Source organism: uncultured Thiothrix sp. (assembly GCF_937873765.1).
In the GTDB taxonomy this organism is placed as follows: Bacteria; Pseudomonadota; Gammaproteobacteria; order Thiotrichales; family Thiotrichaceae; genus Thiolinea.
The window spans coordinates 1-54,499 of sequence record NZ_CALMZC010000060.1 but is presented as its reverse complement, the minus strand read 5'-3'; the positions used below and the strand labels follow the sequence as shown (position 1 = coordinate 54,499).

The 54,499-nt window shown below is 44.9% G+C and carries 57 protein-coding genes and 2 pseudogenes; 27 read left to right on the top strand and 32 right to left on the bottom strand.

Annotated features, from left to right (window positions below; translation table 11 throughout):
• The 4 genes and pseudogenes from Q0307_RS17935 to Q0307_RS17920 form a co-directional block, all read right to left on the bottom strand.
• Positions 1 to 195, bottom strand: a pseudogene (locus Q0307_RS17935) (hypothetical protein); the annotation flags it as partial.
• Positions 196 to 211: 16 nt separating this feature from the next.
• A complete protein-coding gene (gene dtd, locus Q0307_RS17930; RefSeq protein ID WP_298662552.1) occupies positions 212 to 649 on the bottom strand; it encodes a D-aminoacyl-tRNA deacylase in 438 nt (145 codons plus the stop codon).
• On the bottom strand, positions 646 to 1,596 hold the full coding sequence (gene pip / locus Q0307_RS17925) for a prolyl aminopeptidase (RefSeq protein ID WP_298662550.1): 951 nt from the start codon (positions 1,594 to 1,596) through the stop codon (positions 646 to 648). Before pip ends, dtd begins: the two co-directional genes overlap by 4 nt.
• Entirely contained in the window at positions 1,593 to 2,471 is an 879-nt protein-coding gene (locus Q0307_RS17920) for a polyphosphate kinase 2 family protein (protein WP_298662547.1), read from the bottom strand. Before Q0307_RS17920 ends, pip begins: the two co-directional genes overlap by 4 nt.
• A 168-nt stretch (positions 2,472 to 2,639) precedes the next feature.
• Here Q0307_RS17920 and Q0307_RS17915 point away from each other — a divergent pair, with 168 nt between their 5' ends.
• The 3 genes from Q0307_RS17915 (at position 2,640) to Q0307_RS17905 (ending at position 6,577) form a co-directional block, all read left to right on the top strand.
• Positions 2,640 to 4,502: a hypothetical protein gene (locus Q0307_RS17915; protein ID WP_298662545.1), complete on the top strand. Its 1,863-nt coding sequence runs from the start codon at positions 2,640 to 2,642 to the stop codon at positions 4,500 to 4,502.
• A 93-nt stretch (positions 4,503 to 4,595) separates the two neighbouring features.
• The gene (locus tag Q0307_RS17910; protein ID WP_298662543.1) at positions 4,596 to 5,750 is read left to right on the top strand and encodes a DUF4147 domain-containing protein; all 1,155 of its coding nucleotides are present in this window, start codon (positions 4,596 to 4,598) and stop codon (positions 5,748 to 5,750) included.
• On the top strand, positions 5,738 to 6,577 hold the full coding sequence (locus Q0307_RS17905) for a ferritin-like domain-containing protein (RefSeq protein ID WP_298662541.1): 840 nt from the start codon (positions 5,738 to 5,740) through the stop codon (positions 6,575 to 6,577). The genes Q0307_RS17910 and Q0307_RS17905 overlap by 13 nt, the downstream gene beginning before the upstream one ends.
• Here Q0307_RS17905 and Q0307_RS17900 read toward each other — a convergent pair.
• From Q0307_RS17900 to hslO, 3 genes are read right to left on the bottom strand one after another with little or no spacing between them, the layout of a single operon-like run.
• Positions 6,574 to 7,347 (bottom strand): alpha/beta fold hydrolase, encoded by a 774-nt coding sequence (locus tag Q0307_RS17900; protein ID WP_298662540.1) that lies wholly within the window; start codon positions 7,345 to 7,347, stop codon positions 6,574 to 6,576. The genes Q0307_RS17905 and Q0307_RS17900 overlap by 4 nt on opposite strands.
• A complete protein-coding gene (locus tag Q0307_RS17895; protein WP_298662538.1) occupies positions 7,340 to 7,924 on the bottom strand; it encodes an NAD(P)H-dependent oxidoreductase in 585 nt (194 codons plus the stop codon). The genes Q0307_RS17900 and Q0307_RS17895 overlap by 8 nt, the downstream gene beginning before the upstream one ends.
• Positions 7,925 to 7,941: 17 nt before the next feature.
• Entirely contained in the window at positions 7,942 to 8,838 is an 897-nt protein-coding gene (gene hslO / locus Q0307_RS17890) for an Hsp33 family molecular chaperone HslO (RefSeq protein WP_298662537.1), read from the bottom strand.
• 247 nt (positions 8,839 to 9,085) lie between these two features.
• Between hslO and Q0307_RS17885 the strand changes: the two genes are divergently transcribed.
• The 8 genes from Q0307_RS17885 to Q0307_RS17850 all read left to right on the top strand — a co-directional run bounded on the left by Q0307_RS17885 (position 9,086) and on the right by Q0307_RS17850 (position 16,771).
• Positions 9,086 to 10,132 carry a rod shape-determining protein gene (locus tag Q0307_RS17885; RefSeq protein ID WP_078920834.1) on the top strand — a complete coding sequence of 349 codons (1,047 nt, stop codon included), beginning with the start codon at positions 9,086 to 9,088 and terminating at the stop codon, positions 10,130 to 10,132.
• An 83-nt stretch (positions 10,133 to 10,215) separates the two neighbouring features.
• The gene (mreC, locus tag Q0307_RS17880; RefSeq protein WP_298662554.1) at positions 10,216 to 11,202 is read left to right on the top strand and encodes a rod shape-determining protein MreC; all 987 of its coding nucleotides are present in this window, start codon (positions 10,216 to 10,218) and stop codon (positions 11,200 to 11,202) included.
• On the top strand, positions 11,199 to 11,687 hold the full coding sequence (gene mreD / locus Q0307_RS17875; RefSeq protein WP_298662536.1) for a rod shape-determining protein MreD: 489 nt from the start codon (positions 11,199 to 11,201) through the stop codon (positions 11,685 to 11,687). Before mreC ends, mreD begins: the two co-directional genes overlap by 4 nt.
• Before the next feature lie 129 nt (positions 11,688 to 11,816).
• Positions 11,817 to 12,794, top strand: coding sequence for a GTP cyclohydrolase FolE2 (folE2, locus tag Q0307_RS17870; protein WP_298662535.1), 978 nt, complete (start codon positions 11,817 to 11,819; stop codon positions 12,792 to 12,794).
• Positions 12,794 to 14,263 carry a YdiU family protein gene (locus tag Q0307_RS17865; protein WP_298662532.1) on the top strand — a complete coding sequence of 490 codons (1,470 nt, stop codon included), beginning with the start codon at positions 12,794 to 12,796 and terminating at the stop codon, positions 14,261 to 14,263. The genes folE2 and Q0307_RS17865 overlap by 1 nt, the downstream gene beginning before the upstream one ends.
• Before the next feature lie 45 nt (positions 14,264 to 14,308).
• The gene (locus tag Q0307_RS17860; protein WP_298662530.1) at positions 14,309 to 15,289 is read left to right on the top strand and encodes a DUF2156 domain-containing protein; all 981 of its coding nucleotides are present in this window, start codon (positions 14,309 to 14,311) and stop codon (positions 15,287 to 15,289) included.
• An 80-nt stretch (positions 15,290 to 15,369) separates the two neighbouring features.
• Entirely contained in the window at positions 15,370 to 16,209 is an 840-nt protein-coding gene (gene proC / locus Q0307_RS17855; RefSeq protein ID WP_298662528.1) for a pyrroline-5-carboxylate reductase, read from the top strand.
• A 13-nt stretch (positions 16,210 to 16,222) separates the two neighbouring features.
• On the top strand, positions 16,223 to 16,771 hold the full coding sequence (locus Q0307_RS17850; protein WP_298662525.1) for a YggT family protein: 549 nt from the start codon (positions 16,223 to 16,225) through the stop codon (positions 16,769 to 16,771).
• 47 nt (positions 16,772 to 16,818) lie between these two features.
• On the opposite strand, the gene chrA is transcribed toward Q0307_RS17850, so the two are convergent.
• The 4 genes from chrA to Q0307_RS17830 all read right to left on the bottom strand — a co-directional run bounded on the left by chrA (position 16,819) and on the right by Q0307_RS17830 (position 20,908).
• Positions 16,819 to 18,168 (bottom strand): chromate efflux transporter, encoded by a 1,350-nt coding sequence (chrA, locus tag Q0307_RS17845; RefSeq protein ID WP_298662523.1) that lies wholly within the window; start codon positions 18,166 to 18,168, stop codon positions 16,819 to 16,821.
• Between the two features lie 41 nt (positions 18,169 to 18,209).
• Entirely contained in the window at positions 18,210 to 18,797 is a 588-nt protein-coding gene (locus Q0307_RS17840) for a DUF308 domain-containing protein (protein ID WP_298662521.1), read from the bottom strand.
• A 71-nt stretch (positions 18,798 to 18,868) separates the two neighbouring features.
• On the bottom strand, positions 18,869 to 20,167 hold the full coding sequence (locus Q0307_RS17835; RefSeq protein WP_298662519.1) for a hemolysin family protein: 1,299 nt from the start codon (positions 20,165 to 20,167) through the stop codon (positions 18,869 to 18,871).
• 72 nt (positions 20,168 to 20,239) lie between these two features.
• A complete protein-coding gene (locus Q0307_RS17830) occupies positions 20,240 to 20,908 on the bottom strand; it encodes a nitroreductase (protein ID WP_298662517.1) in 669 nt (222 codons plus the stop codon).
• Between the two features lie 156 nt (positions 20,909 to 21,064).
• Here Q0307_RS17830 and Q0307_RS17825 point away from each other — a divergent pair, with 156 nt between their 5' ends.
• Together Q0307_RS17825 and Q0307_RS17820 are read left to right on the top strand one after the other, a co-directional pair.
• Positions 21,065 to 21,289: a type II toxin-antitoxin system VapB family antitoxin gene (locus tag Q0307_RS17825; protein ID WP_298662516.1), complete on the top strand. Its 225-nt coding sequence runs from the start codon at positions 21,065 to 21,067 to the stop codon at positions 21,287 to 21,289.
• A complete protein-coding gene (locus Q0307_RS17820) occupies positions 21,279 to 21,692 on the top strand; it encodes a PIN domain-containing protein (protein ID WP_298662514.1) in 414 nt (137 codons plus the stop codon). The genes Q0307_RS17825 and Q0307_RS17820 overlap by 11 nt, the downstream gene beginning before the upstream one ends.
• A 272-nt stretch (positions 21,693 to 21,964) precedes the next feature.
• On the opposite strand, the gene Q0307_RS17815 is transcribed toward Q0307_RS17820, so the two are convergent.
• From Q0307_RS17815 to Q0307_RS17760, 12 genes are all read right to left on the bottom strand, one after another.
• A complete protein-coding gene (locus tag Q0307_RS17815; protein ID WP_298662513.1) occupies positions 21,965 to 22,330 on the bottom strand; it encodes a hypothetical protein in 366 nt (121 codons plus the stop codon).
• Entirely contained in the window at positions 22,312 to 22,599 is a 288-nt protein-coding gene (locus Q0307_RS17810) for a DUF6516 family protein (RefSeq protein WP_298662512.1), read from the bottom strand. The genes Q0307_RS17815 and Q0307_RS17810 overlap by 19 nt, the downstream gene beginning before the upstream one ends.
• Positions 22,600 to 22,965: 366 nt before the next feature.
• Positions 22,966 to 23,394, bottom strand: coding sequence for a type II toxin-antitoxin system VapC family toxin (locus Q0307_RS17805; protein WP_298662511.1), 429 nt, complete (start codon positions 23,392 to 23,394; stop codon positions 22,966 to 22,968).
• Positions 23,391 to 23,645: a type II toxin-antitoxin system Phd/YefM family antitoxin gene (locus Q0307_RS17800; protein WP_298662509.1), complete on the bottom strand. Its 255-nt coding sequence runs from the start codon at positions 23,643 to 23,645 to the stop codon at positions 23,391 to 23,393. Before Q0307_RS17800 ends, Q0307_RS17805 begins: the two co-directional genes overlap by 4 nt.
• 595 nt (positions 23,646 to 24,240) lie before the next feature.
• Entirely contained in the window at positions 24,241 to 24,813 is a 573-nt protein-coding gene (locus Q0307_RS17795; RefSeq protein WP_298662507.1) for a peroxidase-related enzyme, read from the bottom strand.
• Between the two features lie 175 nt (positions 24,814 to 24,988).
• On the bottom strand, positions 24,989 to 26,227 hold the full coding sequence (locus tag Q0307_RS17790) for an AMP-binding protein (RefSeq protein ID WP_298662505.1): 1,239 nt from the start codon (positions 26,225 to 26,227) through the stop codon (positions 24,989 to 24,991).
• Positions 26,228 to 26,241: 14 nt separating this feature from the next.
• Complete coding sequence (locus Q0307_RS17785) at positions 26,242 to 27,054, bottom strand: ABC transporter ATP-binding protein (protein ID WP_298662503.1); 813 nt, start codon at positions 27,052 to 27,054, stop codon at positions 26,242 to 26,244.
• A gap of 80 nt (positions 27,055 to 27,134) precedes the next feature.
• Positions 27,135 to 28,430 carry an ABC transporter substrate-binding protein gene (locus Q0307_RS17780; protein WP_298662501.1) on the bottom strand — a complete coding sequence of 432 codons (1,296 nt, stop codon included), beginning with the start codon at positions 28,428 to 28,430 and terminating at the stop codon, positions 27,135 to 27,137.
• A 25-nt stretch (positions 28,431 to 28,455) separates the two neighbouring features.
• Positions 28,456 to 29,532, bottom strand: a complete 1,077-nt coding sequence (locus Q0307_RS17775) for a branched-chain amino acid ABC transporter permease (protein ID WP_298662499.1) — start codon at positions 29,530 to 29,532, stop codon at positions 28,456 to 28,458.
• Positions 29,533 to 29,535: 3 nt separating this feature from the next.
• Entirely contained in the window at positions 29,536 to 30,537 is a 1,002-nt protein-coding gene (locus tag Q0307_RS17770) for a branched-chain amino acid ABC transporter permease (RefSeq protein ID WP_298662497.1), read from the bottom strand.
• 12 nt (positions 30,538 to 30,549) lie between these two features.
• The gene (locus Q0307_RS17765) at positions 30,550 to 31,350 is read right to left on the bottom strand and encodes an ABC transporter ATP-binding protein (protein ID WP_298662495.1); all 801 of its coding nucleotides are present in this window, start codon (positions 31,348 to 31,350) and stop codon (positions 30,550 to 30,552) included.
• A complete protein-coding gene (locus Q0307_RS17760) occupies positions 31,350 to 33,293 on the bottom strand; it encodes an AMP-binding protein (protein WP_298662493.1) in 1,944 nt (647 codons plus the stop codon). Before Q0307_RS17760 ends, Q0307_RS17765 begins: the two co-directional genes overlap by 1 nt.
• 200 nt (positions 33,294 to 33,493) lie before the next feature.
• Here Q0307_RS17760 and Q0307_RS17755 point away from each other — a divergent pair, with 200 nt between their 5' ends.
• The gene (locus tag Q0307_RS17755) at positions 33,494 to 33,958 is read left to right on the top strand and encodes a hypothetical protein (RefSeq protein WP_298662491.1); all 465 of its coding nucleotides are present in this window, start codon (positions 33,494 to 33,496) and stop codon (positions 33,956 to 33,958) included.
• Between the two features lie 68 nt (positions 33,959 to 34,026).
• On the opposite strand, the gene Q0307_RS17750 is transcribed toward Q0307_RS17755, so the two are convergent.
• Positions 34,027 to 34,344, bottom strand: coding sequence for a hypothetical protein (locus Q0307_RS17750; protein WP_298662489.1), 318 nt, complete (start codon positions 34,342 to 34,344; stop codon positions 34,027 to 34,029).
• Between the two features lie 129 nt (positions 34,345 to 34,473).
• Positions 34,474 to 34,980 carry a TerB family tellurite resistance protein gene (locus Q0307_RS17745; RefSeq protein WP_298662487.1) on the bottom strand — a complete coding sequence of 169 codons (507 nt, stop codon included), beginning with the start codon at positions 34,978 to 34,980 and terminating at the stop codon, positions 34,474 to 34,476.
• A gap of 200 nt (positions 34,981 to 35,180) precedes the next feature.
• Here Q0307_RS17745 and Q0307_RS17740 point away from each other — a divergent pair, with 200 nt between their 5' ends.
• Positions 35,181 to 37,166 carry a PAS-domain containing protein gene (locus tag Q0307_RS17740; protein ID WP_298662485.1) on the top strand — a complete coding sequence of 662 codons (1,986 nt, stop codon included), beginning with the start codon at positions 35,181 to 35,183 and terminating at the stop codon, positions 37,164 to 37,166.
• Complete coding sequence (locus tag Q0307_RS17735; RefSeq protein ID WP_298662482.1) at positions 37,159 to 37,908, top strand: response regulator transcription factor; 750 nt, start codon at positions 37,159 to 37,161, stop codon at positions 37,906 to 37,908. The genes Q0307_RS17740 and Q0307_RS17735 overlap by 8 nt, the downstream gene beginning before the upstream one ends.
• On the opposite strand, the gene dusB is transcribed toward Q0307_RS17735, so the two are convergent.
• Genes dusB through Q0307_RS17715 form a run of 4 tightly spaced genes read right to left on the bottom strand, consistent with a single transcriptional unit; the run spans position 37,897 to position 41,273 of the window.
• Positions 37,897 to 38,895, bottom strand: coding sequence for a tRNA dihydrouridine synthase DusB (gene dusB, locus Q0307_RS17730; protein WP_298662480.1), 999 nt, complete (start codon positions 38,893 to 38,895; stop codon positions 37,897 to 37,899). The two genes, Q0307_RS17735 and dusB, sit on opposite strands and share 12 nt — an antisense overlap.
• A 45-nt stretch (positions 38,896 to 38,940) precedes the next feature.
• The gene (locus tag Q0307_RS17725) at positions 38,941 to 39,597 is read right to left on the bottom strand and encodes an MOSC domain-containing protein (protein WP_298662478.1); all 657 of its coding nucleotides are present in this window, start codon (positions 39,595 to 39,597) and stop codon (positions 38,941 to 38,943) included.
• A 25-nt stretch (positions 39,598 to 39,622) separates the two neighbouring features.
• Positions 39,623 to 40,477 carry an EamA family transporter gene (locus Q0307_RS17720; RefSeq protein WP_298662476.1) on the bottom strand — a complete coding sequence of 285 codons (855 nt, stop codon included), beginning with the start codon at positions 40,475 to 40,477 and terminating at the stop codon, positions 39,623 to 39,625.
• A 10-nt stretch (positions 40,478 to 40,487) separates the two neighbouring features.
• Positions 40,488 to 41,273 carry an enoyl-CoA hydratase-related protein gene (locus tag Q0307_RS17715; protein ID WP_298662474.1) on the bottom strand — a complete coding sequence of 262 codons (786 nt, stop codon included), beginning with the start codon at positions 41,271 to 41,273 and terminating at the stop codon, positions 40,488 to 40,490.
• A gap of 173 nt (positions 41,274 to 41,446) precedes the next feature.
• On the opposite strand from Q0307_RS17715, the gene gshA reads away from it, so the two are divergent.
• The 3 genes from gshA to Q0307_RS17700 all read left to right on the top strand — a co-directional run bounded on the left by gshA (position 41,447) and on the right by Q0307_RS17700 (position 45,559).
• The gene (gshA, locus tag Q0307_RS17710) at positions 41,447 to 43,030 is read left to right on the top strand and encodes a glutamate--cysteine ligase (protein ID WP_298662472.1); all 1,584 of its coding nucleotides are present in this window, start codon (positions 41,447 to 41,449) and stop codon (positions 43,028 to 43,030) included.
• Positions 43,031 to 43,227: 197 nt separating this feature from the next.
• Positions 43,228 to 43,584: an RNA-binding protein gene (locus tag Q0307_RS17705; RefSeq protein ID WP_298662470.1), complete on the top strand. Its 357-nt coding sequence runs from the start codon at positions 43,228 to 43,230 to the stop codon at positions 43,582 to 43,584.
• A gap of 166 nt (positions 43,585 to 43,750) precedes the next feature.
• A complete protein-coding gene (locus Q0307_RS17700; RefSeq protein WP_298662468.1) occupies positions 43,751 to 45,559 on the top strand; it encodes an assimilatory sulfite reductase (NADPH) flavoprotein subunit in 1,809 nt (602 codons plus the stop codon).
• A gap of 49 nt (positions 45,560 to 45,608) precedes the next feature.
• Here the strand turns inward: Q0307_RS17700 and Q0307_RS17695 are convergent, their stop codons facing one another.
• The 3 genes from Q0307_RS17695 to Q0307_RS17685 are packed head-to-tail and all read right to left on the bottom strand — an operon-like array spanning position 45,609 to position 49,265.
• Entirely contained in the window at positions 45,609 to 46,982 is a 1,374-nt protein-coding gene (locus tag Q0307_RS17695; protein ID WP_298662465.1) for a glutamine synthetase family protein, read from the bottom strand.
• Positions 46,983 to 46,991: 9 nt separating this feature from the next.
• Positions 46,992 to 48,362: an aspartate aminotransferase family protein gene (locus Q0307_RS17690; RefSeq protein ID WP_298662463.1), complete on the bottom strand. Its 1,371-nt coding sequence runs from the start codon at positions 48,360 to 48,362 to the stop codon at positions 46,992 to 46,994.
• A 51-nt stretch (positions 48,363 to 48,413) separates the two neighbouring features.
• A complete protein-coding gene (locus Q0307_RS17685; RefSeq protein ID WP_298662462.1) occupies positions 48,414 to 49,265 on the bottom strand; it encodes a LysR family transcriptional regulator in 852 nt (283 codons plus the stop codon).
• A gap of 135 nt (positions 49,266 to 49,400) precedes the next feature.
• On the opposite strand from Q0307_RS17685, the gene Q0307_RS17680 reads away from it, so the two are divergent.
• The 8 genes and pseudogenes from Q0307_RS17680 to Q0307_RS17645 form a co-directional block, all read left to right on the top strand.
• Entirely contained in the window at positions 49,401 to 49,667 is a 267-nt protein-coding gene (locus Q0307_RS17680; RefSeq protein ID WP_298662461.1) for a hypothetical protein, read from the top strand.
• 313 nt (positions 49,668 to 49,980) lie between these two features.
• On the top strand, positions 49,981 to 50,130 hold the full coding sequence (locus Q0307_RS17675) for a hypothetical protein (protein ID WP_298662459.1): 150 nt from the start codon (positions 49,981 to 49,983) through the stop codon (positions 50,128 to 50,130).
• Complete coding sequence (gene soxY / locus Q0307_RS17670; protein WP_298662457.1) at positions 50,127 to 50,594, top strand: thiosulfate oxidation carrier protein SoxY; 468 nt, start codon at positions 50,127 to 50,129, stop codon at positions 50,592 to 50,594. Before Q0307_RS17675 ends, soxY begins: the two co-directional genes overlap by 4 nt.
• Positions 50,595 to 50,609: 15 nt before the next feature.
• Complete coding sequence (gene soxZ, locus Q0307_RS17665; protein WP_298662455.1) at positions 50,610 to 50,918, top strand: thiosulfate oxidation carrier complex protein SoxZ; 309 nt, start codon at positions 50,610 to 50,612, stop codon at positions 50,916 to 50,918.
• A gap of 31 nt (positions 50,919 to 50,949) precedes the next feature.
• Positions 50,950 to 51,768: a sulfur oxidation c-type cytochrome SoxA gene (gene soxA, locus Q0307_RS17660; protein ID WP_298662454.1), complete on the top strand. Its 819-nt coding sequence runs from the start codon at positions 50,950 to 50,952 to the stop codon at positions 51,766 to 51,768.
• 10 nt (positions 51,769 to 51,778) lie between these two features.
• The gene (gene soxX / locus Q0307_RS17655; protein ID WP_298662452.1) at positions 51,779 to 52,405 is read left to right on the top strand and encodes a sulfur oxidation c-type cytochrome SoxX; all 627 of its coding nucleotides are present in this window, start codon (positions 51,779 to 51,781) and stop codon (positions 52,403 to 52,405) included.
• A gap of 77 nt (positions 52,406 to 52,482) precedes the next feature.
• Positions 52,483 to 54,204, top strand: coding sequence for a thiosulfohydrolase SoxB (gene soxB / locus Q0307_RS17650; protein ID WP_298662451.1), 1,722 nt, complete (start codon positions 52,483 to 52,485; stop codon positions 54,202 to 54,204).
• Between the two features lie 97 nt (positions 54,205 to 54,301).
• Positions 54,302 to 54,445: pseudogene (locus Q0307_RS17645) on the top strand (zinc ribbon domain-containing protein); the annotation flags it as partial.
• Between the last annotated feature and the right edge of the window lie 54 nt (positions 54,446 to 54,499).

Below are 54,499 nucleotides of genomic sequence, written 5' to 3'. Positions count from 1 at the left end.
TGGAGCTGGAGCTGGAGCTGGAGCTGGAGCTGGAGCTGGAGCTGGAGCTGGAGCTGGAGCTACTTCTGCGTTTGAACTAAAACGACTCGAATTTGCTGATGATTCTGGTTTGATCTCAGGTTTTTCTTGATCTGTGCAAGCACTTAGCTGGAATACTAAAAAACTAGCCAGTAAGCCTATAACGAACTTATTCATCTGTTGAAACTTCATTTCAGGTTTTTAACCAGAAGGTTACCGGGCCATTATTAATTAAATGCACTTGCATATCAGCCCCAAATACACCTGATTGTAGCTCAAGTCCTTGTGCTTGAATCTGTGCGCAAAAATAATTAAATAATTGTTTGCCTTGTTCTGGTGGAGCAGCAGGGGTAAAGCTTGGACGATTGCCTCTTTGTGTATCCGCGGGCAAGGTAAACTGTGGCACCACTAATAAGCCACCTTGAACATCCAGTAACGAACGATTCATCCGACCTTTGCTGTCTTCAAAAATTCGATAATTTACAACGCGCTCTAATAGACGCTGAGCTTGCGCTTCTGTATCAGCGCGCTCTACACCAAGTAGCAGTAAAATACCGGTTTGAATTTGCCCCACAGTATTGCCATCGACCACTACTTTGGCTTCGAGGACACGTTGAATTAAGCCAATCATATGAGCTGATCAGCCATAAACTCAGTGGCTTTGACTAAAGCAGCTTGAATCGCCGGTTCACTCGCAGCATGTCCACAGTCTGGAATGATCGCAAAATCAGCAGTTGGCCAAACTTCATGTAGAGCATAGGCTTGTTCGAGTGGGCAAATCATATCGTAGCGACCGTGCACGATCATGCCCGGAATTCCAGCGATTTTATGCGCATTATTTAAGATCTGATCAGGTTCAAAGAAGGCGCGATTTATAAAATAGTGAGCCTCAATCCTTGCCACACTCATCGCTGTAAAAGGACTAGAGAAATGATCGACAGTGCTTTCTTTGGGGGAAAGATTAGCGGTGCGGCCTTCCCAAATCGACCAAGCTTTAGCGGCTTGCATGCGCGCAATTTCATTCTGTCCAGTTAAGCGTTTGTAGTAAGCTTGTAAAAGATTACCACGCTCTGCTTCTGGAATCGGGCTAATAAAATCTTGCCAAAAATCAGGGAAAATATAGCTCGCACCATCCTGATAGAACCAATCAATATCACGGGGGCGGCACAGAAAAATTCCGCGTAGGATTAAACCAGAGACTCGTTCTGGATGTGTCTGTGCATAGGCTAAACCTAAAGTTGAACCCCAAGAGCCGCCAAATACCACCCATTTTTCGATCTTTAATTCTTGGCGAATGCGCTCAATATCAGCGACTAAATGCCAAGTGGTATTATTAGTCAGTTCAGCATGGGGGGTGGAGCGCCCACAACCGCGCTGATCAAACAGCACAATTCGATAGCGCTCAGGATCAAAAAATTGCCGATTCCAGCTTTCACAACCGGAACCAGGGCCGCCGTGTAGAAATATTACAGGCAAACCATCAGGATTACCGGACTCCTCCACATATAAAGTGTGCATAGAGTCAACTGGTAAAAAGAAATGGCGGTTGTCGCGAATTGGTGGGAACAAAGTCTTCATCTAGCTGACTCCTCAGCTTCTAATAGGCGGCGCGCTTCAGCAAATTTGGCTTGTTCTTCGGTGGATACTTCAGGGTATTCTAAGTGCAAGCCTTCCAAGGCTTTGACAATGGTGTCTGCAACCGCAACCCGCATATAAGCTTTATCATCGGCAGGAATCGCATACCAAGGTGCGTATTTGCTGGAAGTAGCGTTTAAGGCGTTTTCATAAGCGGCCATGTATTCATCCCAATGCTGACGCTCCATCACATCGCCCGCAGAAAATTTCCAATTTTTATTTTGTTCATCTAAGCGTGATAAGAAACGGTTTTTCTGTTCTTGTTTAGACACATTCAGCCAAAATTTTAAAATGACCGTGCCATTGCGGGCTAAATGCTTTTCGTGATCTTTAATCGATTCATAGCGCTCTTCCCAAAGCTGATCAAGCTTCGATACTTTGGGAAGGTTTTGACCCGCTAAATAATTGGGATGTACGCGCACGACTAAGACTTCTTCGTAATAGCTGCGGTTAAAGACACCAATACGACCCCGCTCGGGTAAACAGCGAGCTGTGCGCCAGAGGAAATCATGATCTAGTTCTTCGACAGAGGGCTGTTTAAAAGAAAAGACTTGGCAACCAGCAGGATTAACCCCCTTCAAAATGGCTTTGATAGTGCTATCTTTCCCCGCTGCATCCATTGCTTGAAAGACTAATAGGAGTGAGTATTGATCTGCCGCATATAAAGTTTGTTGAAATTTATCGATCTTTTTAACTAACTTCTTTAGTTGGTCATTTAGTTCTTCTTCAGTTTCAGCGTGATCCTCATAGGTTTTGGCTTCTTGGAGCTTAAATGAACCATCAAATGGCACGCGGTAGCGCTCAGGAAAATCGAACATAAACTAGCTCCTTATAGCCTTTTTCTAAGTTGTTTATAGTCTGCCAGAGATACTTAGGAGCTGCATTAGTTAAAAAATATCATTCATCTTATTTATCTTGAAATAAGTAAAAGCTATACAATAAGATGCTTAGACCTAACAGTAATAATTATAACAAGGGGATAGTTCATGCAGAAGGTACTTCAGCGCAGTGCACTGGCGTTATGTGTGCTTGCTTTAGCTGGTTGTGGTGGCGGTGATGGTAACCAACTTTCTAATGATGGTGGGGGAAATAATACCACCACTGGTGCAAAGTTTTTGGAAGTTTCAGCCAGTTCGCGCCAGCTTGGCTCCAGCGGTGATAAGCCCGTCACCATTTCAGCAATTGCAAAGGATGTGAATAATAATATCCTCAAAGATGCTACGGTGCAGTTTTCTGTTAATAATGAAGCCACTATTGAAGCAGACACTGCAACGGCAACGACCGGTGTAAAAACAGCACTGCTAACCCCCGGCTTAGAGAATCCTGAAAATCGCACAGTAACCGTGACGATTAAGTCAGGCACTTTGCTTAAAACCCTCGATATTGCAATTACAGGTACTACCTTAGTAGTCGATGGCCCTGCACGGATTGCATTAAATACGCCAACTACCTTTACGGCTAAGTTAAAAGATTCAGCGGGCAAAGCTTTAGCCAATGAAACCGTAACCATCAACTCTAGTTTAAATAATGCATTAACACCCCTATCAGGCTCAGGGTTTATGACGGATGCGAATGGTGAGATTCAATTCACTATTAATGCAGCAGTGAGTGGTACTGATACTATTTCTGTTTCAGCTTTAGGCGTCAGTAGCTCAAAAACCTTAGAAATCTCCGGGGACGATTTCACAATCACTAGCACGAATTCAGAAATTAAAGTTAAAACGCCAGAAACCATCAGCCTAAAGTGGACGCAAAATGGGGTTGCTCAAGCGAATAAAACTATCAATCTCGCAGCAACTAGAGGTGAAATTAAACCCTCTCAAATGGTAATGACAGATATTCACGGTCAAGCAACATTTTATGTGGGGTCAAGTACGGCTGGAGGAACGGTTGTCACTGCAACGGATGCAAGTACTGGCTTATCGACTAGTTTAACCAGAGAGTTTGTTGCGACTACCCCGGCTAATCTCAATATGCAGGTAGAAAAGGAGCTGCTTATTCCAGAAAGTAGCACCAATGTCATTGCAGTGGTTAAAGATGCTGCAGATAACCCGGTTAAAAACCAAGTCGTTGTATTTAATTTAGAGGATACCGTCGGAGGCAAATTAAGTAGCTCCACCGCTACGACTGACTCTTTAGGTAAAGCAACAATTGGTTATACAGCAGGTAATGCAACGAGTGCAAAAGACGGGGTGAAAATAACCAGCTCGTTACGTTTGACAGATCCTAATGCTAGTCCCGTGGCTGATGATTACATAACCCTGACAGTGGGTGGACAAGGTTTGCGCATTGTATTAGGTGAAGATGAAAAGATTGTTGAAGAAGGCTTATTTTATAAAAAATCCTTTGGCGTCATCGTCACGGATAGTGCTGGCAATCCGGTAAAAGATAAGAAAGTAGACTTTGCTTTAATACCATTGGCTTACGCAAAGGGTAGTTTCGCACCTTGTGGAGTAACTTTATCGGACGGAACACTGAGTACAAAACCAATATTTGTGCAAACTGCAAGCTGTGTGTCAGAAGATATAGATAGTGATGGTTTATTGGACGCAGGTGAGGATCTGAATAGTAGTGGTCGTTTAGAGCCGACTAATGCTGCAACTGTTACCAACAGTGCGGTGACCGATAGTGATGGTAAGGTTTTAGCTACGGTCATTTACCCGCAAAGTCATGCATTGTGGAATAAAGTTAGATTAACAGCACGTATTTTAGTATCTGGCTCAGAATATGTTGAGAGCACTGATTTCGTGTTACCTGTACTTGCAGCGGATGTAGGTTCTTGTGATATTTCACCACCTAATGCAGTTAGTCCGTATGGAGTGGATGCAAGTTGCTTAACGAAAAATTAGCCAGCTAGGTTTTTAATACCTAAGAAAGCCACCCCAGCGGTGGCTTTTCCTTTTCAATCCACTAACATAAAGCCTGAACCTTTGGAGACTTTAATGCAAGCTGCTCAGCAATTATTAGAGCTTTATAACCTCGGCCTCAATGCTGTGAAAGGCGATCATGCAGTTTATAACGCACTGATGGAACAGGGCACGCAAGAGGCTTGCCATGTTGTTGCGATTGGTAAAGCGGCGGAAGCCATGTATCAAGGTGTAGAACGCTATTTGGACAAAGATATTAAAAGTGCTTTGCTCATTAGTAAATATGGGCATTTTTCTCCAGAATTATTAGCTAATCGTCAACTGACTTGCTTAGAAGCTGCACATCCAGTGCCTGCAGAGTCTTCACTCTTAGCAGGGCAAACCTTGCTGCATTACTTAGAAAATCTGCCTGCTAAGGAGCCGTTGTTATTTCTGATTTCAGGTGGGGCTTCGAGTTTATGTGAGGTTTTGGAAGAGGGTTGGACTTTAGAGAAATTGCAAGAGTCTACTCAAGCTAAGCTCGCGGATGGCGCTTCCATTGCTGAAATTAACCAAATGCGTAAGCAGCTATCTAAAATTAAGGGCGGCAAACTTTGGCAATTTATCAGTGAGCGTCCGGTGGCTTGTTTATTGATTTCTGATGTACAAATGGATGATCCTGCACTCATCGGTTCTGGACTTTTATTTCCAGCACCTCCACAGCGTGAGTTTGCTTGGCAAATTGTCGCCAGCAATCAACACATGTTAAGCGCTATTCAAACGGCTCAGCCCATAAGTTTAGTGTCTGAGATAAAAATCATCCCTGAGTTTTTAGAGGGTGACGCGGAAGAGGAAGCGAGAAACTGTGTTGGTTTTTTAAGAGATCAACCAGATGGCATCTATATTTGGGGTGGGGAAACGACGGTTAAATTACCAGAGAATCCGGGGCAGGGTGGGCGTAATCAGCACTTTGCCTTAGCAGCCGCTATCGCCTTAGAAAATAACCCGGCAATTACGTTGCTCTGTACAGCCACTGATGGTACAGATGGTATGACTGAAGATGCGGGGGCTTTGGTGAATGGACAGACTTTAGCACGCGGTCGTTTAGAAAATCTTGATCCAGTCGATTGCTTAAGACGTGCTGATGCAGGTACATTTCTGGCCGCTAGCGGTGATCTGCTTCATACAGGACCGACTGGTACTAATGTGATGGATCTGGTAATTGCTTTAAAAACTTCATGCCTAACTTAGACAAGAATTTGTACACGGCGGCTTTAAGCTGTTTATTAAGTACTGACCCTGACGAGAAAATTAGCCTAGCCCCCCAGCTCCAGCAAGCTTGGTTAACGGGTGAGTTAATTCGTCCGACCCATCCTGATACTGCGCAAAAAATATCAGTGCCAGGGCGCCCTGCTAAGCCTGAGCTGGTTTTACCCAAGCAAATGAAACAGCGTAAATTGCATCATTTAGAAGGACGGATCGCACTGCTACATGCAGTGGCGCATATTGAGTTCAATGCGATTAATTTGGCGCTGGATGCGGTGTATCGGTTTCGAGAGATGCCTGATGCTTACTACAGTGATTGGCTGCAAGTTGCTGCTGAAGAGGCATATCATTTTACTTTAGTACGGACTCGTTTACGTGAATTGGGTGTAGATTATGGTGATTTACCTGCCCATAATGGCTTGTGGGAGCATGCCTTAAAAACCGATCATGATGTGCTGGTGCGGATGGCTTTAGTACCCAGAGTATTAGAGGCGAGAGGTTTGGATGTAACTCCACCGATGATGGAGCGCTTACAAGAAGTCGGGGATACTGCGACGGCAGCGGTCTTAGCGGTTATTTTGCGTGATGAAGTCGGCCATGTACGCATGGGGTCGCAGTGGTATCGCTATTGTTGTGAGTTGCGGGGGCTGGAGCCTGAAAGCACTTTCCGGCAACTACTCCGTGAGGTTTTACAAGCGCCTGTTCGTGGCCCTTTCTATACTGAAGGGCGCTTGCAAGCGGGCTTTAGTGCCAACGAATTAGAACAATTGCAACAGCTTGAAGAAAATTGGTTGGCAGAAATTAGTGTCTAGCTATTCAAGATGCTATTAACATGCTTAGTAAAAATCTCTGGGGTTTGTACATGTGGTAAATGTCCAGCTTCTTCAATCATCGCTAGCTGTGCGTTAGGGAAGTAAGTCTGTGCTACTTGCCAACGTTCAGTTTCCAGATAATCCGATTGCCCACCACCAATAAATAAAGTTGAGCCGTGGTAGCGCAAGTCTGTTTCATGGAAGGCTGTAATACTTAAATAATGCCGGGCAATTTCGCTCAGATTGCATTGCCAAGTAAATTTACCGTTTTCATCCCACTTAAGATTCTTCAGTAAAAAAGCACGCTCAAAAGGTTGTTTAATTGTTGGTGCTAACCACTGATCCGCTTCTTTCCGGTTTTTAAAGCTAGCTAAAGGCATGGTGAGCATGGCTTGAATAATCGCTTGATGACGTGGTGGATAATTAACTGGGGCAATGTCCACGATGATGAGCTTATTTAAGCGCTCAGGATGCTCAAGTGCTAGCCAAATCGAGGCTTTACCGCCCATGGAATGACCCATTAAATCAAATTGGTCTAGTTGCAAATGATCAGCAACTTCCAAGACATCTTGCACCATCAGGCGATAATTCATGCCTTCAACATGTGGAGAGCCACCATGATTGCGCATATCTAGGGCGATAATACTGCGCTCAGTTTGTTGTTTACTGGCAAAGGTATGCCAATTATCCAACGAGCCTAATAAACCATGTAAAACTAGCAATGGGCGTTGTAAATGATCCGTATCACCATAAATCCGGTAATTAAGCATTAAAGTTTTCCCCTAATGCAGTAATTTGCTGCAGGATTTTTTCGCGTTCCTCTAAAGGTAAGGTCGGCACATTATAGAAGATTTCGTATTGGATATTTTTAATACCACAGAAGGATAAAGTACCATCTGTCATCGGGCGATGAATGAGTGTTTCTGAATCATTCGCTTGGAAAAAGCTTTTATCACTGCCTGCAGTAATCAGTACCAATGCTTTTTTGTGTTTCAATAAGCCAATCGGGCCTTCAGCAGAATAAGCAAAAGCAACTCCATTGGTGAGCACGTGATCAAACCAACCTTTTAAAATAGCCGGGCGACCATACCACCACAACGGATAGATAAAGATTAAGCCTTCTGCCCACAGCAAAGCTTCTTGTTCCCGCGCAATTTTCTCAGGGATGACACCGGTTTGTAGGCTAGCTAATTCTGTGGCACGCAGTACAGGGTCAAATTCTTCTGTATATAAATCTTTGACACGTACCTCATGTCCTGCCGATGCTAAGCCGTGTTGGCAATACTCCAGCATGGCGTGATTGAAGCTTGCAGGATTTGGGTGAGCGTAAACAATTAATATGCGCATAGTGGTGGCTAGTTGAGTTAGTGGACAGTGGTATTGGTTAGATCCACGACGTTTTCTGTGAATAAGCGTGTTGCATCTACAGCATCAACTGCATAATTAGCATTACAAAATTCGCAAGTGACGCTGATATTGCCTTGCTCAGCGAGGATTGCTTGTACTTCCTCTTGCCCTAAAGAGCGCAGCAGAGTCTCAATTTTTTGCCGATTGCAATTACAGTTGAATTTAATGGATTTTGGATCAAACAAACGTGGTGTTTCTTCGTGGAATAAACGATAGAGCACTTCCTCCGCTGATAAATCACGTAATTCTTCGACTGTTAGTGTATCTAGAAGTAGTGATACTCGATTCCAATCTTCTGCTTGAGCATCCAAGGCTTCAGGACTGGAATATTTATCCATGGGTAAACGCTGTAAGAGTAAACCCGCACAGCTATTGTGGTCGGAAGTCAACCATAAACGAGTAGGCAATTGCTCAGAACGCGCAAAATATTGCTCTAAAGCTTGGGTGAGGTTATTTCCTTCTAACGCAATTATCCCCTGATAACGTTCATGGTTACTCGCTGCTTCTAAGGTGATAGCAATATGCCCAGTACCAAAAATTTTGGCTAAATCACTGCCTTCCGCAGGGACTTTTGTCCATTGCGCTAAACCGCGCACTTCCCCTCGTGGTGTGGCATGGACGACCAATAAATGCACCGGTCCATCCCCACGAATTTGCAGAATTAAAGAGCCGGTATGCTTAACAGTTGCGGACAATAACACTGCCGCACTTAAAGCTTCGCCCAAAACTTTGCGCACTACAGGTGGATAATCAGCCCGTTCTAAAAGCTGGTGCCAACTTTGCTCTAACTGTACCCATTCACCGCGAATATTCGCTTTTTCGAGGATAAAACGCCGTAAAATATCTCTTATCATGCAAGAATCAGCCTTGTAGCTACTACCTTTCGTGTCAGTGTATGATAAAATTCCCACGCAATGCCTATATGGGGAATTAGGTTGGTGAACTTATCATATAAGTTGACTTGCCCAAAACCCTTCTGGTTGCTACATTTGCGCAGGAAATTTGGGCTGACCCGATTTGAGGCATGGATAACTAGAACCATTAAGGACAACTTCACGGTTCCCCTCTCATAATTTTTAGCTTTTGCTGGACTTTACAACAATGTTCAAAGCCATTTCTGGTTTATTCTCCAATGATATTTCAGTAGATCTTGGGACAGCCAATACCCTTATTTACATGCGCGGAAAAGGCATTGTTCTCAATGAGCCTTCTGTGGTTGCTATCCGGCAAGATCGTGGCCCTGGTGGGCCTAAGTCCATTGAGGCTGTCGGTGCAGAAGCGAAAAAAATGTTAGGACGTACCCCAGAAAATATCACTGCGATTCGTCCAATGAAAGATGGGGTCATTGCCGATTTCACTTATACCGAAAAAATGCTGCAGCATTTTATTCGTAAAGTTGATTCTGGCCGAATCTTGCGTCCAAGTCCGCGCGTGGTTATCTGTGTTCCTTGTGGCGCTACTCAAGTCGAGCGGCGCGCAATTAAGGATTCTGCTTTAGGTGCTGGTGCACGCAAAGTTTATCTGATTGAAGAACCAATGGCTGCCGCAATCGGTGCGGGCATTCCCGTTGATGAGGCGATTGGTTCTATGGTGTTAGACATTGGTGGTGGTACTTCAGAGGTCGCCATCATGTCTTTACGTGGAATTGTTTACTCCGCTTCAGTCCGCATCGGTGGCGACCGTTTAGACGAAGCCATTATCAGTTATGTACGTCGGAATTATGGCATGTTAATTGGTGAGGCGACGGCTGAGCGGATTAAATGCGAAATTGGTTCTGCATATCCGGGTAAGGAGTTATTAGAGATTGAAGTCAAAGGTCGTAATCTCTCAGAAGGGGTACCCCGTGCTTTTACTTTAACCAGTAATGAAATTCTGGAAGCTTTACAGGAACCGTTATTTGGGATTGTAAGTTCAGTTAAAACCGCTTTAGAACAAACTCCCCCTGAGTTAGGTGCAGATGTTGCAGATCGTGGAATTGTACTCACTGGTGGTGGTGCTTTATTGCGGGATTTAGATCGCTTGTTAATGGAAGAAACTGGCATTCCAGTCGTGATTGCAGATGATCCATTAACTTGTGTAGCGCGTGGGGGTGGGAAAATTCTAGAAATCTTAGAAGCCGAAGGGGATGCATTCCTAGCGACTGATTAAGCGCTGCTAAAGTTTGCTCAATAATATAAATAATCACCCCTAGCAGTCACTTTCAGGGTAGATAACAGGGAGCATAGACTGCCATTAACGATACTGATTATCACGCAACACCGGGCTTATCCTTTCAGTTTGTGCTTCTACTGATTGCTGCTTTGTCTTTGATGGCGGTGGATTATCGTAATCCAACTGCCACCAAACCTATACGCACAGGTTTCTCGATTGTGGCTTATCCTCTACAGCGTATTGTGGATGCGCCTTTTGATCTTTACACCAAGGTGACAGGTTTCTTCGCCAATCAGTTGCATTTGGCGAGTGAAAATGCGGCTTTAAAAGAGCAATTGCGGCTGTATTCCGTTCAATACCGCGATATGCAGGTCTTAGAACAGCAAAATGCACGTCTACGTGATCTACTCAAAGTTGATAAGCGTGTTGGCTATACCTTCACGATGGCTGAAGTGATTGCGGCTTCGGATGAGCGCGGTCGCCAAGTAGTAACTTTAAATAAAGGTTCGCGTGATGGCGTGCATGAAAAGCAAGTTGTATTAGCAGAAGGTGGCAATATCTATGGGCAAGTGGTAGAAGTAACTCCTTTCAGTTCTAAAGTCATGGAGCTAACGGATCGCCAACATGCTATTCCGGTGCGTAATTTGCGTACTGGCATGCGGGCGCTGGCGAGTGGTACAGGTAAGGCTGATATTTTGGAGTTGAAAAGCATTGTGGCAGGCAGCAATGTCCAAGATGGCGATGTATTTGTCAGTTCTGGGTTAGATATGTTGTTTCCGCCAGATTTTCCAGTGGCTAAAGTCATTCCGAATGGTGTGCAATATATTCCCGGTGATCCTTTTGCGAATATCAGTGCTAAGCCCTTGATTAATTTTGATAATACCCGTGAAGTCCTATTATTATGGCGGATTAGCCCTTCACCCGCTGAAATGTTGTCAGCAGCACCACCGGCTAGTTCTCCTAAACCAGCAGATACTAAAACCAAGAAAGACGAGAAAACTAAAAAAGACGAGAAACCAGCAAGTAAAGCCACTACAACGAATAAGACCGTGGAGCGTCCACAATGATTGAGAATCTACCACGCTTTCCGGGAGCTATTTGGTTAACTTTACTAATTGGCTTAGGCTTAAATAATATACCTTTACCTCCAGAATGGTCCTATTGGCGGCCAGATTTTGTAGTGCTAAGTCTCATTCATTGGGCTTTGTGTATGCGCCAGCATGTGAATCTATTCGTGGCTTTCTTTATAGGTTTATTGGCAGATACGATTTCTTATTCTCTGCTTGGGCAGCATGCCTTAGGTTATGTACTCGTCACTTATTTTGCCGTGCGTCTCAGCTTACGCATGTCGGCAGAGGCGTTTTTACAGCAGTTTGCTTTGATCTTCATTGTAGTCGGTATCTTTATGCTGATTAATCTATGGATTCGTGGAGTGACGGGCAATATTGGCCCTGGTTTGCTGTATTGGATGCCGCTGTTGAGTAGTTTATTAGTCTGGCCGATCTATCACGGGATTCTTGGTTACTTTTATGTACCACGTAAAATGGTTTGATTTTGCTAGGGTTTTTGCTGCTACTCGCTATACTGCCACCTTATAGTAGGTGAATTGCTACAGCTCCTTGAGTTTTGTTACCTTAGACCCCACCAAACAGAAATTAACTTTAAGTTAAGGAGCTTGTCCATGAGTGCAACTAATGCCTGCACTGACTTGTCTTGCAGCGTCTTACCAGATATTGCAAGTCAACCCCATGCAGGGCCAAAAGGCAGTCTAAACTGGGTTGGCATGAGTGCCATTGAGATTCCAGTTTTGGTACTGAACTCGACCGGCGAAAAGATTCAAACGCTTGCACGGGTACAAGCTTATGTGAATTTAATCGATCCCAATAGTAAAGGCATTCATATGTCGCGTCTGTACTTAGCCCTAGATAATCTGCTGAGTATGCATGAACTGACCCCAGAAATATTACGCAAAACGGTCACCCAGTTTATTGAGTCACACGGTAGCTTAAGCAACTCGGCTTATTTGGAATGTCGCTTCAATTATTTTGAAAAGCGCAGTTCCCTAGTCAGCGACAATAGGGGCTGGAAAAATTATCCAGTACGTGTTGCTGCGACTTTGCGCGGCCAGCAATTTGATCTGGAAGTGCAAGTAGAAGTACCTTACTCCTCCACTTGCCCTTGTTCTGCTGCTTTAGCTCGTCAATTAATCCAAGAAGGTTTCCGCGATCAATTTGGTGAAGGCTTAGTCAATGCAAGTACCGTCTATGCTTGGTTGGGCACGACGCAAGGTATTAGTGCAACCCCACACAGCCAACGCAGTATGGCGCAAGTGAAAGTAAAATTAGCGGAAAAAATTCGTAATTTACCACTGACTAGTTTGATTGATCGCATTGAGAATGCCTTACAAACTCCAGTACAAGCGGCCGTTAAGCGTGAAGATGAGCAAGAGTTTGCGCGTTTGAATGCTGCTAATTTGATGTTCTGTGAAGATGCGGCTCGCCGTTTGAAATTAGCGATGTCAGAAGATATTTCAGTGCGCGATTTCTGGATTCGCGTCAATCACCTAGAAAGCTTACATGCGCATGATGCTGTGTCTGTTGCAGTCAAAGGCGTTGATGGCGGTTATCAAGATGATCCGCATGATTATATGAGCTGTTAATGTATAAGCTGGATACCCTGCCGTTTCAGAATCGTTTTGCACAATTACCTGCGCATTTTTATGCGCGGGTAAAGCCTACGCCCTTAGCTAATGCGCGGCTGTTTAGTTTTAATACTGCCGCTGCACAACTAATTCAGTTAGACCCTAAGGAAACGCAGCATCCCGCTTTTACCGCTTATTTTAATGGCGAGCGGTCTTGGGAGGGTACACAGCCGATTTCTATGCTCTACGCAGGCCATCAATTTGGTTCTTATGTGCCACAATTGGGGGATGGGCGGGCAATTATTCTTGGTGAAACTCAAGGCTTTGAATTACAACTAAAAGGCTCAGGGCCAACCCCTTTTTCGCGCTTTAGTGATGGTCGGGCAGTAATTCGTTCCACGGTACGTGAGTATTTATGCTCAGAAGCGATGCATGCTTTAGGTATTCCCAGCACCCGCGCCTTGTGTATGTTCGTAAGCGATGAGGAAGTGTATCGCGAGCGCCTTGAGTATGGTGCTTTATTAGTACGGATGGCAGCTTCACATCTTCGTTTCGGTAGTTTTGAAGTCTTTTTCCATCGTCGTCAATATGAGCAACTTAGGCAACTAGCGGATTTTGTTCTTGCGAATCATGTTCCTGAATTGCAATCGACAGCGGAGCCGTATCTGGCTTTACTGGAAACGGTCGTGAAGCGTACTGCACGCTTGATAGCGCAATGGCAATGTGTCGGTTTCGCGCACGGGGTCATGAATACTGACAATATGTCCATGCTTGGGTTGACCTTAGATTATGGCCCTTATGGCTTTTTAGATGTCTATGACCCAAACTTTATCTGTAATCATACCGATCAAGCTGGGCGCTATGCCTTTGATCAACAACCTTCGATTGGCTTATGGAATCTGAATGCCCTAGCGCATGCCTTTTTGCCTTTATTAGCCGACGATCCTGATGCAGCAGTCGAGAAAGCACGCTCAGCTTTACTCCAGTACCAAGACGCCTTTGACCAAACTTGGCTCGCTGGGATGCGTGCTAAATTAGGTTTACATCAAGCCTTAGCTAGTGATGAGGCATTAATCGCTGATCTGCTGATTAAAATGCAGCAGAACTTAGTCGATTACACCATTTTCTTCCGCCGCTTAAGTAAGCTTGGCTTGCAAGTGAATGAGTCTGAGCAGGCAGTTCGCGATTTATTTGTAGATCGAACGGCCTTTGATGCGTGGGCACTTCAATATCGAGAGCGTTTAGAGCAAGAACAGTCGGTAGATGCTGAACGGCAAATACGGATGCAGGAAGTTAATCCAGCTTATATTCTGCGAAACTATATGGCTCAGCAAGCGATTGCTAAAGCAGAGCAGGGTGATGCAAGCGAAGTGGAGCTATTGCTAAAATTGTTGCAACGGCCTTTCACCGAACAAGTTGGTATGGAGCGCTATATGGATCATCCACCGGCTTGGGCCGATAGCATTAGTGTCAGTTGCTCTTCCTGAGGCTTTCTTCGACAATGCGCATTCAACAATCATTTTAAGTATCCAATGACTCATCCGGATTGGCAGCGCCTCGAAGTTTATCTTAAACAATACGGCAAGGGCTGTTTAAGCTATTCAAGCTTGCAAGCAGGTATGCAGTATTATCTTGAAGAAGGGATTGGCTTTATTGCTTATCTACCGTTTCGCCATCCACTCTTCGCACCTTTAGGGCGGAAGATTATCTTAGCTGATCCGATTTGTGCGCTTGACCAAGCCGAAGGTCTATTGCAGCGCTTTATTCAATTACATAAACGTGTGATTGTCTTACAGTGTACTGCGCTGATTGGGCAAGTCCTCGAAAAACTAGGCTATGAGGTCAATCATTTTGGGCAAGAAACTGAACTACCGATTCCCTTTGATTTAGCGGGTAAAGAGCGTGCTAAATTACGTCAATGGCGGAATAAATGTGAGCGTGAAGGTGTCATTGTTGAAGAGCGTGCGCTTTCAGATTGTAATAAGCACGAAATTGAGGCTTTGTCTAAAGAATGGATGCAGGAAAAAGGTGGGAAAGAACTCATTCTATTGACGCGGCCTTTTGTGCCTACCGATGAACCCGATGTGCGCTGTTTTTGGGCACGGCAGCAGGGAAAATTGGTGGGTTTAGCGATTTTTGACCCCATGTACGAGCAAGGTAAAATTATTGGCTACTACCATAATTTTGACCGGATTACTGCGGATGCACCCAATGGTCTTAGTGTTTTCATTATCCTTGAAGCTATGCGGACTTTTCAGCAAGAAGGCGTACAAAAAGTCTCTTTAGGCTTAATGCCTTTATATGTGCTGCGCAAGCATTTTCGCCATAATGAATTCACGATGAAAGGCTTAAAATATGCCTATCGTAAGCTCAATCATTTGTATCCTTTTCAGGGCAATATTAGCCATAAGAAAAAATTTCATGGGCAGCGTCAACATGTGTATTTTTCATCCACACAGGGCAATCGCTTATGGGAGATGATTATTCTGATGAAAGCGATGCGTATGATTTAAGCTGAGCCAGTCTAGCAACGCTGTGCCTTGAGCTGTTATAAACTAATTTACCATCTTTAGAGCAGAGAGATAAAACGCCTATGACGCCACAACTATCCAGAAAACCCACCACTGTCGCTTTCATTGGTGCTGGCAATATGGCACGCAGTCTGATTGCGGGTATGTTACAAGATGCTGGGAGTTTACAACTTCGTGTGTCTGATCCAGATCAAAATCAACTGGATGTGATCCGTAGTTATGGCAGTCAAATTTTCACCAGTACGGATAATGCTGCAACAATCCAAGGTGCTGATGTCGTCGTCTTGGCAGTTAAGCCGCAAATGATGCGTACTGTAATCGAACCTTTGCAGGATTTAGCGCAAAAGCAGCGTCCACTGTTCGTGTCGGTTGCGGCAGGGATTCGTGAGGAGTCTTTAAATGCTTGGTTAGGGGGGCATTTACCGATTGTACGTTGTATGCCGAATACGCCGGCTTTGGTCAAAGCAGGTGCTACTGGTTTATATGCCAATCTACAAGTTTCCAAAGAACAGCGTAGCCTTGCAGAAAGCATATTACGTACTGTTGGAATTACCTTGTGGTTTGAAGATGAAGCTAAACTGGATGCTGTGACCGCAGTTTCAGGTAGTGGCCCTGCTTATTTCTTCCTCGTGATGGAAGCCATGCAAGCGGCGGCAGAGTCTTTAGGGTTGAAGTCAGAAGATGCCCAGCTTTTAGTTGTACAAACAGCCTTAGGTGCAGCACGCTTAGCTTTAGAGAGTGATCAAAAGCCTGCTGAGCTGCGTAAGCAAGTCACTTCTAAGGGCGGTACTACTGAAGCTGCTTTAAATAAATTGAGTGCGGGTGGATTAGTGCCTCTGTTTGCTGAGGCTTTACAAGCTGCTGCGCAGCGCTCGAAAGAATTGGCAGCAGCGAATAGCTAGGAGCGGAGCTTTCATGGTTTTTCAAAATATTGCGGTATTTCTGATTTCAACGCTGTTCTCGCTATATATTGGCGCAGTATTGCTGCGATTTTTACTCGCTTTAGTCAGAGCTGATTTTTATAACCCACTCTCACAGTTTCTAGTCAAGATTACCAATCCAGTACTAGTTCCTTTACGCCGTTTTATCCCGCCAGTTGGTAAAATTGATAGTGCCTCTTTAGTCCTCGCATTTACTTTAAAGCTGATTGCTGCCACTTTACTAATGAGTATTCAAGGGTTGGATGCTGGAGTAGGCGGTTTATTATTAGCTGTGCTGGCCGATCTGATTCGTACAGTGGTGTGGATTTTTATGGTCGCTCTAATTATTCAGGCGATTATGAGCTGGGTTGGCAATAGCTATGGCAATCCGTTGGGTTCCTTATTAGATAGTTTGACTGCTCCTATCCTTGATCCCATTCGTAAATTCGTTCCGCTGATTGGCATGGTAGACTTATCACCGCTGGTAGCAATTTTGCTGCTACAAGTGGTGTTAATTGGATTAGGCGGTTTCCCGAATATTTAAAGCTCTGGCTAAGCAAATTGATAGCTTCAGTTTGCTTAATGCCACCCTTAAAGGCTCCACAGAAAATAAGCTAAACCGATAATTGCACTCACAGCAACCACATAAATCACATCGATTTTATATTTCCATAAAGCTACAAAGGCAGTTCCTGCCACAACAACTGCAAATAGATCAAACTGTCCTTGAAAGACTGCGCTGGTAGTTGCTTCTGGCCAAAACACATGCCAAGCAAAAAACACTGCTAAATTTAAAATTACACCAACCACTGCAGCGGTAATGGCCGTTAAGGGGGCTGTAAATTTCAATTGTCCACGGGTGGCTTCTAACACTGGTGCGCCCGCTAAAATAAATAAAAACGAAGGCAGAAAAGTGAAAAAGGTAGCGACCGTTGCTCCTGCTACCCCCCCTAAGACTGGATTTAAGCCTAAGTCTTTAGTCACTCCACCAATATAACCAATCCAAGTCACAATCATAATCAAGGGGCCGGGGGTGGTTTCGCCTAGAGCTAAACCATCCATCATTTGCCCAGCATTCAGCCACTGAAAATGCTCTACAGCACCCTGATAAACATAGGGCAGAACTGCATAAGCACCACCAATGGTTAAGAAAGCTGCTTTGGTGAAGAACATACCCATATTAGTTAATACAGGTTGGCTATTGATTAGCGCTAAGCTTAAACCCCAAATCACAACAAAAGCTAAAACAATCGTGAGCAGCCGAGTTTTATTAAAATGGGCATGCTCAGGTGGGGGTGTATGATTATCAATCACTGCTGCTGGCTGCGAGGAGGATTGAGCCGCATGAGTTTGGCTCATCTGAAACTTGTCAGGTAGGAATCGTCCACCCAAGACGCCTAATAATGCTGCAGTTAGAACAATCAACGGAAAGCCAATTTTAAAAAAGAACATGGCACTAAATGCAAGTCCAGCAATGCTCCAGAGCCAAGCATTCTTTAAAGAACGGCTGCCAATGCGCCAAGCTGCAAAGAGGACAATAGCTACAACCGCAGGTTTAATTCCATAAAATAGGCCTTGAACGAGTGGCATCTGTCCCCAAGTCAAATACAGAGCAGCTAATAAACATAGTAGAATAAAAGCGGGTAACACAAATAATAAGCCAGCGGCAATTCCGCCCCAAGCTCCATAAAGTAACCAGTTGATATAGATCGCTAGTTGTGTAGCCTCAGGGCCGGGTAGCAGCATGCAGTAATTGAGTGCATGTAGAAAGCGCTGTTCAGAAATCCAACGTTTTTTGTCAACTAAATCCGTGTGCATCATGGCTATTTGCCCTGCAGGGCCGCCAAAGCTGATAAAGCCTAGTTTGAGCCAATACTTTAAAGTGCTCTGAAAACTAGGCTTAGCAGGGGGAGTTTGGAGAGATGAATGAGCTGAGTCCAAAATCAGTCCTAAGTGTTGGGGATTGGAGCTGCTAATTCAGCTTAAACGACTTGCTTAATCAAGCGCTCATTCATGGTATTGAAGCCCCAACCGATCAGTGTTAACCATAAACCAGCGTTGATGAGCTCTGCTGCTAGCACCAAACCCAGTCTACCATCAGCTTGCCACAAATTCATGACTAAGAGTGCTGCAAGAATGAGGCTAATTAGTCCTGATACTAGCAGCCAAAACCACTCACGGGCAGGCCGTAAGCGATAAGCATAAATAATTTTTAAGAGTGCAAGCAAAACTAATAAGCTCGTGACTAACTGCAGGCTAGATATTTGCTGGATAGGATTTTGTAAAATAGCCACCGCGAGTAGAACTAGCAAACTACCAAATAGGAGCCACCAACGGAAAGTTGTAGTGCCATAGACACGTAAAGCTTGAAATAGCTGGAAAAAACCGCAAGCTAGCACTACCCAACCCATTACCTGTTCAGCATTCTGACTGGTCGTTAAAGGAATAGTGATCCCTAGGACACCACCTAATAATAAAATACAACCTAAGATTAAAAAGTGATTCCAATTTTTCCCAAGCTCAATGACCCGCAAGCGTGCTTCACGGGATATGCCAATCAACAGTTCCATTGTAGAAAATCTCCCAAGCTTCCTATTTGGTAATTGTAGTTCACAGTCTTAATAGCTAGTGTACAAAATATTCAGATACTGGGTTCCTCAGCCTGAATGCGGGTGGCCATCACTTTGTCGATCCGTGTACCATCCATATCCACGACTTCTAAACGCCAGCCCTCCCATTCACAATGGTCGGCTTCTTGTGGTAGGCGGCCTAACAGTAACATCAGCATTCCACTAATGGTGTGATAGCGTCCTTTGTCTTCTTCCGGTACGGTACGAATATCCAGACGATCTTTCAGCTCAGGGATGGGAATTAAACCGTCTAATAACCAGCTACCATCCTCACGTTGCACCGCCCAAGTATCATCTTGATGTTGCGGCTTAAATTCGCCCATGATGGCTTCCATCATATCATGCAAAGTGACGATTCCTTGAATTTCGCCATACTCATCAATAATGAAAACTAGCTGGCTACCCGAGTCTTTAAAGTTTTCTAACAGTTCAATACCGGTTAAAGATTCAGGTACAAAAGCAGCAGGACGTAGATTCTTAGTGAGATCAATCGGTTCGCCACTGAGCTTTTGATTTAATAAGCGGCTAGTGCTTGCCACCCCTAACACTTCCTTCCAATTACCTTTCACCACAGGAAAGCGTGAATAACGGCTGGTTTGGATTAGCTCTAAATTTTCCTCTAAAGGACGATCTACATCTAAATAGGCGACATCACTGCGCGGTACCATAAAGGATGAAATCTGCCGGTCATCTAAGCGGAATACATTCCGCACCATTTGATGCTCTTGTGCTTCTATGACACCCGCTTCTGAGCCTTCACTTAATAATAGGTGAATGTCTTCTTCCGTCACTGAGGAGCGGCCATCATCTTTCGCACCTAACAAGCTTAATAATAAGCGGGTGGAACCCGATAGCAGCATCACGAACGGTTTAGTAATGATGGCTAAGCCCCACATTGGGGTCGCCACAAAGCGTGCAATCGCTTCTGGGTTCATTTGTCCCACGCGCTTAGGGACTAATTCACCTAGCACGATTGAAAAATAGGTGATACTCACGACGACTAAAACCGTGGCTAGGGGGCTAGCGATATGCTCTTCTAAGCCTAGACTTTGTAGCCAAGTACTAAAGGGTGGGCTTAAGGCTGCCTCACCGACGATACCATTTAAGACGCCAATCGAGGTAATACCGATTTGAACGGCGGAAAGGAAAAAAGTGGGATCTTCGCCTAAACGTAGGGCGAGTGCAGCATTGTCATCCCCTTGCTGAGCAAGGTTTTGTAAGCGCGCTTTCCGCGCAGCGACTAAGGCAATTTCCGACATGGCAAAAAAGCCATTTAATAAAATCAGGCCAAATAAAATGGCAACGTCCACAGTTTAACAATCCCCAACCATTAGAATGGCAGGGATTATAACATTTTTAAGCGCAGGTCTGTATGACTGTCCTTAGTCGATATAAAATTCAGTGAAATTACTCACCGCTTCGCGCTCAGTGCGATAGCTATTAATGTCTGCACTAGGGTCTTCATAGCCTAAAGCCATCCCACAAACCACAATCTGATTTTGGTCATAGCCTAAATAGTCACGCACGATATCAGGGTATTCACCTAAAGCTGCTTGTGGGCAAGTGGCTAGGCCGTGTTCAACCGCTGCTAACATCACCGACTGCAAAAACATGCCATAATCTAAATAAGAGCCGGTATCCATAATGCGATCAATGAAAAACAGTAACATGACGGGTGCATCAAACGAGCGGTAGTTGGCTACCCACTGTTCAGCGCGCCGCTCTTTATCTTCTTTACCAATTTTGAGCGCGCTATACAGTTGCAAGCCGCAGACCCGCCGCCGCGCTAAGAACGGGTCTTTCCATTCATTCGGGTAGTAGGAATAATCCATACCTCCTTTCACCCCGCTGCGATAAGCACCTTCAATCTTGTCCTGCAACTCCCGCTTTTTTGCACCCATCAACACAGCTACCTGCCAAGGCTGAGTATTCGTCCCTGATGGCGCCCAACGGGCAGCATTTAGAATTTGCTCAATGGTTTCACGACTGACGGGTTTGTCTAAAAAAGCCCTAGTGGATTTTCGAGCCTGTAATGCTTCGCTTACCTTCATTGTCCTCTTCCTATTTGGGGTAAAACCTTACTGTAGCGGAAGCTGAACTTAGGCTCTAGTGTTAGTACTTGATCGCGTTTCTCAATTTTCTCGCTTGTTTATCAAAAAAACATTAACTATTATGTGTATAAGAATACACATTTGGAGGGTTCTGTTGTGCGTACCAATATCATACTAGACGATACTCTGGTTAAAGAGGCGATCCGTTTAACCAATGTTCGCAGCAAGCGTGAGGTTGTTCATTTGGCTCTGCAAGAGTTAGTGCGTTTGCGTCGTGAACAGCAAAAACCTAGACAAGAGTTTTTCAGTAGCTATTTGCAAAACCCTATTGAGTTAGCTGATTTTAAACCGATGTCACGGGACGATATTTATGCCCGCTAAGGTGTTTATTGATACTAATATTTGGCTTTATTCATTAATCAAGTCAGATGAGGCAAAGTATCAGAGGGCGATAGGCTTAATTATTGGCGAAGAAAGTGTTTATAGCAGCGTACAGGTTGCTAATGAAGTTAGCATTAATTTGCTCCGTAAAGCGGGCAAAGACCAGACTTATATCCAAAATTTCCTATCAGAGTTTATGGCAAGCTATCCGGTGCTTGCACAGGAAAAAGAAGATTTGCTGACTGCTGCTGGTTTACAGCTAGAGTACAGTCTAGCTTATTGGGATAGCTTAATTGTGGCAGTTGCTTTGCGTGCTGGCTGCAAGATACTGTATTCAGAAGATATGCAGCATCATTTAAAGATTCGAGGGGATTTGTTGATTGTTAACCCATTTTTGAGTTAATTGTCACCTTTAATACTGTTATGACTTCGACTAGTAAACTTTAGGCTAAAAATAAGTTCTTTTTCTGCTATCTCTCACGATAGACATTATCTAATCTTCTGAAAGTCGTAAATCGATACCTTTCTAAAGTAAGTAATGAACTGCTCGTCAGTTCTGCGCATTGAATGAGATAAGCATCATACGCATAAATATTAAAATTCTTTGTTATGTGCAGAGTACGTTCTAGCGGTATATCTTTGACCTCCTCCCCTCTCTAAAGTGAGGCGAGGAGGTCAAGCTACCTGTAAATTAGGGGCAATATGCATATCAACATGAATGTCAGCATAGGGACAGGTTAGTGAACCTTTAGTGTCACGCTCGATCAAGCCTAACTCGACCAACACTTGGGCATCTTCATGGACGCGCTTCACATCCCGTTGTAGATAGCGCGCCAGCTCACGAACACCCATTGTACCTGTCACCTGCAAGGCATTAAGCATTGCCCAGCGGCGTTCACTAAGGCGGGAAAAAAAGATGCCGGGTGACTCAAAATTGAGAAATTCACTTTGGTATCCTCCACGCTGTGCGGCTTTTCCCGCTGCACGCAGTGCAGCTTTCCAATCAGGTTGCAGTGTGATGGTTAATGTCCGTTTTTCCATTTGTCCACCTCTAGCAAGAAATCTTCGATTAATGTCTCTATATCTTTGAAAATATAGGGGTATTCAATATCATCCCAATGTTTGTGATCGCCTTTGCCGCGTTCATTGTCAAAGCCAACAACCCGTTTGTTATCAACAATATAGACAAGGCGATATTTGTAATGGTGCGTTGTTGGTGGAGCAGGCGTAGGGACGTGCCAAACCACCATCTCAACAATGTCACCATTGGGTGCAACGTCTTTGAATTGTGTAATCAACTCTGCTTTCATGTTGGCTATTTTGCCAACATTAATGCTTGGAAAGCAAGTGACTTATTTGTGTAAAATTAGACCGTTTTAAGCAGGTAGATAGGGTGTTGATTTTTTGTCAGCAATAAGTGATATATTTTTTTTGAATTTGGCACAGCACTCCCCGTGCATCAGCGCGGTGCACCAGTTCCATTTTTCGGTATTTGAATCTGGCACGATTTCTCCGCGTTAGCAAATGACAAAAGCATCTTTATTCAGTCTTTAAATTTGGTGATGATTGTCGTCATTTAAAAAGCCAACGTCTCGTGTGACGGGCGCGGCGGGGAGTCTATTGGGCGAAGTCGCGGGCTGTCACCGTGTCTGTCGCCGACACTCTCGTTATCTGTATTATTTTTTGTATTCCCAAGGATTGAACAGTTCTGCTGTGCTTTGCTCCATATCTGATATATTTCTTGTAGCTACTGTACAATTATAAGTAAGTCCTGATACGGCTATCAGTCCATCTAGTGTTGGTATTGTTCTGCCAGCAAGTTCTGCCAAACCTTGAATAGAACCCCAGTTAGTCACAACTTTTAAGTCAATTGGGATAATTCGATTCTCAAAGCGTTTTTTTAGGTCTTCTTCGACCCACATCTTTAATCTTTTCTTTCTGTTTTGGTCTGAGTCTTTTTGAATACCCTTTTGTATTTCGCCAAATGTTAATATACTTAAGAATAAATTAGCTTCATCTTGAGCCTGCAACCACGAAATCACATTTTTATTAGGTTCTCTTTTTATGACTTCAGAAATAACACAGGTGTCTAGTAAATACTTCATAGCTCAATATCTCTTGGCGTATCTTTATTTCTTGAAAAATCAAGGTTGCTTTCTGCCAAAGGTGAGTTTATGAAAAACGTCACTAAATCATCTTTTGGTTTAATAAACTTTATGTAGTCTTCAAATGAAATAATGACAACAGCATTGCTCCCATGTTTAGTTACAAACTGGGGTTTGTGGTGTATTGCACTATCGACCAATTGGCTAAATTTACTCTTTGCATCTTGGAGTTGCCATATATTCTGTTCCATAGTCCTATGCCTCAAGTTAAACTGGACAGACTAGACAGTATTTTCTTTTTGGAACATTGTCAAGTAGGTGAGAAATCTATGTGCAGATAACGAAAATAGCTGAGCAGAACTGGCATAGCCAGTTTCTGACTCAGCGACTTGTTGGTTGCTTGCGAGATAGTTATAAGAACTCCGTTTATTGAATTCTACACCGACAAATCGGAATTAAAGGAGTCTGCTGCAAAAGCATCATGAATTCAGTTAAGACTAGAAATTTCTGTCAATAACTACGTTTTGAAGAATTTCTAGTCTTAACTGAATAGCATGTTTTTTTGCTTTTTTCAGCTTCTTCTTATAATCTGAGATTTGTCTTTCAAATCAATAAATTGGTCTTGCTATCGCAACCAACAGTTTATTAGACAGGATTCCCATATAACAGAATAGAAAGCCTTCGCCCTATTTCTGCACAGAGACTAGCTAATAGAATAGGCGGAAATTATGAATCCACAATAAGTGATTGTTGCCATAGAGATTTTCACGGGCTGAGGTTTAATTGTTAAGAATTATACAGCCAATGAATAAAAACTTGCCAGCAGTTTGTGTGGAGGGTTTAGAGTTACCCTCGCCCCATTCCATAAAACTCCTCATTCGCCCGCATCGACAGCATATTCGCCATCCGATTACTCATCCCAAAGAACGCAGCCACTCCGCCAATATCCCAAATATCCTCATCGCTAAAACCATGCTCGCGTAATAAGGTGTAATCTGCATCATTCACTTCATACGCTGCTTGGGAAACTTTCATCGCGAAATCAAGCATCGCGCGTTGACGTGGGCTAATATCGGCCTTGCGATAATTAATCGCGATTTGATCAGCAATTAACGGGTTTTTCGCCCGAATTCTTAAAATAGCCCCATGCGCGACTACACAATAATGGCACTGATTGGCATTAGAAGTAGCCACGACAATCATTTCACGCTCAGCTTTCGTCAGGCCACTGGGTTTTTCCATTAAAGCATCGTGATAAGCAAAAAAGGCTCGAAATTCATCAGGCCGATGCGCTAGGGCTAAAAAGACATTGGGAATAAATCCAGATTTTTCTTGAACCGCTTCAATGCGCGCACGAATATCCTCGGGCAGGCTGTCTAAACTAGGCACTGGAAAACGGCTAATGGGGAAATCGCTCATGCAATACACCTTCAAATAAAATGCATTTTTTCTTAAAAAAGCCGAACCACACAAGCTTTTAACCGGCGACGCATGTGAGGAGGGAACATGCGCATTCAACTCCAGCAAGGCTCGCCATCATCATTTGGCTGCATTGAGTCCGTGTGGTCGGCTAAAACATAAGCGGTCTTAAACTTTAGTCGTACTGACGAATATCACTAATCACCACACCATCATTGGCAAGGCTACCCAACTCAACAAATTTCACTTCACCGCGCAGTTTGCAAATATCGCGAATACTCGCGGCAATCGCTTGGCTTAAGTCTGAACTTGGCGAGGCGGTTTCACACTGTAAACTGAGTTGATCAGCTTGATCACGCCATTCCACCACTAAGCGGGCTTTGGCAATTTCCGGATGGCGCTTAATCACTTTATCTACCTGCGAAGGATGAATGAACATGCCACGCACTTTCGCGGTTTGATCAGCACGTCCCATCCAACCGCGAATGCGTTTATTAGTACGTCCACATGGACTTTGGCCGGGCATAATGGCCGAGAGATCACCCGTTGCAAAGCGAATCAGGGGGTAATCAGGATTTAGATTGGTGACGACAATTTCACCCACTTCACCTTCAGACACGGGATCACCCGTACCGGGACGGACGATTTCTAAATAAATCCCTTCATCGACCACTAAGCCTTGCACAGCCTCGGTTTCATAAGCAATTAAGCCTAAATCAGCAGTAGCATAAGCTTGATAGCAAGTGATTCCGCGCTCCGCAAATTTAGCGCGGAAAGCGGGTGGATAAGTTTCCCCACTGACTAGGCCATGCGTCATTGAGCTAATATCGATACTGAGTTCAGCAGCTTTATCTAACAAGATATTTAAGAAAGAGGGCGTACCCACATAAGCATTTGGTTTTAAATCTGCAATGGTTTGCAGTTGAAGTTCGGTTTGCCCCACTCCGGCTGGAATGACGGTACAACCCAGCGCATGCGCGCCGCTTTCCATCATCATGCCTGCTGGGGTGAGATGATAAGAGAATGTATTGTGTACTAAATCAGCTTGGCGAAAGCCTGCACAATGTAGAGCACGTGCCAAACGCCAAAAATCAGGGCGGTGAATAGAGCCGGGTTCATAAATCGGACCGGGGGAGGCGAAAATATGCGTGAGTGCTGCCCCTTGAATCGCGGCTAAGCCTCCAAAGGGCGGAGCTGCTTTTTGCAATCCAGATAAGTCTGATTTACGGGTGACTGGTAAAGTAGCAAGCGCAGCAGCGGAAGTCAGCGCTTCAGGCTGTACTTCAGCGAGTAATTGCTTATAAGCAGGAGCATGTGCTTTTGCATGCGCCACCTGTTTGGCGACCGCAGCAATCAAGGCTGCTTCACGTTCGGTAGCATCGCGTGTTTCTAATGCATCATAGTATTGGCTCACGCAGCATCCTCCCTTTAAGCCAACCAACGCTTACGCCGACGATAATGTTTCACATCGCGGAAGCTTTTCTTATCGCCTCCACTCAGGCCGAGATAGAATTCTTTAACATCTTCATTGGAGGAGAGATCAGTGGCTGCTCCATCCATCACCACCCGTCCGTTTTCGAGAATATAGCCATAGGTGGCATAGCGCAGGGCAATCGAGGCATTCTGCTCAGCTAAGAGGAAAGTCACGCCTTCTTTCTGATTGAGAGTGCGCACAATCGTGAAAATCTCTTCAACCAGTTGTGGGGCTAAACCCATCGAAGGCTCATCGAGTAAAATCAATTTAGGACGCGACATCATGGCACGCCCAACCGCTACCATTTGCTGTTCCCCACCGGAGGTATAGCCCGCTTGGCTTTTGCGGCGTACTTTCAAGCGCGGAAAGTAGCTGTAAACCATTTCTAAATCATCCGCGACGGCTTTACGCCCATCTTTGCGAATATAAGCACCGGTCAATAAATTCTCTTCGACGGTTAAATGTTCGAAGCAATGACGCCCTTCCATGACTTGGACGACGCCACGTTTGACGAGATCATTAGGTGATAAATCTTCCACGCGCTGGCTCTCAAACTCAATCGAGCCTTTAGTGACCTCACCGCGCTCGGTTTTGAGGATATTCGAGATCGATTTAATGGTGGTGGTTTTCCCAGCCCCATTCGCACCTAATAACGCCACTATCCCGCCTTTGGGTACTTCTAGCGAGATCCCTTTAAGTACCAGAATGACGTGATCATAAATCACTTCAATATTCTTGATACTGAGCATTGAGTTTTCTGTCGTCATGGCTGTCCGTCAGTAGGGAGTTGCTAAGATTCCCTCCGTATTTGACCGAAACAATACGGAGGGAGAATCAGGCCTAAGCCTTATTTACATTCACGTGGCGTGATTTTATTTTCCGCTGCAAAGGCTTCAGAGTCGGCTTTGATCAGAGGATCAATGATTTCACGGTCTGATGGCATAAAGTCAGATACTAACTTCCATGCACCGGCTTTAGCATCCCATTGCTGCACGGCGACCAAGCCAGAACCACCATGATTTTCACAGGAAATCGTAACTTCTGGAGCGAAATTAGGTAAACCCAGTGCTTCTAAGCGGGCTTTATCTAGTTTCAGTGCTTCCAAGCCGTCACGCATTTGTGCGCCCGTCAAGTCTTTGGTGTTGTGAATTTTCTGAGCAGTAGCGGCTGCTTCGGCGGCTAACATAGCAAAGTACAAACCACGGTTGTATAAGGCCGTTCCGATGTTTTTGCCGCCATTGGTCGCTTTACCCTTAGCCACTAAGTGAGTTTCAATATCTTTGAAGATAGGGAAGTCTTTACCCACACCATGGAAAGTCAAAGCTTTGTAGCCATTGGCACCTTCGCCTGCTGGTTTGACATCGTTCTCAGAGCCTGCCCACCAAATACCAATGAAATGATCCATTGGGAAACCCATTTTGGCTGCTTCGCCGATAGCCACTTGGTTCATGACCCCCCAGCCCCACATCAATACGTAGTCTGGTTTGTCACGGCGGATTTCTAACCACTGAGATTTTTGCTCTTGCCCGGGGGAGTCAACCGGGATGGTTTTTAAGGTATAACCATGTTTCTTAGACAATTCTTCCAAAGTACGGATAGGCTCTTTACCGTAAGCAGAATTGTGATAGAGCAGGGTAATCTTTTTACCTTTGAGGTCACCTTTTTCTTGGTCGAGGATATATTTAACACCAACCGATGCACCATCCCAATAGTTAGCTGGGAAGTTGAACACATACTCAAATACCTTACCATTCGCAGATGAGGTGCGCCCGTAACCGGGAGTCAGCATCGGAATCTTGTCGGCAGTCACTTTAGGAATTAACTGATAGGTGATCCCAGTTGACAAGGGTTGATATAACAGTGCACCGCTGCCCTTCGTGGACTCGTAGCACTCAACGCCTTTCTCGGGCTTGTATTCTGTTTCACATTCAGGCGTTTGTATCTTAATGCCCCCAATACCCCCATCGCGCTCATTAAGGAGGGCGAAATAGTCTAAATAACCATCTGCATTTTCAGCACCATTCGCACCAAATGGCCCAGTACGATAGCTGAGTGCTGGGAAGACCAGATCAGCCATTGCCGGTACTGAGCTTGCCATTAACCCGGCTGCCAGTAGGGCGATCCCCATTTTTTTCAATTTCATAAGTTTCTCTCCTCCAGATAAAACATTAATGCGGGAAGGGCCACAGACGTAGGCGTTCTTTCGTCACGCGCCACAACTGTGCCAACCCATGTGGCTCAACAATCAGGAAAAACATGATCAGCGCGCCAATCAACAAAAGTTCAAGATGTGCTGCCAAATCAGGAGGCCAGCCGAACCCACCCACCATAATATTCTTCAATAGCACTGGCAGCAGAGTCAGAAAAGCAGCACCCAAAAAGGAGCCAAGGATACTGCCTAGCCCACCTATAATGATCATAAATAGCACTAAGAACGACTTGGCAATACCGAAGCTATCGCTCGGTTCGGCAGATCCCAAATACAAAGCAAACATCATGGCTCCGGACATACCGATATAGAAAGAACTAACGGCAAAGGCTGATAGCTTGGCTTTTAAGGGGGGGACACCAATAATTTCAGCAGCAATGTCCATATCACGGATAGCCATCCACGAGCGCCCAATCCGCCCCCGCACTAGATTATGAGCAATGAAGGCAAAGACTGTTACTAAAGTTAAGCAAAACAGATAGGTCATCCATGGTGGGGCTTCCGCTCCAGTGACTGGGATACCCAATAAGGTACGCTCTGGGGCAGCAATCATGCCGGATGCGGAATAGTTATAAAACCAAGGCACTTTGTTGAATAACCAAATCAGGAAGAATTGGGAGGCTAAAGTCGCTACCGCTAAATAAAAGCCCTTGATCCGCAAACTTGGCAAACCAAACAGCACGCCGACCATGGCAGTAATCAAGCCCGCCAGAATCACTACGACGAACATATTCAACCAAGGGAAAGCAACCATTAACTTATAGCAGGCATAGGCGCCCACCGCCATAAAACCACCGGTTCCTAAGCTCACCTGACCACAAAATCCAGTCAGTATATTCAAACCGAGGGCGGCCATCGCCCAAACGAGGAAGGGCAAGAGCACCGATTTTTCCCAATAATCATTGATTAGAAAGGGAACCACTAAAAAGGCAAACGCTAGAATACCGTACACCATGTGTCGATCCAGACGGATCGGGAAGGTCTGCTGGTCTGCACTATACGAGGTTTTGAAATCACCCGACTCACGGTAAAGCATCGATTAAACCCTCTCAATAATGCGTTCGCCAAACAAACCTTGCGGGCGGAACATCAGGAAGAACAATGCCAATCCGTAGGCAAACCAATTTTCGGTTGCACCTCCCAACATCCCACCGATGGAGTACTCAAATAGCTTCTCACCAACCCCAATGATCAGACCACCCACAATCGCCCCGGGAATAGACGTGAAGCCACCCAGAATCAAGACAGGCAAGGCTTTGAGTGCAATCAGGGATAAGGAGAACTGTACTCCAGATTTTGCACCCCACATGATTCCAGCAACCAAGGCTACACAACCGGCAATGGACCAGACAATGACCCAAATAGTGCGTAAGGAAATACCTACTGTGAGAGCCGCTTGATGATCATCCGCGACTGCACGTAAAGCACGTCCGGTCTTGGTGTACTGTGAAAATAGGGTCAATACCACTACCAGCAAAATCGCAATCCCCGCTGCTGAGACGTCCAGCATATCAACATACATACCAGGATAATTCGAGCCTTCGGCTGCCCAGCTTGCGGTGGTAGTTTCAAACCAAGTTGAAGCACCTGAGGGCAAGCCTACATCCATTGTCTTGATATCAGCACCCCACATCAGGTCACCAAAACCTTCCATGAAATACGCCAAGCCAATCGTGGTCATAAACAAGATGATGGGTGCTTGGTTGACCATGTGTTTCAGTACCACTCGTTCTACCAGATAAGCAAACAACACCATCACACCTATAGTTAGGATAATAGCGAGAAAAGTAGGTACACCCGGCCCCCATGTCTCTACATGTGTGCCGAACATGGTATTGATGACATGAGCAAATGGTATCTGTCCGGTTTGGAAACCGACTAGTGTTAGGGCGGCGAACAATGCCATGACCCCTTGTGCATAGTTAAAAATACCAGATGCCTTATAAATCAGTACAAACCCCAAGGCGACTAGCGAGTACATGACCCCTGCTAGCAGACCATTGAGCATAACTTCAAGGACATTCAATAATTCTGGACTCATCGCAACCCTTCCTTAATGCCCCACACCTAAATAAGCTTCAATCACCGCTGGGTCATTGCGTACCTCATTCGGTGTACCATCCGCTAGCTTCTTGCCATAATCGAGCACGACTACCCGATCCGAGAGATCCATAACGACCCCCATATCATGCTCAATCAAGGCAATCGTAGTCCCGAACTCATCGTTCACATCTAAAATAAAGCGGCACATATCCTCTTTTTCTTCCAGATTCATGCCCGCCATTGGCTCATCGAGCAGCAATAATTTGGCTTCTGCAGCAAGGGCGCGTCCGAGTTCAACCCGCTTTTGCAAACCATAGGGCAAGCGACCGACGGGGGTTTTACGGATGGCTTGAATCCCAAGGAAATCAATGATGTGTTCAACCCGTTCACGATGCGCAATTTCTTCACGCTCAGCCGGGCCTTTCCATATAGCCTGCCAGAACAGATTCTTATGCATGTGTGTGATACGTCCCGTCATTAAGTTGTCGAGGGTCGACATGCCTTTGAATAGCGCAATATTTTGGAAGGTACGGGCAATACCTTGCCGTGCCACTTCATAAGGGCGCATAGAGGCACGTTTTTGACCCCGGAACCAGACCTCGCCTTGTTGTGGATGGTAAAACCCGCTAATAACATTGAGCATTGAGCTTTTACCAGCACCATTCGGGCCGATAATGGCGCGAATTTCACCTTCTTTAATATCGAAGCTAATATCCGTGAGTGCTTTCACACCACCGAAAGAGAGAGTGATGTTTTTAACTTCGAGCAAAGTACCGCCAATTTTGCGTCCGTCTTGCGTCGGTTCAGCCATTACGCAGCCTCCTTCACCGGTGTAAAGGTCGGTACATCCATCAGATGCAAATTCGCTTCAATCGCACCTTTGCGCCCATCTTCAAAGGTCACTTCAGTACGGATGAAGCATTGTTTCGAGCCGTTATATAGGGCATCAATTAAGACCCCGTATTTTTCAGCGATAATCCGCCGCCGTACTTTACGCGTCCGGGTCAATTCCCCATCATCTGGATCCAGTTCTTTATGCAGAATCAAGAAGCGATGGATTTGCGAATTGGACAAGAGTTTGTCACTGGCTAGACTCCGATTCACCTCTTCAATACTCTTCAACATCATTTGGTAAACTTGTGGATTCCCCGCCAATTCTTGATAGCTGGCATAAGGCACATTATTCCGTTCTGCCCAGTTACCAACCGCCTCTAAGTCAATATTGATAAAAGCAGTGCAGTAGTCTCTTTCATGCCCAAAAGCGACGGCTTCTTTAATATGTGGGAAGAATTTCAGCTTATTCTCGATATATTTTGGTGCAAACATCGAGCCATCATTGAAACGACCGACATCTTTAATCCGATCAATAATTTTTAAGTGACCATTCTCAGCAAAATAACCCGCATCACCGGTGAACACCCAACCTTCTGTATTCTTGGTTTCACGAGTGGATTGCTCATTTTTGTAATAGCTGTGGAAAACACCGGGGCCACGATAGATGACCTCACCATTTTCAGCAATTTTCACATCGACACCAGGCGCAGGTACACCAACGGTATCGGCAAAGATTTGTCCATCGGGTTGCATAGTGATGAAGACTGCGGCTTCGGTTTGACCGTAAAGCTGTTTGATATTGATGCCTAAAGAGCGGAAGAAATCGAAAATCTCTGGGCCAATCGCTTCACCCGCAGTATAGGCCAAGCGAATTCGACTAAAGCCCATGGTGTTTTTCAATGGTGCATACACCAAAACATTGCCTAAGCTATATAAAAGTTTGTCTGAGAAACCCACCGATTCCCCATTGAGGATCTTTACGCCCGTCTTGCGTGCTACATCCATAAAGTAGTTATACATACGCTGTTTAAGCTTGCCAGCGTCATGCATGCGGATGGTGACTGTGGTGAGGATATTTTCAAAGACACGCGGGGGCGCGAAATAATAAGTAGGACCAATTTCGCGCAAATCCGTGGAGATAGTGCTTTCACTTTCAGGGCAATTGATACAAAAGCCTGCTACATAGGCTTGACCATAGGAGAAGATATGGTCGCCAACCCAAGCCATTGGTAAGTAAGATAAAACTTCTTCGTATTGGGTGAGCTTGTCGAAGTTAGCACTATTACGTGCAGTCATGATGATATTGTCATAAGTCATGACTACACCTTTTGGCTTACCCGTCGTGCCTGAAGTGTAAAGAAAAATACTAATATCGCTGCCTTGGCCTTTTGCGATCTCTTGATTCACATACTCAGGATGCTCTTTGACAAACTCACGCCCAAGCGCTTGTACTTCAGTAAAATCGTGTAAATGATCATGCCGATAAGAGCGCATACCCCGTGGATCATCATAGATGATATGATGCATATTCGGACAACGCTCCTGAATTTCTAGCATCTTATCAACTTGCTCTTGGTCTTCAGCAATGACGAACTTAGCTTCAGCATGTTCAAGTACATACTGCATTTCATCAGCCACTGAATCTTGATAGACCGGAACGGGGATACCGCCTAAACATTGAGCTGCACAAATACCCCAGTAAAGGCGGGGGCGATTAGAGCCAACAATGGCTAGCTTATCACCGCGTTGAAAGCCGAGTGCCGCCAGACCATTAGCTAAAGCGACAATTTCTTCTCGCATTTGTGCCCAAGTCCACGACTGCCAAATACCGTAATCTTTCTCACGCATCGCTACACGGCTAGCAAAGCGTTGAGCATTATCATTTAGCAATTTAGGGAAAGTATCACTTTGGTGATCCACGCGACTCCTCCTCCACCTGATTCCTATTTTTATCCTAAAGCTAAAGGAGGGGAGTGTCCAAGTTTAGTTTGTAAAGCTAATGTAAAAGTAAGCACAGTTTATTAGCGCATTAAAGCTTCCAGCTGAAACTTAAAGGGAACTAAGCTCATTAACCAAGTTCTGAATAAACATGGAAATTGCCAAAACGGAGGGAGCTGGTTATGCGTATCTCATTTTTAGCCTTAGCATTGGTGACCAGTAGTGCTCTACTGCCAAGCTTAGCCTCAGCAACTGCTTGCACAGCGACTAATTCAATTACCCGTATCACTAATACCAGTCCTGCAGGTTTATATGAATATGTGATTTTCGATCTAAAGACTACAAATCCCACTTATCAAGTCGCCTCTAAATCGCCGCCTTTTACTTTTGATCCTAGTGATGATCCAGTGCCTGTGGCAGGCGTCAAGTTTAAGCAAGTCATGTTTCCTGCGGTATATTGGATGTGCACGATTCCAGAGTTATTGCATCTGCCGAAAACCCAAGTGAAGGATGTCAAACGTACTGGACAATTTGAGGGTGTCATTTCGTATGTGGTCGGTTATCAAACAGCGAGTAAGTATGTAACAACTTATCACTATGCGGTGACCAGCACCCGCAGTAAGGTAGTAATGAAGTTTAAGAAATAAGCTACCGATCTAAGACTTAAGTAGCCTAATATTTGAGGCTACTTAACGACTGTGCAAAATAATGGCGTTTAATGCAGAATGCGTTTTACCCCAGCTTTCTTGGGTGGGCATTGGAAACAACCATTATGCTTATGCAGTTTCACTGCAGTGCCTGTATCTGTTTCGTTTTGATCAGGGCGATGTACATGCGTAAAGGTGAGTAATTTATTGGAGCAACCGGGTAGGCGCACAATATGGGTATGTGCTTGGCCGGGTATGTTCATTGCCCAAGCTTTATCTTCTTCAGTCGGTGGTTCAGTAATCTTAGCAGTGGTAGTACAGCCTGCCAAAAGCAGACTTGGTAAAAGCAATAAACCCAAAAACTTAGCTGTGTTGAGTTGTAGCATTGAAATCAATCCAGTTGAGGGACAAGTGCTAGGAATTCTACTCGCCTTCCCTAAACCGAACTAGAGGTTATCTAACTGTAATCTGAGCAGTTCGAAGGCTGGACAGCGCCAGCCTTCAAGACATTTAGCTTAGTTTGAAAGTTGAACTTTGAAGCCAGGCTGATTGCTTGGATGACTTTGGTTCACGAATACTGAACGATCATGTTTCAACATGATCACTTCAAAGAAAGGCCGGAAGCGTTCTTCACTCACACCAAAAGCCTGCATCACTTTACCGAACAGTGCTTGCTCTTCTGGTTCAGGTTGCCCATCAGCTAAGGATGAATCAATCAGGTTGACTAGAATACACATTTTCTGTGCATCGCTGAGTAAAGGCGTGGCTTCTTGCAAGAAGGTTTCAATGGAGTTTTTGCGGCGATATTTCATCGCGTTGTCGAGCAGTGCTTTATTATTAGCGCCCACCCCAATATTGCCATGACCATCATCACTACCCCCTAAAACAGATAGCAAGTGACCGACTTCTTCATTATCCATCTCGCCATCAGCAGACATCATATACAGTAGGGAGGTTGCGAAGGCCAAATGAGGGGTCATTTGCGTACCCGTATCGCCTTTAAACATATCAAACAGTCCCATAACTCTTCTCCTTATTTAGATTATTCATTAAACCGGTGGCCTGCAGGTTAACAGCTAATCAGTTGAACACCAATAAAACCCCAGTTAGCGGCATGGTCTTTCTATCCTGCACTGAGGTGATGAAAAATTAATCCAGCTAATTTGTAAACCAAAGGTAAAGTTACTCCCATCGCAGTAGCTACTGCGCAATACTAAGAAGCATGAGTACAGAAACTATCCTTGGGAACCACAGAGCTTTAACGCTGGATGTTCTGAATTACTTAGATCAGGGCATTTCCGTCTTTGACGAAGATTTACGCCTATTAGCGTGGAATCGGCGCTTATTCGATTTGCTACAACTGCCTGAAGCCTTTGCACAACCGGGTCTATCCATTGAAGTGATATTTCGTTTTAATGCAGAGCGGGGTGAATATGGTGAAGGTCATATTGATGAGATCGTCGCTGAACGAATGCGGCTGGCGCGTACTTTTGCACCGCATGTGTTTGACCGAGTGCGTCCTGATGGAACAGTGATTGAAGTCCGTGGTAATCCTTTACCGAATAATAGTGGCTTTGTCACTACTTATACTGATGTGACTCAGCAGCGCATGGTCGAGTTAGACTTAGAGCGTCGCGTCGAGCAACGTACCGAAGAATATCGTTTAGAAAGCGAAGCGCATCGCAAAACCGCCGATGCTTTGCGGAAAAGTGAGCTTTGGATTCGCCAGATTGCTGATGCTGTTCCTGCTTTAATTGCCTATGTGGATAAAAATGATAATTACCAATTTATCAATCATATGCATGAAGAGTGGTTTGGCCTGAATCGTAGTCAATTACTCGGAACTTCTATTTTTGATTTGGTGGAAAATCGTAATCTCGAACAATTTCATAAAGATGTAGATGCCGTTCAGCAAGGCAAAGAAGTTCAAACCGAATATGTGTTGGGCCGTAAAGGACGTAGCCCACTGGATGTTTCCATTTCTTTTATTCCGCATTTTGATGAACAAGGGCAAATGCTTGGGTATTTCTTCCTTGGGCAGGATCTGACGGAATACAAACAGACACAACGCGAATTAGTTGAATCGCAAAAAATGCAAGCCCTTGGGCGTTTAACGGGTGGCATGGCACATGATTTTAATAATCTCCTTACGATTATCTTAGGCAATCTTAATTTCCTCGAGGAGGATGAAGAGTTAGATTTAGAGGAAATGCGTGAAGCGGTGCAATGTAGTCTGCAAGCAGCTCAACGTGGCAGTGAATTAATTCAGCGTATGTTGACCTTCTCCCGCCGCCAAGCTTTAAAGCCGACAGCTACGAATGTGTGTGAGTTAGTGGATGATTTCAGTGTACTTTTGCAACGTACTTTGGGTGAAACCATTTATTTGCAAAAGCAACTAGCGGAGAGCTTGCCACCTGTGTTAGTTGATCGCAATCAGCTTGAAACTAGCCTGTTAAATCTAACCCTTAATGCACGTGATTCGATGCCGCGCGGTGGTCGTTTGATTATTCGCACAGAACTGTATCGAAAATTAGCCAACTCTAACTCTTTCACCGATTTGCCCGCGGGTGAGTATTTAATGCTCAGCGTGCGTGATGAAGGGGAAGGGATGACTGCAGAAACTATTAGCCGTGCCTTTGAGCCTTTCTACACGACTAAACCAGCCGGGGTGGGTACTGGTTTAGGTTTGAGTATGGTGTATGGCTTTGTGAAACAATCTGGGGGGGGGATTGAGATTCGCTCGCGCTTGGGGGAAGGCACGACGATTCGCTTAATTTTTCCGGTGGTACAGGAAACACCGACCCAACAGCAGCAGCGCCGACTACGCTTAAAGCAGAATGGTCAGCAGGCACAAGTTTTATTGGTAGAAGACGATGTGGGGGTTAGACAATTTGTGCAGCGTGCTTTGCACAAAATGGGTTATGTGGTCGATCTAGCTGAAAATGGCGATTTTGCGTGGGAAAAGCTTCAGCAGACTAAGCAGTATCAATTAGTGTTGACAGATATCATTATGCCCGGCTCTATTAGCGGTTTAGAGCTTTACTCACGGATTCGACAAGACTATCCTGAAACCAAAGTGCTGTGCATGACCGGCTACAGCGAACAGGTGGAGTCAACTTTGAGTGAGCAACACTTACTGCGTAAACCTTTTATGCGCAATCAACTAGCTCACAAACTGCAGGAGCTGTTGAAGGCGGAGCATGCTTGAATCATTAGGCATTACACCCAATCAAATTCTAATTGTCGATGATGAGCCAGGTATTCGCTCGCTCGTTAAGCGTTATTTTGAAAAGCACGGTATGGTCGTGCATTGCGCAGCGTCTGGCGAAGAAATGCATGCAGTACTGAATACTGAGACGATTGATATTGTTTTTCTAGATGTACATTTGCCCGGTAAAGATGGATTTGTGCTACTCGATGAAATTAAAACTTCGCATCAAGCAGGCGTGATTATGCTCACCATAGAAAATGATCTTGATGCACGCTTACATGGCTTAAATGGTGGTGCTGATGATTATATGCCGAAGCCTTTTGCCATCAGTGAACTGCATGCTCGTTCTAATGCTGTCTTACGGCGTTTAGGTCGATTTAAACACACGCCTAAACTTGAAACTAGTTGCTATCGATTTGCTGGCTATGCACTCGATTGCAAATTACGCGAAGTCCGTAATATTCACCAAGAACTGATTGATTTATCGCCTGCTGAAATTGACCTACTCTTAGTCTTCGTCAAGCATCCACAGACAGTGTTAAATCGTGATTATCTAATGCAGCAAACACGTGGGCGCGATGCCGCACCCTTTGATCGCACTATCGATGTGCGTGTTGGGCAGCTTCGGAAGAAGCTACCGATTGAGGATGAGCAGAGTCTGTTTAAAACCGTACGTGGCGGTGGGTATATGCTAACTCAAGCGGTAGAAAAAGTGCGTGGCCCGCAACTAAGCAGCTAAATCTTGTACATTTTCGGCTTGATTAAGTAATTCTAAAAAATACTTTTCTACGGCTTTGAACTGAGCAGCGGTAGATTCTTCTGCATACATAGCAGCACGAAACGCATTACTATTCGGCAAGCTTGTCGTGTACCAAGCGATATGCTTGCGTGCAATCCGACAGCCTGAATACTCGCCGTAAAAAGCATATAAATCCGCTAAATGTTGGACTACTACTGCGCGAATTTCCTCAAACCTAAGGGGAGCTAAATGCTTGCCTGTTTTTAGGTAATGCGCAATGTCTCTGAAAATCCACGGCTGACCTTGAGCAGCGCGACCGATCATTAAAGCGTCGACACCAGTCTGCTCTAAGACCTGTTTAGCTTTGACAGGGCTATCAATATCTCCATTCGCAATCACAGGAATCTTCAGAAGTTGCTTGACCTCACGAATGAGTTCATAGCACGCTTCGCCTGTATACATTTGTTCACGAGTACGGCCATGAATAGCTAAAGCAGCAATACCCGCTTGTTCAGCCCGTTGTGCAACTCTTAAAATGTTCTCTTGCCCATTCGCAAAGCCTAAGCGAGTTTTTAAGGTGACGGGTACTTCAACGGCTGCAACCACGGCATCTAAAATGCGGGCGACTAACTCTTCATCTTGCAATAAAGCCGAACCCGCTAGACGCTTACAGACTTTTTTCGCGGGACAACCCATATTGATGTCTACAATTTGTGCGCCGTTCGCGACTTGATAGCGCGCCGCTTCTGCCATTTGTTCAGGTTCAGAACCAGCGATTTGTGCAGAAATAGGGGCAAGCTCTCCTTCGAAATTAGCGCGAAACATCGACTTCTTTTGGGCATATAAGGTCATGTCGGAGGCCATCATTTCACTAATGGCATGCCCCGCGCCGAAATGTTTGCAAAGACTACGGAAAGGACGGTCAGTGACGCCAGCCATGGGCGCCACAATCAAATTATTGCTTAAAGTGTAAGGGCCAATTTTCATAGCGGCTCAGTGTATCAGCTTCTAGACGCGATTCGAGTCCAGCAGTTATAAGCGCTGTAAAACTTCCATCCGCTGCTGGATTTTCACTTGCCAGCTAGGTGTTAAGCCTTGGCAACGTGCTAGGCTACGCAGGATTAAAAAATTAGGTCGATGTTCTGCATAAACTTCCAGAAAATTGCGCAGTGAAATCGGATTAAAGCGTTCCATTAAATCCATACTATCGCCTACTTGCACTGAGCCTGCTTCCAATACGCGGTAATACCAACCATTAATATGCTGAGTAGCGATGAATTTCGCCAAGCGTTCATCATCGAATTTACTATTGATTTTCCAGCAAGGATTGCGGGGTTGTGAGACTTGCACGAGTGCGCTACCCATCCGATAAATATCACCGATATGTACATTGCCTTCATGCATACCAAGTACAGTTAGATTTTCTCCCATGCTGCCGATAGGCATGCGTGCAGCTAATTCAGGGAAAGCTGCGTGTAATTGTGCATAGCTTGGAATAGCGTATTGGTGCAAGGCTTTTTCCGTACCACCATGAACACGCCGATCCACTTGAATATCGCCTTTGATGCCCTGTTCATCTAAGTCAGCTACCTCGATAGAGTCTTTCCAAATGCCTGTGAAAGCCTGATTTTCCCCAATTCGCTGCGGCTTAGTTGTTGCATACAAATGTCCAACCACAAATGAACTCATGCTCCCTCTCCCCCAGTTGCATGATTTAAAAACTTGAGCCAAGTACGACTAATCCCATACTGATCAGGCTCGCAGCCACCAAGCGTTTTGGCCACTGTTCTTGTTCTTTTAGCACAAAAATCGAAATAATGCTGACTACTACTATCCCAGCATTGCTAAAGGTCACCGCAATAGCTGCGTCTAGATGATTCATCACTTGAATGATCAGGGCATAGGAACTACCAATGCATAAACCACCAATAAAAATCAGCCAAGTATTCGGTCGACAACATGGGACCCACTGTTTAGTCTCGTGCCAGTTCAAAACACTCATGACTATAAACGCTACCAGATAGCTAAGTGACACATACCCCAAAATGGCTGCAAAGGATGGCAGTTGTTGAATCAAGAGTTTGTCACACAGGGAATAAATACTAGTACATAAAGCAGCTAAAGCGACCCAAGGTAAGGCTTGAGCGGTTTGGGCTTGTTTTAAGCCGGTTAGCGCTAACAGCCATAAACCTACTAAGCTCAAGCCAATCCCTACACTCGCCAGCCAATTCGGTAATTGATTCCACAATAGCCAAGTCCAAATCACAATTAAGAGCGGCGAGCTACGTGCTAAAGGGTAAACAAAAGCAGCCGATGCAAAATGATAGGCATAGCGCAAGGCCACAAAGTACGCACTTAAGGCTAAGGCAGCTAAGCTATTCAACAGGATGAATTGGCTCGACCATACTACTTGGCTTAAACCATACATACCTAGAGGGCCAAGTAGCAGCAAATGTGCTAGTAAGCCCCACCAGAGGTAATTGCAAGGCGCAGGTACTTGGCGGGCTAACAAATTCCAAGTGGCATGCATCCCCACTGACAAAGCCAATAGCCCAACAGCGGAATTCATTGAGTTTTACTTAAATACCACGGAATACAGCTTTCCGTTTTTCCACAAAAGCGGCCATCCCTTCTTTTTGATCGACCGTAGAGAAGCTTAAACCAAAGGCCTGTTCTTCTAATAAACAGGCTGTTTCTAGCTCTAAATCCTGGCCGCGAATCACGAGCTGCTTACACTTTTGTACGGCTAAAGGGGCTTGTGCAACAATTTCACGAGCAATTTTCAACGCTTCATTCATCAGTTCATCGACCGGATAAACATGATTGACTAAGCCCCAGTCCAAGGCTGTTGCCGCATCAATTCGTCGTCCTGAGACTAATAGCTCTAAAGCTTTGGAGCGCCCCACGAGGCGACTTAAACGCTGAGTTCCACCAAAGCCCGGGGTGACTCCTAAAGCTACTTCAGGTTGACCGAATTGGGCTGTTTCAGAGGCAATAATCCAATCACAACTCATAGCTAGTTCACAGCCGCCCCCTAAAGCAAAACCATGCACGACGGCAATTACTGGAATCGGTAAGCCTTCTAAACTGCGGAAGGCTTGCATGCCCTTGCGCCCAAAGGCTTGACCCTCAATCGCGCTTTTAGACTGCATTTCTTTAATATCTGCCCCTGCGGCGAAAGCTTTTTGCCCTGAACCCGTTAGCAGCAAGACGCGTGCATCGGTTTGAGTTTGCAGATAAGTAGCGGCGGTGTGAATCTCCTCTAGCGTTTTAGCATTAAGCGCGTTGTAGTGAGCAGGGCGATTGATCGTTAAGCAGTAGATACCAGCTTCCAGTGTTTCTAATAAGATGTTTGTAAATTCCACGAGTGACTCCTCCCAGTAGGCTGGCTAGAGTATAACGGTAGTCAGCGGGAGCTGCTATGTAACAACCGTTCAGCGCAAATATCCCAATTCAAAACAGTGCTATCAGCTGTTTGTGCTTAAAAATGATATTCTTAAATACTGATAAACCCCATAAAATTTAGGAGGAGCTGCCAGTGTACCAACAAGTGGAGCAGCGTTTACGCGCCATTGAACAACATCAACTACATGCCGCTTTGCGAGAGAGCCGCACCGGTCTAGAGAAAGAAAGTCTACGAGTCACCCCTAATAGTACCTTAGCCCAAACGGATCATCCCAAGGTTTTAGGTTCAGCCTTAACCCACCCTTGGATTACCACGGATTATTCAGAAGCTTTGATTGAACTAATTACACCACCGCAAGCACGTGCACCTGAAGCTTTGGATTTTCTGCTAGATATTGAAACTTTTGTATATCAGCATTTGGATAAAGAGCTATTGTGGACAAGTAGTATGCCTTGTGTGTTAAACGGCGAAGATGATATTCGGATTGCTGAATACGGTAGCTCTAATGCAGGTTTGATGAAGCATGTCTATCGGCAAGGCTTAGCTTGGCGTTATGGTAAGACTATGCAAGTTATTGCAGGTATTCATTTTAATTATTCGATTGCCGAATCCTTTTGGGCGCCTTGGCAAGTTATAGAGGGGCATCAAGGTAGTTTGCGCGAGTTTCGTGATGAGCAGTACATGGCGCTCACGCGGAATTTATTACGTTATGGTTGGCTGATTATTTATTTGTTTGGTAGCTCACCTGCCATTTGTAAAAGCTTTCTGGGAGGGCGCAAAGCACCCGAAACGATGCTGGAGCTGAATGAGTACACCCTCTATGAACCTTACGGTACTTCGTTGCGGATGGGGAATATTGGCTATACTAATAGCAAAGAAAATGCGAGTGGAGTTCAAGTGTGTTATGACTCTTTGCAATCTTACACCGATAGCTTATGGCAAGCCATCCATGCGCCTAGTACAGAATATGAAAAAATTGGGGTAAAAGTCGACGGTGTCTACCGTCAGTTGAATACCAATATTTTGCAAATTGAAAATGAATATTATAGTACGGTGCGTCCTAAGCAGCCCTTACAGCGTTTTGAGAAACCCGTAAATGCTCTGCAAGATCGTGGTATTAAATATGTAGAACTGCGTTCGGTGGATATTAATGCTTTCCATCCAGCAGGTTTGACCCATGAGCAACTCCGCTTCTTAGAGGTGTTTATGCATTTTTGCTTATTGCAAGCCAGTCCGCTGATTGATGCGGATGAGCGCAAAATGATCAATAGCAATCAAATGTTAGTCGCCCATCAGGGGCGTAAACCCGGTTTAATCTTAGAGCAACCCGAACGCCAAATTAGTCTAAAAGCTTGGGGGAAGGAGTTATTAGAACAAATGCTCCCAGTAGCGGATTTGTTAGATAGTGTTCATCAAGAAACTACCTATTATTCTGCAGTGCAACAAAATATTGAACTGATTAAGGATTCTGCACTCACTCCTTCTGCACAAATGCTCCGGGAAATGCATGAAAAGGGTGCAAGTTTTTTTAGCTTTGCTCAAGCTAAATCTCGCCAACATCGTGATTTTTTTATAAAAAGATCTTTATCTGCTGAGCGTGAAGCGGAGTTTATTCGGATGGCGGAAGACTCATTGGATCAGCAACAACTCATTGAAAAGTCGGATAAAATCGGTTTTGATCAGTTCTTGCACGCTTATTTTTCTGGTGAGCTATAAGTAAATGAGAATTGGCTTATGATCATAAGCTGAAAATGGACACGAAATTTATCAAGATTTTTCTTTCCTTGAATCAAAACTACTATACACTAGTAATTGTTCAGGGTTTTATACCTGAAATGTTGCGGGTAATTTGTGTGTCTGCTTGCCCGCCGCTAAATGATTTCCGCAGCACACAATAGATGAGATGACTACAATTGAATATTTACGTTGGAAACCTGGCCTACTCGACCACTGAAGAAGACCTCCGTAGCATTTTTAGTGCCTTCGGTGATGTTAGCAAAGTTAGCATTATTAAAGATAAAGAAACTGGCCGGTCAAAAGGTTTCGGTTTCGTAGAAATGCCTGACAACAGTTCAGCGCAAGCGGCCATCAATGGCTTAAATGACACCGATATTGGTGGTCGTAATGCCAAAGTAAACGAAGCTAAACCACGTGAAAACAATGGTGGCGGCGGTGGTGGTGGTCGTCCTCCACGTCGTGACGGTGGTTTTGGTGGTGGTGGTGGTCGCGGTGGCGACCGTGACGGTGGCGGCTATCGTAATCGCTATTAATTAGTGCTTTACCCAAATACCGTAAAGGCTGGTCTAGTATCAGCCTTTTTTATGTTTATTTTATCTAAAAATGTAATATTTTAATCTTTTTATATCACTTTAACAGAAATACTCCCTACGGCATACTGGCGCAAATCTTTAATTTTCAGCCTGAATGAGAGCAGTTATGACCGTGTTGAGTGCACAACAATTAGAGCGTATTACCTCCGCCGTCACGGATTTGAGTCCTGTCCAACTGGCTTGGTTGGGTGGCTATCTTTCGGGTTTATCAATGGGCAAGGATAATGTGATTCCTTTCCCGCAACGCAGTACAGCCGCTGTCACCACAGCGAATATTGCGCCCGTAGTGAGCACGGCTGCGGCTGTTAAAACTTTAGTTCTGTATGGGACACAGACTGGAAATGGCAAAAAAATCGCGGAGCAGTTAGCCAATCAGTTAAGGGCTCAAGGTGGTGATATTAGCCTAAGCAGCATGAAGGATTATCGTCCTCAACAGCTTAAACAAGAACAACGTCTGGTTATGGTGGTGAGCACTCACGGTAATGGTGAGCCGCCGGATGATGCACGCGCTTTCTTTAATTTTATTCAGTCTGCACGTGCACCGCGCTTAGAAAAACTCGAATACACGGTGTTAGCTTTAGGTGACTCTAGCTATGATGAATTTTGCCAAGCGGGTTTAGTGTTAGATACACGCTTGGCTGAGTTAGGTGCGAAGCGCGTGTTAGAGCGTGTCGATTGCGATGTTGATTTCGCGAAAACGGCCAAAGTTTGGCAAGAAAAGGTTTTAGAGCAATTCAAACCGGCCACGGAAGCAGCCAACACGCAATTCCTAGCTAACCCTGTCGCCACGAGTGTTAATGAAGCTTTATATTCTAATCAGAATCCGTTCAAAGCGGAGTTACTGAATAGTATTGTGCTCACTGATACCGGTTCGAGTAAAGAGGTACTGCATTTAGAGTTTTCACTGGAAGGTTCGGGTATTCAATACCAGCCCGGTGACATCTTGGCAATTCAAGTGCATAACGATGCGGGCTTAGTCGATGAGGTGTTAAAGCAGGGTAAATTCACGGGTTCTGAGGCGATTAATGTCGATGGACAAAGCATAGATTTGCGCTCAGCTTTAACCTGTAAATTAGAACTATCAACGGTTACTAAGCGTCAGTTGAAGCAGTATGCGCAACGGATTAATCAGGCTGAATTACTCGCTGCGCTTGAAGACAAAGAGGCGCTGAAAGATTTCTTGTGGGCGGCGGATTGGGCGGATGTATTACACCGCTATCCTAGTAAGCTAGAAGCACAGATCTTGGTCGAGTTATTACGCCCCTTGCAAGATCGTCAATATTCGATTGCTTCTAGCCCGAATGCACATCCGGATGAGGTGCATTTATTGGTGAAGCGCGTGACTTATAAGTTCAATGGTCGCGAACATTTAGGCACGGCCTCTAATGGCTTAGCAGCGTTGCAAACGGGTGAGGTGAGTAGTGTCTATATCAAAGAAAATCCCCATTTCCGTTTGCCGCCTGATCCGCAGACCAAACTCATTATGATTGGTGCAGGGACAGGGGTAGCCCCTTTCCGTAGCTTCTTGTTTGAACGCGAAGCTCAAGGCTTAAGTGGAAATACTTGGTTATTCTTTGGTGAGCAACACTTCCGTACCGATTTCCTCTATCAAACCGAATGGCAAAGTTTGCTGCAATCTGGTGTGCTAGAGCATATGAGCGTGGCTTTCTCTCGTGATCAAGCCGAAAAAGTCTATGTACAGAATCGCTTACTAGAAGCGGGCGCTGAAGTGTATCAATGGCTGCAAACGGGCGCGCATTTGTATGTTTGTGGTGATATGCACGGCATGGCGAAAGATGTGCATCAAGCTTTATTGAATATTGCGATTCAATATGGCGCTAAAACCCCTGAGCAAGCCCATGACTGGTTAGAGTTATTAATTGCTGAGCATCGCTATCAGCGGGATGTTTACTAAAACCAGTCTGAATTGATAAAGAAAAGGGGTCGATACGCCCCTTTTGCCCTTAAGCTAATCTTAAATGCCAACGATGATCTAACTCACTCACCTCTGCATTGAAACGTTCACATTCCTCGCGTTTCAATGCGCTATAAATCCGGCGGAAGTCTTCCCCAAAATATTCAGCAATAAAGGCCGAATTTTCAAAAGCTTCCAAGGTATCATACCAATTTAAGGGCAAGGTATTGCTTTGCTCGCCATAAGCATTGCCTTCTGCGGCTTGACCCGGATTCAATTGATTTTTAATCCCATGATGCAAGCCGGCTAATACTGCAGCAACGGCTAAATAAGGGTTCGCATCTGCACCAGAAGCGCGATGTTCAACATGGCGACTCGCAGCCGAACCGGTGGGTACGCGGAAGGTGACACTGCGATTATTAATGCCCCAAGTCGCTGCAGTCGGTGCATAACTATTGGCTTTAAAGCGACGGTAGGAGTTCGCGTGGGGGGCAAAAATCGCCATGCTGTCTTGGACAGTTGCTGCCATGCCGCCAATGCTATGTAGCAGTAATTCATTGGTTTCGGTATCACCCGTACTCATCAAGTTCATACCATCTGCATCATTCACGCTCACGTGAATATGCATGCCACTGCCTGCACACTCAGTAAAAGGTTTAGCCATAAAGCATGCCAGCATGCCGTGTTGTTCGGCGACCCCTTTAATTAAACGTTTGAATTGAATCGCTTCATCCACGGCTTGCAAAGCATCCTTGCGATAAACCAAGGTAATTTCAAATTGCCCTGGTGCATATTCAGAGATAGCCGTTTCAGCGGGTAAGCCTTGAATCGCGGCATATTTATAAATATCGGCAAAGAAGGGGCGCATCGCTTCTAAATCATCAACGCTATAGACCTGAGTTTGGGTGAGCGGCAATTGATTGCTAGCGGTAGCAGGGACGACTTTGCCCTGTTTCCACGCTTGTGCATCCAGTAAATAAAACTCTAATTCGCAGGCTAGTGCAGGGTACAGATGATCGGCTTTGAGATAGGCAATAATCTCCGCTAAGCATAAACGTGGATCAGCCGCAGCAGCAGGCATACCGGCGACTTTATCCATACTAACCAACACTTGCCCAGTATTGGGTAGCCACGGGCAGACTTTTAAAGAATTGAGTACTGGTTTAGCAAGACAGTCCATGTCTGCCACTTCCCAGACTAAACCGGTGGTATCAACATCTTCACCCAAAACATTTAAAGATAGAATCGAGCTAGGTAAGGGGCGGCCATTTAGGAATAAGGCATGTAGTTCGTGTGGGCGCAAGAATTTGCCTCGGGCAATGCCATTAATATCGGTCAGGATCAGCGCAATTTGGCTTAAATGTGGATGTGCACTTAAAAAGCTGGTGACTTCAGGTGAGCGAGCAGGTGCAGTCGGTTGCATGGTCAGTCCTTAGTATAATTCTTGAATGAAGGCATTGAGGCTGTAGATCAGTTTATCCATATCAGCGATTTGAGTAGCCGGACAAGCGAGCATCATATTGTGAAACGGGGTAATCATAATACCGCGATTGAGTAGATACAGATGAATACACTGCTCTAGCTCATCATCAAAAGCTAACTCCGCTTCATGACCAGTACGTGGTATTTTAGGGCTGAATTGAAATTCAACCCGTGCACCCAACTGCGTGATACACCAAGGTAATTCATATTTTGTGATCACATTTTTTAAGCCTTGAGCTAAATATTCTGCCTTAGCAATCATGTCTTGATAGGCTGCTGCGGTCATCACTTGCTCAAGATTCGCGCGCATCGCCCGCATGGTGAACATATTGGCAGAAAGCGTGGTTCCCATACCACTATGTCCATGACCAGCATGCTCTTCAGGGTGATTGGAGCTTTTGAGATGTTGCATTTTTTGTGCAACCTCGCTACTAACACCAAACACGGAACAGGGTAAACCGCCTGCAATTGGTTTACCAAGCACAAACACATCCGGCTCTAAGCTAAAACTTTGGGTATAGCCACCATAACCTGTTGAAATCGTGTGTGTCTCATCAATGATTAACAGCGTGCCATGTTTACGGGTAAGGCGGCGCAATTCGGCATGGAAGCCTACATCGGGTAAGACCATGCCAATATTAGTCATCGCTGGTTCGCATAAAACGGCGGCAACATCTTTAGTTTGTAGCGCTACTTCAAGTGCAGGCAAATCATTAAACTCCACCACACGCATGTATTGGGTAAGATCCAGTGCTTGGCCTTTTAAACCTTTACGGTGCACAGTTTTACCGTTTTGCAGGCGTACCATGGTTTCATCGACCGTGCCGTGATAGCAGCCATCAAATACTAGAATGACTTTACGCTCAGTGACTGCGCGTGCCCAACGTAAAGCCCAGCGATTCGCATCAGTTGCTGTGGTAGCCACTTGCCAATAGGGTAAGCCAAAACGCTCACTTAAATGCTTGCCAACCACAATCGCATCTTCACTTGGCAGCATGCTGGTATAACCGTGAGCAGCATGTTCAGCTATGACTTGAGCAACGGGTTCAGGCGAATGTCCAAACATACACCCAGTATCGCCTAAGCAAAAATCTGCATAATGATGCCCATCGACATCCTTGAAATATGCTCCCTTCGCTTCCTGTACAAATAACGGGTAGGGAGTTGACCAATCCGCCATCCAATGCATGGGCACACCGCCATATAGATACTGCTTAGCTTGTTCAGCTAATTGAGCCGATTGAGGATGGTGTTGACGAAAAGTCTCAGCTTCGCGCTGAGCGAGTGCAGCTAGTTTTGCGGGTGAATAGGTCGGTGTCATAGGCAGCTCCAAGTGACTAACAGTTGGCTATTTTCACCGAATTGTGATCACTTAAGCAAACACCCTTTCAATATGACTGACTAAATTCAGAGCCAAATCATTATTCGGTAAAGGCTGGTGATAGAGCGCTATATAGAAATGTGGTAACTCGGGTAAGAGGCTATGATGTGGCAGATGTTTAACACCACTGTTTTGGGTTTGCTCAAGCTGTGCACCCACACACATCCCAGCACTAATCATCGCATTTTTGGCAATATCATCATCGGTGACTACTACATCAAACCAGTCAATATTGGCTTTTTCTAAAGCTTCGATTGCAGAGGCGCGGAAAATACAGTCTTTAGTGAAAGCAATCGGTAGTGGGCGCTTTTTCCAAGTACAGCCTGTTTCTGAACCTGTCCAAAGCAAAGCTTGGCGGCTAATTATTTTACCCCCATCCGGTTCGCGTTCAGTGGTGAGAATAATATCGAGCTGACCCGTGGCGAATTGCTCTTTGAGATAAATCGTCGGATCGGTAGTGAGTTTGATCTGCGCTTTTGGAAAATCGCGGCTAAACGTTGCTAGCACTTGTGGAATATAAGGATTAATAATATCCGAAGGTACCCCTAAGCGAATTTCACCTTCATATTCAGGGGCAGTCATGCGTCCCCAGGCCTCGTCATTCAATGCCAGCATTTGCCGCGCGAAATGGAGTAGCTGTTCACCTGCTGCATTGGGTAATAAGCGCTGTACTGAGCGATCAAACAGGGGTTGTTCTAGGCTAGTCTCCAAACGCTTGATCTGCATACTAATCGCCGATTGAGTCATATTTAAGCGTGAGGCGGCACGCGTCATACTGCCCGCATCTGCAATCTGCACGAAGCTGCGTAAGGTGGCTAAATCAAAATTACGAATCGGTTTCATGCGCTTGTTTACCTATCAAAATTAGTGAAGTCATGATTCAAAATTACTAGTTTTATTAATAGAGCAGTGTCCTGTTAAAGTCAATATTTGTTAAGTTATTAAAATTTTATTTCACAAATAGTGATGGGTAGTATCATGAAGCCTTATAGTGCATTAATGAGTGTCCCTTTCGGGGAATGGCCTAGGTTTAGGTTTAAAAAATTGGCTGAGCGGTTTAAGTATTGGCAAATTTTACAAGTCTTAAGAGTACAGGTCGCCAAAGAGCGCACAGAACTTGCTAATTTGCCAGACTATATCTTAAAAGATATTGGTGTGATCGCTGGAGATGCTTGGCTGGAAAGTCAGCGGAGTATTGATGATTTACCACTATATCGTGTTAAGCAGGCTTTGCGTCATGCTTGAGCACGGGCTCTAAATGTATATGCATCAAGCCTGCTAGGCTTACTCGAATCCATCATTGGCAGGGTTAGGTCTCAATCTCGCTTTTTCAGAGGGTTAATGAGTAATGATTTATTAAGAGTCAAGTTTCTCTAAGTTAGACTAGCTGACTCTACTTATTGAATCAGTGATTTCCTAGAGGGAGATAGATGGTTTCGCTCAATACTACTCTTTGGAGATAGAGGTTTGACCCTGTTATATTTAACTGTTATTAATGGAAACTGCTCGTTTGATATTTATCAATCGCGATTAATAGCCGCTAGGAGGAGGTGGTATAATGAGTCGTATGCCTATTGCCAGCTTGCTTGGTTCTTATCTTCAGTTATCTATTCAGTGTGACTCTGCTCCAGTTATTCGTCCTAGCTTATTTTTAGTTTTAAACTCTAATAACAATTTAAGTTTAGAAAACGCACAGGAGCTTCTATGAAACGGAGACGATTTCTCTCTAATACCTTAGCAGTTAGCGCGACAGGTATCGCTATTAGCAGTGGCTTAATAAGCCCAAGCTTAGTTTTTGCCGCTGAAGAGCCAAATACTAATCCCTTCGCTGCCAAAACTTTAGATGAAGTTTTGAAAATGATTAATGCTGTAGATGCTAAGCCTTCTACTGATGTGCAAATCAAAGCACCAGAAATTGCAGAAAATGGTGCGGTTGTACCTCTGACCGTGAGTTCCTCAATGGAAGGTGTGACGGGAATTAGCATTGTAGTTGCAAATAATCCTACCCCCCTAGCAGCTACCTTTACCTTGCCTGAAGGTACTAAGGCTGAAGTCTCCACGCGCATTAAGATGGCTAAAACTTCAGAAGTCATGGCTTTAGTACAAACTAAAGATGGTTTGTTTAGTGCTAAACAAGAAATCAAAGTCACTATCGGCGGCTGTGGTGGTTAATTAGGAGAGTTCAGGATGGCAAGTGTAAAACTGAAAGCAAAAGCATTGGAAGGCGGTTTGGTTGAGGTCAAAGCTTTAATGACTCACCCGATGGAAACTGGCTTACGTAAGGATTCGGCAGGTGAATTAGTGCCAGCGCATTACATTACCGAAGTGGTCGTGACCGCAAATGACAAAGAAGTGTTGAAAACTAATTGGGGTGGTTCAGTCTCGAAAAATCCTTATCTAGCCTTTAATTATAAAGGTGCAGTGGGTGATAAAGTTAAATTAACTTGGAAAGACAACAAAGACGCTACGGATTCTGCGGAGTTAACCGTGGAGTAGTTTGGCTCTAACGCTAGGAGAGGAGCGTATTATGAAAAAACTATTATTGCCCGGACTGCTCATGAGTAGTCTTGCTCTGACGGCTGTCTATGCAGCTGAGGAGCCGAACGCCGATGCTTACCGTGAGATGACCTATGGGGATCGGGATGCGAACCCAGCTTTATTGGTTGTAGATCGTGGTGAGGAGTTATTTAAGGAAAAGCGTGGCCCCAAAAATGTTTCGATGGAAGAATGCGATTTCGGGTTAGGTAAAGGGGTAGTTAAAGGCGTTTATGCCGAGTTACCTCGTTACTTCCAAGACACGGATCGTGTGCAAGATTTAGAGTCGCGCATGATCACTTGTATGACTACGATCCAAGGCTTTGACGAAGCTGAGCTTAAGAAAAAAACCTATGCGAATGAAAAGTCTAATGAAGATAACACTGATTTAGAAGCTATCGCTGTTTATATCGCTTCCCAATCGGATGGGATGAAAATCAATCCACCCACTGCACATCCTAAAGAGCAGGAAATAATTAAAGTGGGTGAAGCCCTCTTTTATCACCGCACGGGTCCTTTAGATTTTTCCTGTGCCTCTTGTCATGGCGCTGATAAAAAGCGCATCCGTTTACAAAATTTGGGTAACTTCTCGAAGGCTGGTCATGATGCCCAAAAAGCAATCGGTGGTTGGCCGACTTATCGGGTCTCACATGCAGCCGTGCGGACGATGCAACATCGGATTTGGGATTGTGAGGGGCAAATGCGCTTACCTGATACCGAATATGGTGCACCTTTAAGCGTGGCCTTAATTGCTTATCTGACCGCGCAAGCGAAAGACGGCGCTTATGTTTTACCCGGCATGTCACGTTAAGGAGTAGGCCATGAAAAAACCAATTTTAGCTAGCTTAGCCTTAATCATTCTCGCAGGAGGTGCTTGGGCGGCAGATGATGATAAAGCGATTCAAGCTTTAGTCGATCAATACATCTCTACAGGCTATCAGCAAGGTGAAAAGCAGCATTCAGAGCGCCTAAAACAAGATGAGACCTTAAAAACCTGCTCTGAAACGCGGAATAAGCCTTCCGATGATCAGGCCAAAACCATTATGGAGCGCGAGAAAGCCACGATTAAATACCCTGAAGGCAATAAAATGCTGGGTAATTGGGAAAAAGGCAAAGAAGTATTTAATACGGGTTTTGGTATGCGGGTCGGTGTGATTGCGCCTGATAAAGCGGATAAGCCTCGAGGTGGTAACTGCTATGCCTGCCATACGGCTGATCCTAAAGAGGTTGCAGCAGGAAATATCGGTAACTCACTTACTGGCTACATCAAAGTGCGTGGCAATAGCGAAGAAGTTGTTAAGTATACTTACGAAAAAATCTTTAACTCTCAGTCTTATGTAGCATGCTCGAATATGCCGCGTTTTGGACACAACGGTGTGCTCAGCCCTGAGCAAATTGCCGACTTAGTGGCCTTCTTGGTTGATCCTGCATCACCAGTAAACAAATAAATCTAGCCAGCCATGCTCAAGTTTGTACTTGAGTCTTGGCTTTATCCAGTATCAAGTTTAGTTGAGGGAAAGACCCTATGGGCATGAATCGCCGTGAGTTTTTGCAATTATTAGCGGCTGCGAGTGTAGCGGGCTTTCATCTCAATCCGCGTCTGAGTTTTGCAGCAGATAAGCCTACTAATCCGTACGAGTTGCCAGCCTTTGGGAATGTGTCTTTGTTGCATTACACCGATTGCCATGCGCAACTTTTACCGATTTATTATCGCGAGCCGACTGTGAATTTAGGTTTCGGCAGTATGCTGAATAAGCCGCCTCATTTAGTGGGTGAGAATTTTTTAAAGTTTTATCAAATCGAGCCTAAAAGCTTTGATGCCTATGCCTTCGCCTCTTTAGATTTTGCCGAAGCTGCGAAACAGTATGGCAAAGTGGGTGGCTTCGCCCATCTTAAAACCTTAGTCGAGCAAATTCGTGCGCAACGCAAAGGTGCTTTGCTCTTAGATGGGGGAGATACTTGGCAGGGCTCATGGACTTCCTTAAAAACTAAAGCCCAAGACATGGTAGATGCCCAATTAGCTTTGGGCGTGAATGTTATGACCCCACATTGGGAAATGACCTATGGAGCAGAGCGCGTTAAGCAGATCATTGAAAAAGACTTCGCAGGTAAGATTGATTTTGTCGCGCAAAATGTTATGAGCACCGATTTTGAAGAGCCAGTATTTGCTCCGTATGTTATCAAAGAAGTAAATGGCGTGCCGGTTGCGATTATTGGGCAGGCTTTTCCGTATACGCCGGTTGCCAATCCTAAGCATTTTATTCCTGAATGGAGTTTCGGCATTCGTGATGATCGTATGCAGGAAATGGTGAATGAGGCACGTGGCAAGGGCGCGAAACTAGTCGTTGTGCTGTCACATAATGGTATGGATGTTGACTTGAAAATGGCGAGTAAAGTCACCGGCATCGATGCAATTATGGGGGGACATACACACGATGGTGTATTTCAACCAGTAGTGGTGGAAAATGCAGGCGGCAAAACCTTAGTCACTAATGCAGGCTCAAATGGTAAGTTTTTAGGTGTTTTGGATTTAGAGGTGAAAGACGGCAAAGTAGCTGACTATCGCTACAAACTCCTGCCAGTTTTCTCTAATTTACTCACGCCTGACCCTGAAATGCTTAAGCTGATCGACAAAGTCCGCGAACCTTTCAAAAAGGAATTAGCGGAAGAATTAGCAGTCTGTGATGAAGTACTCTATCGGCGTGGTAATTTCAATGGCACGTTCGATCAACTGATTTGTAATGCCTTGATGGAGCGTTTGGATGCACCGATAGCCCTCTCACCCGGCTTCCGTTGGGGGACGAGTTTATTGCCCGGTCAACCGATTACTTTCGAGCATGTTGCTGACCAGACCGCAATCACTTACGGCACGGTCACACGGAATGAATTAACTGGTGAAACCATTAAATCGATTTTGGAAGATGTGGCTGATAATCTTTTTAATCCTGATCCCTACTATCAACAAGGTGGGGATATGGTGCGGGTGGGCGGCTTGAAATTTAGCTTTGATCCGACCGCGAAAATGGGTGAGCGTGTTTCTGATTTAGAATTAGCTGGAACTGCTTTAGATATGACTAAGAAATATCCGGTTGCCGGTTGGGCTAGTGTTCAAGAAAGCGTGCCAGAGAATAAGCAGATTTGGGAAGTAGTCGCTGATTATTTGCGTGATAAAAAGACGATTAGTAAAGTCGAGTTGAATACGCCGAAGCTGAAAAATGTGGAAGGGAATCAGGGCTTGGCGGTTTAAGTTGTTAGTCACCAACAGCATCCTGATTTAGATGCTGTTGGCTGTTTGTTGCTCTAGTTGTTGGGTTCGGTGATTTCATTAACCACTTCAATACGAGTCTCAGCAAGGTAGAGCAGGCTTGCGAATAAGAGAATGGACTTGCCCTGGGTGTGGGGCAGTGCATGATAGAGATGTGAATGCAGCCAAGAATATTCTCGCGCTCGGACATGAGCGTCTCGTAGGAAGAATCCCCTTCCTTTAGGGCATAAGTATCTACACAAATTGTCGGACGGTTTTTTTCAGGCCGTCCAATTGT

What these genes read in the sequence shown, in the direction of transcription:
- Q0307_RS17860 (WP_298662530.1), top strand. Translation starts at nt 14,309, where the DNA reads ATGACTCATCCGGATTGGCAGCGCCTCGAAGTTTATCTTAAACAATAC.
- Q0307_RS17920 (WP_298662547.1), bottom strand. Translation starts at nt 2,471, where the DNA reads ATGTTCGATTTTCCTGAGCGCTACCGCGTGCCATTTGATGGTTCATTT.
- soxA (WP_298662454.1), top strand. Translation starts at nt 50,950, where the DNA reads ATGAAAAAACTATTATTGCCCGGACTGCTCATGAGTAGTCTTGCTCTG.
- Q0307_RS17895 (WP_298662538.1), bottom strand. Translation starts at nt 7,924, where the DNA reads ATGCGCATATTAATTGTTTACGCTCACCCAAATCCTGCAAGCTTCAAT.
- proC (WP_298662528.1), top strand. Translation starts at nt 15,370, where the DNA reads ATGACGCCACAACTATCCAGAAAACCCACCACTGTCGCTTTCATTGGT.
- Q0307_RS17810 (WP_298662512.1), bottom strand. Translation starts at nt 22,599, where the DNA reads ATGAAAGCAGAGTTGATTACACAATTCAAAGACGTTGCACCCAATGGT.
- Q0307_RS17900 (WP_298662540.1), bottom strand. Translation starts at nt 7,347, where the DNA reads ATGCTTAATTACCGGATTTATGGTGATACGGATCATTTACAACGCCCA.
- Q0307_RS17865 (WP_298662532.1), top strand. Translation starts at nt 12,794, where the DNA reads ATGTATAAGCTGGATACCCTGCCGTTTCAGAATCGTTTTGCACAATTA.
- Q0307_RS17770 (WP_298662497.1), bottom strand. Translation starts at nt 30,537, where the DNA reads ATGAGTCCAGAATTATTGAATGTCCTTGAAGTTATGCTCAATGGTCTG.
- Q0307_RS17850 (WP_298662525.1), top strand. Translation starts at nt 16,223, where the DNA reads ATGGTTTTTCAAAATATTGCGGTATTTCTGATTTCAACGCTGTTCTCG.
- Q0307_RS17840 (WP_298662521.1), bottom strand. Translation starts at nt 18,797, where the DNA reads ATGGAACTGTTGATTGGCATATCCCGTGAAGCACGCTTGCGGGTCATT.
- Q0307_RS17740 (WP_298662485.1), top strand. Translation starts at nt 35,181, where the DNA reads ATGAGTACAGAAACTATCCTTGGGAACCACAGAGCTTTAACGCTGGAT.
- soxZ (WP_298662455.1), top strand. Translation starts at nt 50,610, where the DNA reads ATGGCAAGTGTAAAACTGAAAGCAAAAGCATTGGAAGGCGGTTTGGTT.
- folE2 (WP_298662535.1), top strand. Translation starts at nt 11,817, where the DNA reads ATGAGTGCAACTAATGCCTGCACTGACTTGTCTTGCAGCGTCTTACCA.
- soxB (WP_298662451.1), top strand. Translation starts at nt 52,483, where the DNA reads ATGGGCATGAATCGCCGTGAGTTTTTGCAATTATTAGCGGCTGCGAGT.
- Q0307_RS17725 (WP_298662478.1), bottom strand. Translation starts at nt 39,597, where the DNA reads ATGAGTTCATTTGTGGTTGGACATTTGTATGCAACAACTAAGCCGCAG.
- Q0307_RS17690 (WP_298662463.1), bottom strand. Translation starts at nt 48,362, where the DNA reads ATGACACCGACCTATTCACCCGCAAAACTAGCTGCACTCGCTCAGCGC.
- Q0307_RS17885 (WP_078920834.1), top strand. Translation starts at nt 9,086, where the DNA reads ATGTTCAAAGCCATTTCTGGTTTATTCTCCAATGATATTTCAGTAGAT.
- Q0307_RS17805 (WP_298662511.1), bottom strand. Translation starts at nt 23,394, where the DNA reads ATGAAGTATTTACTAGACACCTGTGTTATTTCTGAAGTCATAAAAAGA.
- Q0307_RS17685 (WP_298662462.1), bottom strand. Translation starts at nt 49,265, where the DNA reads ATGAAACCGATTCGTAATTTTGATTTAGCCACCTTACGCAGCTTCGTG.
- Q0307_RS17820 (WP_298662514.1), top strand. Translation starts at nt 21,279, where the DNA reads ATGCCCGCTAAGGTGTTTATTGATACTAATATTTGGCTTTATTCATTA.
- Q0307_RS17775 (WP_298662499.1), bottom strand. Translation starts at nt 29,532, where the DNA reads ATGCTTTACCGTGAGTCGGGTGATTTCAAAACCTCGTATAGTGCAGAC.
- Q0307_RS17905 (WP_298662541.1), top strand. Translation starts at nt 5,738, where the DNA reads ATGCCTAACTTAGACAAGAATTTGTACACGGCGGCTTTAAGCTGTTTA.
- Q0307_RS17750 (WP_298662489.1), bottom strand. Translation starts at nt 34,344, where the DNA reads ATGCTACAACTCAACACAGCTAAGTTTTTGGGTTTATTGCTTTTACCA.
- Q0307_RS17780 (WP_298662501.1), bottom strand. Translation starts at nt 28,430, where the DNA reads ATGAAATTGAAAAAAATGGGGATCGCCCTACTGGCAGCCGGGTTAATG.
- hslO (WP_298662537.1), bottom strand. Translation starts at nt 8,838, where the DNA reads ATGATAAGAGATATTTTACGGCGTTTTATCCTCGAAAAAGCGAATATT.
- Q0307_RS17700 (WP_298662468.1), top strand. Translation starts at nt 43,751, where the DNA reads ATGACCGTGTTGAGTGCACAACAATTAGAGCGTATTACCTCCGCCGTC.
- Q0307_RS17785 (WP_298662503.1), bottom strand. Translation starts at nt 27,054, where the DNA reads ATGACGACAGAAAACTCAATGCTCAGTATCAAGAATATTGAAGTGATT.
- Q0307_RS17800 (WP_298662509.1), bottom strand. Translation starts at nt 23,645, where the DNA reads ATGGAACAGAATATATGGCAACTCCAAGATGCAAAGAGTAAATTTAGC.
- Q0307_RS17755 (WP_298662491.1), top strand. Translation starts at nt 33,494, where the DNA reads ATGCGTATCTCATTTTTAGCCTTAGCATTGGTGACCAGTAGTGCTCTA.
- Q0307_RS17720 (WP_298662476.1), bottom strand. Translation starts at nt 40,477, where the DNA reads ATGAATTCCGCTGTTGGGCTATTGGCTTTGTCAGTGGGGATGCATGCC.
- dusB (WP_298662480.1), bottom strand. Translation starts at nt 38,895, where the DNA reads ATGAAAATTGGCCCTTACACTTTAAGCAATAATTTGATTGTGGCGCCC.
- Q0307_RS17910 (WP_298662543.1), top strand. Translation starts at nt 4,596, where the DNA reads ATGCAAGCTGCTCAGCAATTATTAGAGCTTTATAACCTCGGCCTCAAT.
- Q0307_RS17745 (WP_298662487.1), bottom strand. Translation starts at nt 34,980, where the DNA reads ATGGGACTGTTTGATATGTTTAAAGGCGATACGGGTACGCAAATGACC.
- Q0307_RS17765 (WP_298662495.1), bottom strand. Translation starts at nt 31,350, where the DNA reads ATGGCTGAACCGACGCAAGACGGACGCAAAATTGGCGGTACTTTGCTC.
- Q0307_RS17795 (WP_298662507.1), bottom strand. Translation starts at nt 24,813, where the DNA reads ATGAGCGATTTCCCCATTAGCCGTTTTCCAGTGCCTAGTTTAGACAGC.
- Q0307_RS17695 (WP_298662465.1), bottom strand. Translation starts at nt 46,982, where the DNA reads ATGCAACCGACTGCACCTGCTCGCTCACCTGAAGTCACCAGCTTTTTA.
- pip (WP_298662550.1), bottom strand. Translation starts at nt 1,596, where the DNA reads ATGAAGACTTTGTTCCCACCAATTCGCGACAACCGCCATTTCTTTTTA.
- Q0307_RS17675 (WP_298662459.1), top strand. Translation starts at nt 49,981, where the DNA reads ATGAGTCGTATGCCTATTGCCAGCTTGCTTGGTTCTTATCTTCAGTTA.
- Q0307_RS17680 (WP_298662461.1), top strand. Translation starts at nt 49,401, where the DNA reads ATGAAGCCTTATAGTGCATTAATGAGTGTCCCTTTCGGGGAATGGCCT.
- Q0307_RS17815 (WP_298662513.1), bottom strand. Translation starts at nt 22,330, where the DNA reads ATGGAAAAACGGACATTAACCATCACACTGCAACCTGATTGGAAAGCT.
- Q0307_RS17915 (WP_298662545.1), top strand. Translation starts at nt 2,640, where the DNA reads ATGCAGAAGGTACTTCAGCGCAGTGCACTGGCGTTATGTGTGCTTGCT.
- dtd (WP_298662552.1), bottom strand. Translation starts at nt 649, where the DNA reads ATGATTGGCTTAATTCAACGTGTCCTCGAAGCCAAAGTAGTGGTCGAT.
- Q0307_RS17735 (WP_298662482.1), top strand. Translation starts at nt 37,159, where the DNA reads ATGCTTGAATCATTAGGCATTACACCCAATCAAATTCTAATTGTCGAT.
- soxX (WP_298662452.1), top strand. Translation starts at nt 51,779, where the DNA reads ATGAAAAAACCAATTTTAGCTAGCTTAGCCTTAATCATTCTCGCAGGA.
- soxY (WP_298662457.1), top strand. Translation starts at nt 50,127, where the DNA reads ATGAAACGGAGACGATTTCTCTCTAATACCTTAGCAGTTAGCGCGACA.
- mreD (WP_298662536.1), top strand. Translation starts at nt 11,199, where the DNA reads ATGATTGAGAATCTACCACGCTTTCCGGGAGCTATTTGGTTAACTTTA.
- Q0307_RS17830 (WP_298662517.1), bottom strand. Translation starts at nt 20,908, where the DNA reads ATGAAGGTAAGCGAAGCATTACAGGCTCGAAAATCCACTAGGGCTTTT.